This window comes from Sphingomonas sp. P3_C6 (assembly GCF_056402595.1).
In genome coordinates, this window is the sequence record NZ_JBFUHB010000008.1 from 56,564 (window position 1) to 114,234 (window position 57,671).

47 protein-coding genes (2 of these 47 running past the window's edge) are annotated in these 57,671 nt (G+C 66.7%); 24 read left to right on the forward strand and 23 right to left on the reverse strand.

Annotation, left to right across the window (positions count from 1 at the left end; all coding sequences use genetic code 11):
• From AC1DT7_RS10730 to AC1DT7_RS10760, 7 genes are all read left to right on the forward strand, one after another.
• Positions 1 to 1,657, forward strand: the final stretch of a protein-coding gene (locus AC1DT7_RS10730; RefSeq protein ID WP_478035933.1) for a HAMP domain-containing protein. It extends 3,728 nt beyond the left edge of the window; only the last 1,657 of its 5,385 coding nucleotides appear in the window; the start codon falls outside the window, past its left edge; the stop codon is at positions 1,655 to 1,657.
• Positions 1,658 to 1,661: 4 nt separating this feature from the next.
• On the forward strand, positions 1,662 to 3,737 hold the full coding sequence (locus AC1DT7_RS10735; RefSeq protein ID WP_478035934.1) for a response regulator: 2,076 nt from the start codon (positions 1,662 to 1,664) through the stop codon (positions 3,735 to 3,737).
• A 147-nt stretch (positions 3,738 to 3,884) separates the two neighbouring features.
• Positions 3,885 to 5,969, forward strand: a complete 2,085-nt coding sequence (locus tag AC1DT7_RS10740) for a putative bifunctional diguanylate cyclase/phosphodiesterase (protein WP_478035935.1) — start codon at positions 3,885 to 3,887, stop codon at positions 5,967 to 5,969.
• 104 nt (positions 5,970 to 6,073) lie between these two features.
• A complete protein-coding gene (locus AC1DT7_RS10745) occupies positions 6,074 to 6,511 on the forward strand; it encodes a VOC family protein (RefSeq protein WP_478035936.1) in 438 nt (145 codons plus the stop codon).
• Between the two features lie 107 nt (positions 6,512 to 6,618).
• Positions 6,619 to 6,777: a hypothetical protein gene (locus tag AC1DT7_RS10750; RefSeq protein ID WP_478035937.1), complete on the forward strand. Its 159-nt coding sequence runs from the start codon at positions 6,619 to 6,621 to the stop codon at positions 6,775 to 6,777.
• 136 nt (positions 6,778 to 6,913) lie between these two features.
• On the forward strand, positions 6,914 to 7,921 hold the full coding sequence (locus AC1DT7_RS10755; RefSeq protein WP_478035938.1) for a cupin domain-containing protein: 1,008 nt from the start codon (positions 6,914 to 6,916) through the stop codon (positions 7,919 to 7,921).
• Positions 7,922 to 8,210: 289 nt separating this feature from the next.
• The gene (locus AC1DT7_RS10760) at positions 8,211 to 8,918 is read left to right on the forward strand and encodes a carbonic anhydrase (protein WP_478035939.1); all 708 of its coding nucleotides are present in this window, start codon (positions 8,211 to 8,213) and stop codon (positions 8,916 to 8,918) included.
• Positions 8,919 to 8,957: 39 nt separating this feature from the next.
• Here AC1DT7_RS10760 and AC1DT7_RS10765 read toward each other — a convergent pair whose 3' ends face one another.
• The 9 genes from AC1DT7_RS10765 to AC1DT7_RS10805 all read right to left on the reverse strand — a co-directional run bounded on the left by AC1DT7_RS10765 (position 8,958) and on the right by AC1DT7_RS10805 (position 23,134).
• Entirely contained in the window at positions 8,958 to 9,887 is a 930-nt protein-coding gene (locus AC1DT7_RS10765) for an RraA family protein (RefSeq protein ID WP_478035940.1), read from the reverse strand.
• 97 nt (positions 9,888 to 9,984) lie between these two features.
• Entirely contained in the window at positions 9,985 to 12,972 is a 2,988-nt protein-coding gene (locus AC1DT7_RS10770) for a TonB-dependent receptor domain-containing protein (RefSeq protein ID WP_478035941.1), read from the reverse strand.
• 490 nt (positions 12,973 to 13,462) lie between these two features.
• Positions 13,463 to 14,635 carry a VWA domain-containing protein gene (locus tag AC1DT7_RS10775; RefSeq protein ID WP_478035942.1) on the reverse strand — a complete coding sequence of 391 codons (1,173 nt, stop codon included), beginning with the start codon at positions 14,633 to 14,635 and terminating at the stop codon, positions 13,463 to 13,465.
• Positions 14,632 to 16,860: a DUF5682 family protein gene (locus AC1DT7_RS10780; protein ID WP_478035943.1), complete on the reverse strand. Its 2,229-nt coding sequence runs from the start codon at positions 16,858 to 16,860 to the stop codon at positions 14,632 to 14,634. The genes AC1DT7_RS10775 and AC1DT7_RS10780 overlap by 4 nt, the downstream gene beginning before the upstream one ends.
• A gap of 232 nt (positions 16,861 to 17,092) precedes the next feature.
• Entirely contained in the window at positions 17,093 to 18,172 is a 1,080-nt protein-coding gene (locus AC1DT7_RS10785; RefSeq protein ID WP_478035944.1) for an ATP-binding protein, read from the reverse strand.
• Positions 18,172 to 19,581 carry a DUF5691 domain-containing protein gene (locus AC1DT7_RS10790; protein ID WP_478035945.1) on the reverse strand — a complete coding sequence of 470 codons (1,410 nt, stop codon included), beginning with the start codon at positions 19,579 to 19,581 and terminating at the stop codon, positions 18,172 to 18,174. Before AC1DT7_RS10790 ends, AC1DT7_RS10785 begins: the two co-directional genes overlap by 1 nt.
• Positions 19,574 to 20,959: an SWIM zinc finger family protein gene (locus tag AC1DT7_RS10795; RefSeq protein ID WP_478035946.1), complete on the reverse strand. Its 1,386-nt coding sequence runs from the start codon at positions 20,957 to 20,959 to the stop codon at positions 19,574 to 19,576. The genes AC1DT7_RS10790 and AC1DT7_RS10795 overlap by 8 nt, the downstream gene beginning before the upstream one ends.
• Before the next feature lie 109 nt (positions 20,960 to 21,068).
• Positions 21,069 to 22,421: an ATP-binding protein gene (locus AC1DT7_RS10800; RefSeq protein ID WP_478035947.1), complete on the reverse strand. Its 1,353-nt coding sequence runs from the start codon at positions 22,419 to 22,421 to the stop codon at positions 21,069 to 21,071.
• Positions 22,418 to 23,134, reverse strand: a complete 717-nt coding sequence (locus tag AC1DT7_RS10805; protein WP_478035948.1) for a response regulator — start codon at positions 23,132 to 23,134, stop codon at positions 22,418 to 22,420. The genes AC1DT7_RS10800 and AC1DT7_RS10805 overlap by 4 nt, the downstream gene beginning before the upstream one ends.
• Positions 23,135 to 23,295: 161 nt before the next feature.
• Between AC1DT7_RS10805 and AC1DT7_RS10810 the strand changes: the two genes are divergently transcribed.
• The 4 genes from AC1DT7_RS10810 to AC1DT7_RS10825 all read left to right on the forward strand — a co-directional run bounded on the left by AC1DT7_RS10810 (position 23,296) and on the right by AC1DT7_RS10825 (position 26,016).
• The gene (locus AC1DT7_RS10810) at positions 23,296 to 23,775 is read left to right on the forward strand and encodes a hypothetical protein (RefSeq protein WP_478035949.1); all 480 of its coding nucleotides are present in this window, start codon (positions 23,296 to 23,298) and stop codon (positions 23,773 to 23,775) included.
• 65 nt (positions 23,776 to 23,840) lie between these two features.
• Entirely contained in the window at positions 23,841 to 24,284 is a 444-nt protein-coding gene (locus AC1DT7_RS10815; protein ID WP_478035950.1) for an EF-hand domain-containing protein, read from the forward strand.
• Entirely contained in the window at positions 24,284 to 25,111 is an 828-nt protein-coding gene (locus AC1DT7_RS10820; RefSeq protein WP_478035951.1) for a sterol desaturase family protein, read from the forward strand. Before AC1DT7_RS10815 ends, AC1DT7_RS10820 begins: the two co-directional genes overlap by 1 nt.
• Positions 25,111 to 26,016: an alpha/beta hydrolase family protein gene (locus tag AC1DT7_RS10825; RefSeq protein WP_478035952.1), complete on the forward strand. Its 906-nt coding sequence runs from the start codon at positions 25,111 to 25,113 to the stop codon at positions 26,014 to 26,016. The genes AC1DT7_RS10820 and AC1DT7_RS10825 overlap by 1 nt, the downstream gene beginning before the upstream one ends.
• A 31-nt stretch (positions 26,017 to 26,047) precedes the next feature.
• Here the strand turns inward: AC1DT7_RS10825 and AC1DT7_RS10830 are convergent, their stop codons facing one another.
• The 6 genes from AC1DT7_RS10830 to AC1DT7_RS10855 all read right to left on the reverse strand — a co-directional run bounded on the left by AC1DT7_RS10830 (position 26,048) and on the right by AC1DT7_RS10855 (position 32,137).
• Complete coding sequence (locus AC1DT7_RS10830; protein WP_478035953.1) at positions 26,048 to 26,257, reverse strand: hypothetical protein; 210 nt, start codon at positions 26,255 to 26,257, stop codon at positions 26,048 to 26,050.
• A 29-nt stretch (positions 26,258 to 26,286) separates the two neighbouring features.
• The gene (gene groL / locus AC1DT7_RS10835; protein ID WP_478035954.1) at positions 26,287 to 27,879 is read right to left on the reverse strand and encodes a chaperonin GroEL; all 1,593 of its coding nucleotides are present in this window, start codon (positions 27,877 to 27,879) and stop codon (positions 26,287 to 26,289) included.
• Positions 27,880 to 27,968: 89 nt separating this feature from the next.
• A complete protein-coding gene (gene groES, locus AC1DT7_RS10840; RefSeq protein ID WP_478035955.1) occupies positions 27,969 to 28,256 on the reverse strand; it encodes a co-chaperone GroES in 288 nt (95 codons plus the stop codon).
• A gap of 169 nt (positions 28,257 to 28,425) precedes the next feature.
• The gene (gene mprF / locus AC1DT7_RS10845) at positions 28,426 to 31,014 is read right to left on the reverse strand and encodes a bifunctional lysylphosphatidylglycerol flippase/synthetase MprF (RefSeq protein ID WP_478035956.1); all 2,589 of its coding nucleotides are present in this window, start codon (positions 31,012 to 31,014) and stop codon (positions 28,426 to 28,428) included.
• Positions 30,984 to 31,382: a DUF2147 domain-containing protein gene (locus tag AC1DT7_RS10850; RefSeq protein ID WP_478035957.1), complete on the reverse strand. Its 399-nt coding sequence runs from the start codon at positions 31,380 to 31,382 to the stop codon at positions 30,984 to 30,986. Before AC1DT7_RS10850 ends, mprF begins: the two co-directional genes overlap by 31 nt.
• Complete coding sequence (locus tag AC1DT7_RS10855; RefSeq protein WP_478035958.1) at positions 31,379 to 32,137, reverse strand: AcvB/VirJ family lysyl-phosphatidylglycerol hydrolase; 759 nt, start codon at positions 32,135 to 32,137, stop codon at positions 31,379 to 31,381. The genes AC1DT7_RS10850 and AC1DT7_RS10855 overlap by 4 nt, the downstream gene beginning before the upstream one ends.
• Before the next feature lie 299 nt (positions 32,138 to 32,436).
• On the opposite strand from AC1DT7_RS10855, the gene epsC reads away from it, so the two are divergent.
• The 3 genes from epsC to AC1DT7_RS10870 all read left to right on the forward strand — a co-directional run bounded on the left by epsC (position 32,437) and on the right by AC1DT7_RS10870 (position 34,659).
• Positions 32,437 to 33,357: a serine O-acetyltransferase EpsC gene (epsC, locus tag AC1DT7_RS10860; RefSeq protein ID WP_478035959.1), complete on the forward strand. Its 921-nt coding sequence runs from the start codon at positions 32,437 to 32,439 to the stop codon at positions 33,355 to 33,357.
• A 63-nt stretch (positions 33,358 to 33,420) separates the two neighbouring features.
• Positions 33,421 to 34,317, forward strand: a complete 897-nt coding sequence (locus AC1DT7_RS10865) for a TauD/TfdA dioxygenase family protein (RefSeq protein ID WP_478035960.1) — start codon at positions 33,421 to 33,423, stop codon at positions 34,315 to 34,317.
• 30 nt (positions 34,318 to 34,347) lie between these two features.
• Positions 34,348 to 34,659, forward strand: coding sequence for a ribosomal protein L7/L12 (locus AC1DT7_RS10870; RefSeq protein WP_478035961.1), 312 nt, complete (start codon positions 34,348 to 34,350; stop codon positions 34,657 to 34,659).
• Between the two features lie 124 nt (positions 34,660 to 34,783).
• On the opposite strand, the gene AC1DT7_RS10875 is transcribed toward AC1DT7_RS10870, so the two are convergent.
• Together AC1DT7_RS10875 and AC1DT7_RS10880 are read right to left on the reverse strand one after the other, a co-directional pair.
• Complete coding sequence (locus AC1DT7_RS10875) at positions 34,784 to 35,779, reverse strand: DUF6607 family protein (RefSeq protein WP_478035962.1); 996 nt, start codon at positions 35,777 to 35,779, stop codon at positions 34,784 to 34,786.
• Between the two features lie 124 nt (positions 35,780 to 35,903).
• Positions 35,904 to 38,183 carry a TonB-dependent hemoglobin/transferrin/lactoferrin family receptor gene (locus tag AC1DT7_RS10880; protein WP_478035963.1) on the reverse strand — a complete coding sequence of 760 codons (2,280 nt, stop codon included), beginning with the start codon at positions 38,181 to 38,183 and terminating at the stop codon, positions 35,904 to 35,906.
• A gap of 361 nt (positions 38,184 to 38,544) precedes the next feature.
• Here AC1DT7_RS10880 and AC1DT7_RS10885 point away from each other — a divergent pair, with 361 nt between their 5' ends.
• The 5 genes from AC1DT7_RS10885 (at position 38,545) to AC1DT7_RS10905 (ending at position 45,987) form a co-directional block, all read left to right on the forward strand.
• A complete protein-coding gene (locus AC1DT7_RS10885) occupies positions 38,545 to 39,159 on the forward strand; it encodes a TetR/AcrR family transcriptional regulator (protein ID WP_478035964.1) in 615 nt (204 codons plus the stop codon).
• Between the two features lie 315 nt (positions 39,160 to 39,474).
• Positions 39,475 to 39,891: a hypothetical protein gene (locus AC1DT7_RS10890; RefSeq protein ID WP_478035965.1), complete on the forward strand. Its 417-nt coding sequence runs from the start codon at positions 39,475 to 39,477 to the stop codon at positions 39,889 to 39,891.
• Entirely contained in the window at positions 39,888 to 41,153 is a 1,266-nt protein-coding gene (locus tag AC1DT7_RS10895) for an efflux RND transporter periplasmic adaptor subunit (RefSeq protein ID WP_478035966.1), read from the forward strand. Before AC1DT7_RS10890 ends, AC1DT7_RS10895 begins: the two co-directional genes overlap by 4 nt.
• A 226-nt stretch (positions 41,154 to 41,379) precedes the next feature.
• On the forward strand, positions 41,380 to 44,556 hold the full coding sequence (locus AC1DT7_RS10900) for an efflux RND transporter permease subunit (RefSeq protein ID WP_478035967.1): 3,177 nt from the start codon (positions 41,380 to 41,382) through the stop codon (positions 44,554 to 44,556).
• Between the two features lie 12 nt (positions 44,557 to 44,568).
• On the forward strand, positions 44,569 to 45,987 hold the full coding sequence (locus tag AC1DT7_RS10905; protein WP_478035968.1) for an efflux transporter outer membrane subunit: 1,419 nt from the start codon (positions 44,569 to 44,571) through the stop codon (positions 45,985 to 45,987).
• Between the two features lie 96 nt (positions 45,988 to 46,083).
• Here AC1DT7_RS10905 and AC1DT7_RS10910 read toward each other — a convergent pair whose 3' ends face one another.
• The 4 genes from AC1DT7_RS10910 to AC1DT7_RS10925 form a co-directional block, all read right to left on the reverse strand.
• On the reverse strand, positions 46,084 to 47,160 hold the full coding sequence (locus tag AC1DT7_RS10910) for a glycosyltransferase (protein ID WP_478035969.1): 1,077 nt from the start codon (positions 47,158 to 47,160) through the stop codon (positions 46,084 to 46,086).
• A gap of 3 nt (positions 47,161 to 47,163) precedes the next feature.
• On the reverse strand, positions 47,164 to 48,294 hold the full coding sequence (locus AC1DT7_RS10915) for a radical SAM protein (RefSeq protein WP_478035970.1): 1,131 nt from the start codon (positions 48,292 to 48,294) through the stop codon (positions 47,164 to 47,166).
• Between the two features lie 71 nt (positions 48,295 to 48,365).
• Positions 48,366 to 49,370, reverse strand: a complete 1,005-nt coding sequence (locus AC1DT7_RS10920; protein WP_478035971.1) for a glycosyltransferase family 2 protein — start codon at positions 49,368 to 49,370, stop codon at positions 48,366 to 48,368.
• A 59-nt stretch (positions 49,371 to 49,429) separates the two neighbouring features.
• Positions 49,430 to 49,777 (reverse strand): GIY-YIG nuclease family protein, encoded by a 348-nt coding sequence (locus AC1DT7_RS10925; RefSeq protein ID WP_478035972.1) that lies wholly within the window; start codon positions 49,775 to 49,777, stop codon positions 49,430 to 49,432.
• Between the two features lie 122 nt (positions 49,778 to 49,899).
• Between AC1DT7_RS10925 and AC1DT7_RS10930 the strand changes: the two genes are divergently transcribed.
• Both AC1DT7_RS10930 and AC1DT7_RS10935 read left to right on the forward strand, forming a co-directional pair.
• Positions 49,900 to 50,556 (forward strand): peptidylprolyl isomerase, encoded by a 657-nt coding sequence (locus tag AC1DT7_RS10930; RefSeq protein ID WP_478035973.1) that lies wholly within the window; start codon positions 49,900 to 49,902, stop codon positions 50,554 to 50,556.
• 285 nt (positions 50,557 to 50,841) lie between these two features.
• Positions 50,842 to 51,354 carry a hypothetical protein gene (locus AC1DT7_RS10935; RefSeq protein ID WP_478035974.1) on the forward strand — a complete coding sequence of 171 codons (513 nt, stop codon included), beginning with the start codon at positions 50,842 to 50,844 and terminating at the stop codon, positions 51,352 to 51,354.
• On the opposite strand, the gene AC1DT7_RS10940 is transcribed toward AC1DT7_RS10935, so the two are convergent.
• Positions 51,328 to 52,587, reverse strand: coding sequence for a DUF763 domain-containing protein (locus tag AC1DT7_RS10940; RefSeq protein ID WP_478035975.1), 1,260 nt, complete (start codon positions 52,585 to 52,587; stop codon positions 51,328 to 51,330). The genes AC1DT7_RS10935 and AC1DT7_RS10940 overlap by 27 nt on opposite strands.
• Positions 52,588 to 52,807: 220 nt before the next feature.
• Between AC1DT7_RS10940 and AC1DT7_RS10945 the strand changes: the two genes are divergently transcribed.
• A complete protein-coding gene (locus AC1DT7_RS10945) occupies positions 52,808 to 53,677 on the forward strand; it encodes an SDR family oxidoreductase (RefSeq protein WP_478036024.1) in 870 nt (289 codons plus the stop codon).
• Positions 53,678 to 54,032: 355 nt separating this feature from the next.
• On the opposite strand, the gene AC1DT7_RS10950 is transcribed toward AC1DT7_RS10945, so the two are convergent.
• Positions 54,033 to 54,488: a hypothetical protein gene (locus tag AC1DT7_RS10950; RefSeq protein ID WP_478035976.1), complete on the reverse strand. Its 456-nt coding sequence runs from the start codon at positions 54,486 to 54,488 to the stop codon at positions 54,033 to 54,035.
• On the opposite strand from AC1DT7_RS10950, the gene AC1DT7_RS10955 reads away from it, so the two are divergent.
• Together AC1DT7_RS10955 and AC1DT7_RS10960 are read left to right on the forward strand one after the other, a co-directional pair.
• Complete coding sequence (locus AC1DT7_RS10955; RefSeq protein ID WP_478035977.1) at positions 54,488 to 55,399, forward strand: hypothetical protein; 912 nt, start codon at positions 54,488 to 54,490, stop codon at positions 55,397 to 55,399. The two genes, AC1DT7_RS10950 and AC1DT7_RS10955, sit on opposite strands and share 1 nt — an antisense overlap.
• A 344-nt stretch (positions 55,400 to 55,743) precedes the next feature.
• A protein-coding gene (locus AC1DT7_RS10960) for a catalase (protein ID WP_478035978.1) crosses the window boundary here: on the forward strand, positions 55,744 to 57,671 show its 5' portion. Its footprint extends 157 nt past the window's final position; only the first 1,928 of its 2,085 coding nucleotides appear in the window; it begins with the start codon at positions 55,744 to 55,746; its stop codon lies off the right edge, out of view.

Consider the following 57,671-nt stretch of genomic DNA (forward strand, 5'->3'; position numbering starts at 1 on the left):
GCTCAATTCGCTGCTGATCCTGTCGAAGCTGCTGGCGGACAATCCGCAGGGCAATCTCAACGAGAAGCAGACCGAGTTCGCGCGCACGATCAACTCGGCCGGGTCGGACCTGCTCAACCTGATCAATGACATTCTCGATCTGTCCAAGATCGAATCCGGTACCGTCTCGATCGAGCTTGGCGACATGCCGATGCACGGGCTGAAACAGCATATGGAGCGGACCTTCCGCCAGCTCGCCGCGGACAAGAATCTGGAGTTCAGGGTCGAATTCGACAGCGACCTGCCCACCACCATCCGCACCGACGAGAAGCGGCTGCAACAGGTGGTGCTCAACCTGCTGTCCAACGCCTTCAAGTTCACCGCGCACGGATCGGTCACGCTATCCGTCGGCAGCGTCCGGGGCGGGTGGAGCAGCAACCATCCGGTGCTGCGCAATGCCGATCGCGCCATCGAGATCGCGGTGACCGACACCGGCATCGGCATTCCGCAGGACAAGCAAAAGCTGATCTTCGAGGCGTTCCAGCAGGCCGACGGCACCACCAGCCGCAAATATGGCGGCACCGGCCTTGGCCTGTCGATCAGCCGCGAGATCGCCCGGCTGCTCGGTGGCGAGCTGAAGGTGCGATCGACGCCGGGCGAGGGATCGACCTTCACCCTGTTCGTGCCGCTCCAGGCAATGGATGCCGGCACCGGAGCCGCCGCGACGACCACGGCGCGCTACGACAATAGTGGTGCGATCGTGCCCAATGCGCTGCCGGCGCCGATCGACGTGACCGACGACCGGGATTCGCTGGACGATTCGCCGTTCGTGCTGATTGTCGAGGACGATCCGACCTTCGCCTCGATCCTGCTCGACATCGCGCGCGAGGCGGGACTGAAGGGCGTGGTCTCGACCGCGGGCGCCGGCACGCTGGCGCTGGCGCGCAAGATGCAGCCGAATGCGATCACGCTCGACCTGGGCCTGTCCGACATAGACGGCTTCGTGCTGCTCGACCTGCTGCGCCATGAACCGCAGACCATGCACCTGCCGATCCATGTCATTTCCGGCGCGGACAAGCTGGCCATGGCGATGGACATGGGGGCATTCGGCGTGACCGAGAAGCCGGCTGCGCCCGAGGCATTGTCGGCGGTGTTCCGCGATCTCGCCCGCGTCGCGCGGAGCGGGCCGCCGGCGGCGGCCTCGACGATCATCGACGGCGCCGAGCCGGTTTCCGGCCTGCCCGAGGTGCCCGAACTTGCGGGATCGAAGATGCTGATCGTCGATGACGATATCCGGAACATCTATTCCCTCACGAGCGTATTGGAGAGCTACGACGTCGAGGTCGTGCACGCCGAGGGTGGCAAGGACGGTATCCTGATCCTGGAACAGACACCCGGCATCGACCTGGCGCTGATCGATATCATGATGCCGGAGATGGACGGATACGAAACGATGCAGCGTATCCGCGCTCTTCCGGCGCTTGCCGATATCCCGCTGATCGCGGTGACGGCCAAGGCGATGAAGGGCGACCGCCAGAAATGCCTCGACGCCGGTGCCTCCGATTATATCGCAAAGCCGGTCGATATCGAACTGCTGCTAGCCCTGCTTCGCGTCTGGGTCGCCCGATCGCGCGGCCGGCCGGCGCCGACGGTACGTGTCGCGACGGCAGCGGAGTGAGCCAATGGCGCGAAAGCCTTTCGCGGTGCAGCCCGTGACGGTCGCCGAGACAGCGCCACTGCTGAAGATCGTGCCCGAACCATCGGCGCGGGCGCGTATCCTGGTGGTCGACGACGACGAGCATAACCTGCTCGCTATCCGCACCGTGCTCGAGGATGTCGGCGATGTCGTCGTCGCCAAATCGGGGCCCGAGGCACTGCGCGAATTGCTGCGCGGGGATTTCGCGGTGATCCTGCTCGACGTCTATATGCCGGGCATGGACGGATATGAGGTCGCGCAGATGGTGCGCGGCCGCGAGCAGACCAAGCGAATCCCGATCATCTTCCTCTCCGCCGTCAACAAGGAGACCGAGCACCTGATCCGCGGCTATTCGATGGGCGCAGTGGATTATGTGTTCAAGCCGGTCGAGCCGATCGTGCTGCGGTCGAAGGTCGCGGTGTTCGTCGACCTGTTCCAGATGACGCTGGAGATACGGCGCAAGGCGCAGGCCGAGCAGGACCTGCTCGACGCGACCCTGAAGGCCAATGACGAGCGCCTGCGCGCCGAGCGGGCGCTTCGCCTGGCCGAGCAGCGCCAGGGCGCGATCATCCAGTCGCTGCCGATCCTGCTCTATCTGGAGACCGAGGGCGCCCACCCCCGGAGGCCGAAGCTGATCAGCGGCGATTTCACCGCGATGACCGGGTTCGACCTGGAAGAGATCAGCCGTGCCCCGACGCTGTGGCACGACCGCCTCCACCCGGAGGACCGGGAGCGCGTCGAGGCAACGCTGAAGGGTCGCGGACACGGCGCGCCGCTGGCGATGGAATATCGCTGGCAGCATGCCGATGGGCGTTATCGCCATGTGCTCGACCAGGCGGTGCTGTTGCGCGACCTGGACGGCAAGCCGATGGAATATGCCGGCACGTTGCTCGACGTGACCGAGCGCAAGGACCTGGAGACCCAACTGCTCCATGTGCGCAAGATGGACGCGATCGGCAAGCTGACTGGCGGCATCGCGCATGATTTCAACAATCTGCTCGCCGCGGTGATCGGTGGGCTCGGCATGATCGAGCGGCGCGTGCCGCTGGCCGAGGAGCATCGCAAGATCCTGGCGATGACCCAGCATGCGGCCGGTCAGGGCAGCGAGCTCGTCTCGCGCCTGCTCGCCTTTGCCCGCAAGCAGAAGCTCGAGCCGGCCGCGATCGACCTGATCGCCCTGTCGGAGTCGGTCAGCAATCTGCTGTCGCACACACTTGGCGGGCTGGTGGAGATCGCCTGGGAGATCGAGCCCGATGTGGCGCATCCCTATGCCGACGAGGCGCAGCTCGAACTCGCCATCATGAACCTGGCGATCAACGCGCGCGACGCGATGCCCGAGGGCGGCACGATCCGGATCTCGGCGCGCAACGCGGCGGTCGCGGCGCGCGACGATCTCGACCTGCCGCCGGGCGATTATGTGGTGCTGACGGTGGCCGATACCGGTTGCGGCATCGCGCCCGACCTGCTCGAACGCGTGATGGAGCCGTTCTTCACCACCAAGGACATCGGCAAGGGCACAGGGCTTGGCCTCTCCATGGTCCATGGCTTCGCCAACCAATCCGGCGGCACGGTGCGCATCGCCAGCCGCGAGGGTGACGGCACCAGCGTGGCGCTATGGCTGCCTCGCGCCGCCGCGTGCGCCGTCCGGGCCGCTCCGGGCCAGACCACCGAGACGCCGGGCGGGGAGAGCCGGCTCAACATCCTGCTGGTCGACGACCATGAAGGCGTGCGGGCGACGACCGCTGCATTGCTTGAGGATCTGGGGCACCTCCCCGTGGCGGCGGCGGATGGGCCGACGGTGCTCGACCTGCTCGACCGGGCGCCGGACACGGTCGATCTGATCGTCAGCGACTATGCCATGCCGCATGTCTCCGGCGCCGAAGTGGTGCGCCGCGCGCGCCAGATCCGCCCCGACCTGCCCGCGATCATCATCACCGGCTATGCCGACGCCAGCGCGCTCGACCTGACCGGCCAGCAGGTGATCGCCGTCAATAAGCCCTTCACGCCAGAGCAGATGAAGGACGCGATCCGCCGGGCGATGGAGACTGCCATAACGGCGTGATGGTGGTTTGTTATCGTACCTTAACGACATGAAATCGAAGATTTATAACCTGCCGTAAAGGCTTCACCTCATTTTAACGGGCTCGACCTCAGGGAAGAGGCCTCTTTCGGTGCCCGCGCGCGTCGGACCTATTGCGAAAGCACATGCATGATCGACGTCGCCCTGTGCATCGCGAGAGACCATAATCCGTGGCTCGTGCTGCTCGCCATCTTCGTCTGCTGCACGGGTGCCTTCGCCATTGTCCAGATGTTCGACCGTGCCCGGGCGACGGTCGGCGGACAGCATTTCGGCTGGCTGTTCCTGACCGCGGTCGGCGCCGGCGCGACGATCTGGTGCACGCATTTCGTCGCGATGCTGGCGTATGAACCGCGCGTGCCGGTCACCCTCGATCCGGTGTTGACGATCGTGTCGCTGATCGTCGCCATCGCCGGTACCGGCCTTGGTTTTGCGCTGGCAGCGTCGCGGCGGAACATGGTGCGTTCGATCCTTGGCGGCGGGCTGGTCGGCCTTGCCATCTCGACCATGCATTTCATCGGCATGGCCGCCTATCGCATCGACGGCGTGGTCGAATGGCGCTGGCCCTTCGTGGCGGCGTCGGTGCTGTGTTCGACGATCCTGAGCGCTGCGGCCCTGGCTGCACTCTGCTCGGCGACGCTCGGCCGCTATCGTATCGCGCGTATCGCGACCGGCACCGGCCTGTTCGTCAGCGCCATCGCGACGCTGCACTTCGTCGCGATGACGGCGATGCGCATCACACCGCTGCGGCTGAGCACGACACCGCTCGAGCCCGGACAGATGCAGGCACTCGGCCTTGCCACCGCCCTGGTCGGACTGGTGGTGATCGCGACCGGCGTGTTCGCCGCGCTGATCGACCGCTGGAGCCGCTCTGACGCGCTGGAGCGGCTCCATCACATGGCGATGAACGACACCCTGACCGGGCTGCCCAACCGGGCAAGCTTCCAGGAACGACTCACCCGCCAGCTGGAGATCGCGCAGGAGAGCGGCGCGCAGCTCGCCGTGGTCGCGATCGACCTCAATCGCTTCAAGGAAATCAACGACGTCCATGGCCATAAAGCCGGCGACGAGGTGCTGACCACGCTCGCGCAGCGGCTGCGCACCGCAATGAGCCGGGGCGAGATGATCGCGCGGCTGGGCGGCGATGAATTCGTCGCGATCCTCCGCTTCACCGACCGCACGCACCTGACCGGCTTCATCGCGCGGATGGCGGCGGCGATCGATGCGCCGGTCTCGCTCGGTGCGTTCGAAGCGCGGGTCGGGGCGAGCATCGGTGTCGCCATCTATCCCCAGGATGCCCCCAACGCGCACGTCCTGACGAACAATGCCGATCTGGCCATGTACCGCGCCAAGAGCGAGGGAGCGGTCGCGCCCTGTTATTACGACGCCGAGCTGGACGAGGCGATCCGCGACCGGCGCGAGCTGGCCAGCGACCTGCGCGCCGCGATCGAAAACAACCTGCTCCAGGTGCATTATCAGGTCCAGGCATCGGTCACGACACATGAAGTCACCGGCTATGAGGCGCTGGCGCGCTGGACCCATCCGGTACGCGGCCCGATCCCGCCGGACGTCTTCATCCCGATCGCCGAGGAAAATGGCCTGATCCTCGCGCTGGGCGAATGGGTTATGCGCCGCGCCTGCACCGATGCCGTGGCGTGGGAGCACCAATCCAAGGTCGCGGTGAACGTATCGGCGGTGCAGCTGGCCCATGCCGAGCTGCCGCGGCTGTTCCACCAGATCATGCTGGAGACCGGTTTGCCGCCGCGCCGGCTGGAGATCGAGCTGACCGAGACGGCGATCATGACCGACCGCGTCCATGCACTGCATGTGCTGCGCCAGATCAAGGCGCTCGGCGTCGGCGTCGCGCTCGACGATTTCGGCACCGGCTATTCCTCGCTGGAGACGCTGCGCGCCTTCCCGTTCGACAAGATCAAGCTCGACCGGATGTTCGTTTCCGAACTCGAAGACAGCCCCCAGGCGACCGCGATCGTCCGTGCCGTCCTCGCGCTGGGCAAGAGTCTCGCGATCCCGGTTCTGGCCGAAGGGATCGAGACCGAGCAGCAAATGATCGCGCTGCGACGCGAGGGGTGCGACGAGGCACAGGGTTTCCTGCTCGGCTATCCGCATCCGCTGCCGGTGACCGGCCGCTCGCCTTTCGCCGACTGTCCCCCGGTCGCGGCACCCCTGCCCGAGCATCCGGAAAGCGACGCCGCCTGACGTCGCGCGGCACCGCCCTGCTCACGCCCTGCCTCACCTACCTTGCTCGCCCGGCCGCCGAGCTTAAGAGTTCCCGTCCCGGACAACAGCGATGGATGGGACATATGGCGATCAAGCGGATGGACAATGTCGGAATCGTCGTCGAGGATCTCGACGCGACGATCGACTTCTTTCGCGAGCTCGGCCTGGAGCTCGAGGGCCGCGCCACGATCGAAGGAGAATGGGCCGGGCGCGTCACCGGCCTGGGCGATCAGCATGTCGAGATCGCCATGATGCGCACGCCGGACGGCCATAGCCGGCTCGAGCTGTCCCGCTTTCTCGCGCCCGCCATCGTCTCGGATCACCGCAACGCGCCGGTCAACGCCCTGGGCTATCTCCGCGTCATGTTCGCCGTCGACGATATCGACGACACGCTCGAAAGACTCGGCCACCACGGCGCGCAGCTCGTGGGCGAGCTGGTGCAATATGGAGACACCTATCGGCTCTGCTACATCCGCGGCCCCGAAGGTCTCCTCATCGGGCTCGCCCAGGAACTCGGCTGAGGGCGATATCACGGCGTTGAGCTGCCCGGCGATCGTCCGCCAAAGCGCCCGCTGGACGCACGCCGGCTTTTCGCTCAATCTCCTCACATCGTTGTCCGGAGAGCAAGATGAGCAACCCTGAATCGAGTGACTGGCAATTGCTGGGCGAAGCCCGTGCCGCGCTTCGCGAGAAGGATCTGGAACGGGCCAGGCCGCTCTTCGCCGAATTTTCCGAACGTCGTCTCGCGAGGCTGATGGCAAAGGAGGTTGCGAACGACATGGTGTGATCGGACGGTAGCTGAGTTGCGCCGCCCGGCGACCGCTGCCCCGCACGATCCACCAGGTCGCGGGCGCCTGCATCGATGGGCTCTTCGCCTCGGCCGGTCCGTACCGGGCTGCAAAAATAATGGGAGGAGAGTTTACGTGAAGGCCGGAATTCTTTTGTCCTGTCTGCTGGCGGCGCTGGTGCCGTCGATCGCGTCGGCACAGCCGGTCGGCATGGATCTGCCCGAAGATCCGTACACCGCCTCAAGCCCGCTTTCGAAGACCCATGTCCCGCTGGCCGAGCGGATTGCACATGGCGGCGACGGGAATCTGGCGAGCTACCCCGCCCATCCCGCGGTGCATAATGGCTCCGGGCCGATGAACTATATGGCGCTGTGGAACGACAACCCCGATGGCAAGACGCGCGGGGCTAAGTTCAACCTGGGCGTGAATCTCTATTTCCTGCACCGTGGCGTGCTGCCGCCGGGCGGCGGGATCGGCGAGCATTTCCACAATTATTGCGAGGAGATGTTCGTCATCCTGGACGGGGAAGCCGAATTCTCCGTCGACAGCCGGACCTCGACACTGCAGGGGCCGGCCGGTGCGGTGACCCGGCTGGGGCATAGCCATGCGATCACCAACCAGTCGAACCGCCCGGTTCAATGGATGAACATCAATGTCGGCCTGCTGCCGCATTTCTATGATGCGAACAATCGCGACGACGGGCGCGTCGGCGCGGCGAAGGACGTTGTTCCGCAATTCATCACGATGAACCTGTCCAGGTCGCTCGATAAACCCGTCACGAACTTCATGGGCGGCAAGGGCATTGTGATGTTCCATCGCGGGCTCGATCCGTCCTCCTTCTATTCCACCTGGTCCTATGTCGACCATCTCCTGCTGCCCGGCGGAACCAGTGTCGGTCCCGCCGTCCGCAAGGATATGGCCGAGGTCTATTATGTGATCGGCGGCGAAGGCACGGCGACGATCCAGGGCGAAACCGTCACGATCAGGACGGGGGACGCAATACCGGCCGCGCTCGGCGAAAGCCGCGCCTTTGCTCAGACCGGTACGGCGCCGCTCGAATTCATGATTATCGGCATCGCGCGCAGCCAGAATGCCAAGCGCGACTATATGGTGACGGCGGAGGGCAAGACTGGCGCGCCCTGACAGGACTGTCTGACGGCAACCGGGCGCGACGATGAGTACGGCATCGCAAAGTTATCCAAGAGATAAATCCACTTTCGGATGCATCTCGCATTAACATTTCCAATATTCTTAACAGCCTATTGGAAAATCTTCACAGATTAATTATTTATACACCGATTAGCCACCGGAATTCGCACATGTTGTCCATTGTCGCCGACTGACCAATACTTCTAAATCCTCTGAGCGCATGATCGGGGTGGCGCAGACTGATTTTCCGCCCCGGCGGGCTCCCTTTGGTCGGAGGCGTCATATGATCTCACGTCGTACACTGATTGCTGCGGCAGCGTCCGCCCCGCTGATACCGGCCTTCAGCGCGCGAGCGGCACGCGCACAGGAAATGATACCCCCGGAGAAGCGCAAGACGCCCGATGAAGCGCTCGAGCTCCTGCGCGAGGGCAATCGTGTCTATGTGACGGGCACCCCGGCCGAGCGCGACAAGAGCGAAGAGCGTCGCCGTGCGCTGCTGCCCTCGCAGAGTCCGGTCGCGGCGCTGGTCAGCTGTTCCGATTCCCGCGTGCCGCCGGAGCTTTTGTTCGGCCGCGGGCTCGGGGAAGTGTTCGTCATCCGCAACGCCGGCAACACGGTCGACACGGCGGCGATGGGATCGATCGAATATGCCGTCGCGGTGCTTAAGGTCCCGCTGGTCGTCGTCCTTGGGCACCAACGCTGCGGCGCGGTCGATGCCGCGCTGTCGGTGGTCCGGAAAGGAACCAACTATCCCGGATCGATCGGCCGGATGATCGAGCCGATCATTCCGGCCGTTCTGCAGGCCCAGCAGGCAGGCGGGCCGGACCTGCTAGAAGCATCCGTAAGACGCAATGTCTCCCGGATCGTGGACCGGCTTCGCCATGCATCGGAGCCGATGCTGATGACGCCGATCGCCGAAAAACGGCTGCGGATCGTCGGCAGCACCTACAGCCTGGAAAAGGGCGAGGTCGACTTTTTCGATCTCGCCTGAGGGAGAGGCCCGCCCGTCCCAGGCGGATCCCGATCTCGCCTATTGGCGCGGCTTCATCATCTCCTGGAGCTCGGCCCTGGTCATCTTCATCTGGTCGGGATGCTCGCCTGCCCATTTGAGGAAGGCGGCGTTGATGTCGGGCGTCCATTTCTGGTCGATCTGGCCCGGGGTGAAACGCTGCTCGCGCAGCATCTGATGGCCGAACGCATCGCGCATCGCGATATACTCGGCGCCTTTCACCACCTTCTCGGCCATGATCGCCGGGATGAACACCACGCCCTCACGCTTGGCCAGGATCAGGTCGCCCGGCAGCACCGTCGCCCGGCCAATGCGGATCGGGCCGTTGATGCGGAACATCTCCATTTCCTGGATGAAGGACGGGTCATAGCCGCGGGTGAAGGCATTGAAGCCGTCGATCGCCTCCAGCCCCGCCACGTCGCGCACACCGGCATCGAACACCACGCCGGTCTTCGACTTGGCGTAGATCGAGTTGCCGAGATTGTCGCCGATCAGCGTGCCGTCCACGATCTTGCCGTATCCGTCGCCGACATAGACATCGCCGACCTGGAGCATGTCGATCGGCCAGCTGTTATGCCCGCCGCTGCGCTTCTCCTTGGCGCCGAGTGCGCTGATCGCCTTGTTCATGTCGGGGCGCATCGGAAGATACTGGACGGTCAGCGCCCGGCCGACGAACGGCCGGTCGTTATGGACCATCTGGAAACCGCCCTCGAACTGGTTGTTGTACCCGGCCTGGCGCAGGATGCCCCAGGCCTCTTCCGTGTTCACGTCGAGCAGGCGCTTCAGGATCGCATCGGGCACCTTGGGCCGGCCATCGGGGAAGCGCTCCCCGGTCCAGTCGGCGGTGTAGAACAGGATATCTTCCCTGGTCGCCTGGATCTGCGCCTGGGCGGGCATGGCCATCGCAAGCGCCGAGGCGCTCAAGGCCGCGGCCAGTAATAGCTTCTTCACGGTCGTCACTCCTGTCGGGAATATCATCGGGGATGGGGTGAGACGACGATGCCGCCCCGGTCCGCAGACGGGGGCGACATCGCGTTTCAGCGGCGCCTTAGAATTTGGCGCGAAGGCCGATGCTGATCACACGGCCCAGCGGGCTGGCACCGTAGGAGTCATAGCCGGGCGATCCGTTGTAGAAGGGCGGGTCGCGATCGAAGAGATTCTCGACATCGACATAGACCTCGCTGTCGCCGAGCATGCCGCCCTTCGAGAATTTCCACGAGATATGCGTATCGATCGTCGTGTTCGGGCGAACCCGGTCACCACCGGCGCCGGTGGGTGCTCCATTGGCGATCTGCACCGGGTTGACCGTCGACCCCGACCAGTTGCGATAGCCGCCGACATAATTGGCGAAGATGCTGGCCGAGATGCTCTCATAATCCCACATCAGATAGGCGCGGCCCTGCGTGCGGATCGACGGGAAGGTCGTGTTGAAGCCCGTCGTGCCGAGCACGCTGAAGGTACGGCCACCCGAGAAATTCTGGTCGTACTTCAGGAACTGCGTGACGGAACCGCCCGGCGTGAAGGTGCCTAGGCCGGTCGGGATCCGCCAGCTCGCGGCCACATCCAGACCCTGGATCGTCAGGTTCAGCGTGTTCCGCTGACGGAAGTCGTAGATGTAGAAGATGCGGGTCGGCAGGCCGGTGGTGATCGGCACATTGCCGATGGCCGCCGCGACGATCGGATCGGTCGGCGACAGGCCCTGCGGATAGAATTTCAGCAGGTTGTTGATCGACGCCGAGTTGATGATCGCCGAGAGCGGCGGCGAGGTGATGCCGCCGCGCAGCTTGTTGTTGAACAGGGTCGTCGAGACGCGCAGCCCCTGCAGGAAGGTCTGCGGGGCGAAATCGAACCCGATCGACCAGGTCGTGCCTTTTTGCGGGTTGAGCCCCGGGTTGCCCGTCTGGATACGGATACCGGGGGTGGTGCCGCTGATCTGGCAGAACCCGTTCGAGCAAGGGATGCCGGGGATCAGCGCGACGTCCGGGAAGGACGATACCGGCACCTGCTGGGTATCGCTCAGCTGGACGACGGCCGATTCATTGTAGAGGCCATTGGCATTGGGATCGCCGAGCGACCGCAGCGACGGCGCCACGAACGACTTGGACCAGTTGCCGCGGATCTTGAACCCATCGAACACTTCCCAGTTGGCGGCGACCTTCGGATTGGTGGTGCTGCCGAAGTCATTATAGTGATCGTAGCGGATCGAGGCGCTGATATCGAACTTACGCACGAGCGGAATGCCCATGTCGGACCCGATCACCGGGACCAGCACTTCGCCATAAGCCGATTCCACCGATCGCTTGGTCGGGAAGAAGAAGCTCTGGTTGGCGAGGCTCGACGGGCCGGTGCCGTTGGGGCGATCGACCGCGGTGTCGAGCGTATAGCTGAGCAATTCGCCACCGACGGCGATGCGCAGCTTGCCGGCCGGCAGATCGAACAGGCCGCCATCGATGCCGAGGCGGCCCTGCTTGATGACATTCTTGCCGCGCTGGGCCGACCGGCTGTCGACCAGGCGGGCGAGCACGGCCGCCGAAGTGCGGTTGCCGGTCGGGCCGTTCCACACATCGAGCGCGTTCGTGCCGGTCAGGTTCTGCTGGACGACATCGGTACGGCCGGGATTGGACTGGTTGGCGACACCATTCGCGTTGGTGGTGCCGTTGAGCGCCAGCAGGGCGCACGCCGTGCAGAGCGTGCCCTGGGTGAGCGCGAGCGTCTCATCCTGGCCGATCATGCCGAGCGCGGTGATGCGGAAATTGTCGCCCAGGCGATATTCGGCATTCAGCGTGGCGAACCAGGTCTGCGCCGAATTCTCGCTGGTCGCGCCCGGGCCGAGCAGCTGGTCCGCATTCCAGCGGATCGTCTGGGTCGTGCCCGCCTGCCCCGGCGGGTTGATGTAGAAGGGGTTCGCCTGGGCAATAGCATTGGTCGGATCGCCGGCGCTGTTGGCGGCGTCCGCCTGGAAGACGCGGGCGGTGATGCCGCCGCGGCCGACGCGCGACAGGTTCACACGCTTCGAATAATTGAAATCGCCGGTGAAAGTCAGGCTGTCGCCGACATCCTGGGTGATCTTCACATAGCCGGTATGGCGGGTCTCCTTGCCGAAGCGATCCCCATAGATCGAGGCATCGCAGGGAGCATTCGCGCCCGAATTGGCCACGGTCGAAGTCGCGGTTGGCGAGAGATAGACCGGCGCAGAACCGGCGGTGCCCATCTGGATCGTCGCGGGCGAGCAGTTGAAGCTCTGGAAGTTGGTGCCGCCCTCATCCAGGTGATTGGGTTGCAGGAAGGGCCGTGCCGCATAGTCGTTCACCAGCGGCCCGGACTGCGAGAAGCCGTAAGCGACCATCACCGACCCGGTATCCCACCGGTTCCCGTACAGCAGGCCGGCACTGTAGGTGCGGTAGCCGCCATCGGCGAAACCGACCTGGCCATTGGCCTGAAAGCCCTTGTAGTTCTTGCGCGTGATGAAGTTGACCACGCCGGCGACCGCGTCCGACCCATAGGTGGAGGACGCACCCTCGGCGAGGACCTCGACCCGCTCGATCGCGATGGTCGGCAGCATCGAGGGATCGGCCAGCGCATGGTTGGTGCCGCCGAGCGGCAGGCGGTGGCCGTCGATCAGGGTCAGCGTCGAGTTGGACGCGGACGAGCCAAGGCTGTGGATGGTGGGCGCATAATAGCTATTGCCGGGCGTCTGGCCGACGCCGGCGCCGCCCAGGCCGGTGATCGACGGCACCGTCCGCAGGATCTGCTGGACGTTGACCGACCCGGTCTGCTCGATCGATTCACGGCCGACCGAGACGAGGTTCGCGCCCACGGGCGCGACGCCGCGGATGCTGGTGCCGGTGACGACGATGTCGGCGGTGGGCTCCGCATCGTCCTGCGGCAGGTCCTGAGGGTTGGAAATTTGTGCCGGAGCGGCGGACTGCGGTGCTTGCGGCGCCGACTGGCCCCATGCAGGCACTGCGAGCATCGTCCCCAATGGAAGGACGACGCCCAACGGGCTGCGAAGCAGCCTTTGGGTAACTTGGATCATTTCAGACTCCCCTGATGCTCATCATAGCGCCGTGCGCAGCCCTGAACGGGCCGACCTCGACGCACTCCCTGACCCTCGCCTTCTGCGGGCAATGGGCCTCAATTCTGGTTCTGAATTCGGGCGTTTCCGGTCCGCCCCGATGGCACCTCCCTTCCCTGTTCCCCGTTTCAGTTCCCGAAGGACCGAATCGGACACCGGCAGTCCATAGAATAACAAATAGAATATAGGATAGGAAAAACTTGCATACACGAGAAGAAATTCACAACAAAATTCTGTTGCTGCGGTCACGTGCGCAGCAATGTTACCGGAAACATCAGACGTCGCCGGATGATAACGGGGACACGGAAGACGATTTTCCGCCGATTTACGGGATACGGCTATCCTGGCCGCACTACGCATGCCTCATGGCAATGATTGCGATAACGCGGTGTCCGCCCGAACTGCCGGTAAACCGGCGCACGCCAGACGGCCTGCGCTTCCTTCAGGCGGATCAGCCGTCCGGTCGGATCAGCTTTATGTCGCGATCCGCCGCCCAGGCATGAACATCCTCGCGCCGCAGCGCCGTCGCCATCATGTCGGGGAACTGGTCCGGCGTGCAGGCGAACACCGGCACGCCGAGCGCCGCGACGCGCGCCGAAAGCTGCGGATCATAGGAGGGCCGCCCACTGTCGGTCAGCGCGAGCAGGACGATGACGTTCACGCCCATCACCGTCAGTCGCGCCAGCCGGTCGACCAGCGAATTGGCGTTGCCGCCTTCATACATGTCGGAGATCAGGATGAGATGCGCCTTTGACGGCCGCTCGATCCGCCCCTCGCAATAAGCGATCGCCCGGTCGATATCGGTGCCGCCGCCGAGCTGGATGCCGAACAGCACCTCGACCGGATCGGCGAGGTCATCGGTCAGGTCGACCACCGCAGTGTCGAAGCACACCAATTTAGTCGCGACCACCGGCAGCGACGCCATCACCGCCGCGAAGATCGAGGCATAGACCACCGAGCTTGCCATCGAACCCGACTGATCGACGCACAGCACGACCTCGTCGAGATCGACGATGCGGCGCTGGTGGCGGCGGAAGCCGATCAGCCGTTCGGGCACCACGGTGCGATGTTCGGCCTGGTAGTGGCGCAGATTGGCCTGGATGGTGCGTGGCCAGTCAATGTCGGAGAAGCGCGGTCGGCTGGTCCGTTTCGACCGGTCGAGCGCACCGCGGATCGCGTCGGCGGTGCGGCGTTCGAGCCGCTCCATCAGTTCGGCCACCACCTTGCCGATCACCGCCCGCGCCGTCTCGCGCGTCTTTTCCGGCATCACGCCGCGCAGCGAGACGAGGTCCGCGACGAGGTTCACATCCGCCTCGACCGTTGCGAGGAACTCCGGTTCGAGCAGCATCTGGCGCAAGCCCTTGCGCTCGAACGCGTCCTTCTGGACGACCTGCACGATCGGGGCGGGGAAGAATTCCCGGATATCGCCAAGCCATTTCGCCACGCGCGGCGCTGACCCGCCCAGCCCGCCGCGCCCCTTCTTCTCGTCCTCGCCGTCACCATAAAGCGCAGTGAGCGCCGCCGACATGCGGCGGTCGCTGTCGGACAGTTGCTCGCCGCCCTCCTCTTCCTCTACGCCGAGCGCGAGGGTCCAGCGGCGGTTGCGGTCGTCGGCCTCGGTCACCGCGTTCCTCCGTTCAGCAGGTCGAGGATATGCGCCTCATGCGCCGGCCAGATTTCCGCTGCGCCCGGCATCAGGCGATAGCCGTCGGCGCCGCCACCGCCGCGCCGCGCGAACAGGACATCCATCAGCCGCCGCCGTTCATTCTTGTCGAGGATCGAGAAGACGCGGCGGAACAACGGCAGATTGGCGGTGAAATCCTCGTCGGCCAGGGTCATCAGCCAGGCATCGACCGCCTCGCGCAGCGGCGCATCATGGATCAGCCGTTGTCCCGCACCGGCGAAGAAGCCTTCGAAGAAGCCCGCCGCCTGGACCACCGGTGTGCCGGGCGACAGCATTCGGGAGAGCAGGCCGGCGGCATCTTCCGCCGTCAGCCGCTCCGCCTCGTACAGCAGCCGCGCCGCCACACCCGCGATCAGCCGGGTCGCCTGATCGTCGTCCAGCAGCTTTTCGAGTGCGTGGTGCCATTGATCGTCCACATCGGCGTCGAGCTCGGCGAGCTGGATCGCCGTGTCTGCAGCGAGCAGCCTGTTCCGCAGCGCCGTGGCGGCATCATTGTCGAGATTGCGCGCCGCATAAGGCAGGGCAAGCGCCGCCTCGACCACGATGCGCGGCATCAGCGCAGTAAGATGCTCGGCCGCCCCGGCCCGCGCCTCGCCATAGCGCAGCATGTCGGCCATCGGCGGCAGCGCGGCGAGCAGCGCCTGGCAATCGCTGGTCAGCGCCGCCTTCTTTTCCAGCGCCGCGATACCGAACGCGATCGCTTTCGCCAGATCGGCGACCATGGCGTCACGCGCGAGCTTGGCCAGCGCGCCGAGATCGGGCTCGGCCTGCATCGCCTCGATCACACGCCCGGCGGCGGCCTCGGCGATGGTCGAACCATATACGAGATGCTCGACCAGCCGGACGGCGAATTCGGGCTCCCAGCACAGCCGCCAGTTCTCCCGAAAGGTGCCCCGGCTGCGGCCTGCATCGGCAAGCTTGCCCCAAGGCACGTCGAGCGCGTTCAGCCGGTGAAGCAGGGTCGAGCGCATCAGCCCCGACTCGCTGCGCAGGTCGAGGGTCAGGTCGCGTTCCAGTGCCTCAGGCTTCAGTCGCGTCGCCTTTTGCTGGCGCTGCAGGTCCTCGAGCAGCGGCGCGAGCGGGGTCGCGGCCGGGATCGACCCGACGCCGGACCCGATCAGCAATTCGGCCGCGACGTCGTCCCACACCGCGCGTTCGCCGAAGCAAAGACAGGCGATCACCGCCTCGCGCAGTTCCTCGAAGCCCGGCGCCGGCCGGCCGCGCAGTGCCGCGAGCGCGGTGCCGAGGCGCTGCGCCTCGATGACCGAGGCGGTCGAGACGAAATGCCCGCGGTCGCGCATGACGCGCGCGACCTTGGCCAGCCAGATGCTGTCACGATCCTGCTCGCCGCGCGTATCCCATAAATGCCCGAACCAGCCCGGCGCGACGACCCCCGCGCCATAGCCGCTTGCCCGGGCGAGGCGTGGTGCGGTCCAGGGTGCCCAGGTGGCCTTGATCTTTGCTTTGGGCCGCCCTTTCAATAGGTCGCGATCGGCGGAGAGGCTGTGCTTCGCCGCCAGCGCGGGGACGTGCCAGGCACCGCACACCACCGCGACCGGGCCCTCCACCTCCTTCGCCGCGCGCGCGATCTCGATCCGCATATGCGCTTCCCGCGCTGCCTCGCGAGCGGAGAGGTGTCCGGTCTCGGCACGGAGCGCGGTCATCGCATCGGCTACGGCGGCAAAGACCGGGCCCGAGGCGGGATTCTGCTCGATCACGTCGGACCACCAGGATTCGCCATCGTCATACCCTGCCGCGCTGGCCAGGACGCCGATCGGGTCCCGGCTGATCGGGTCTTCCGCTTCGGGCGTTGCGGCCTCGTCCTCGACGATGCCGCCCGGGCCGGCGAGCCGGTCCGAGGCAGGGAGGTCGATGAAACGGAGCGTGGCGCCGTGGCGTACCGCCCAGACCGCTGCCTGATATTCGGGAGAGTATTCGGCGAAGGGGAAGAAGCTCGCGTCGGAAGGATCGTCCTCGGCATAGGTCAGGAGCGCGACCGGGAGGGTCATGTCCGGATCGGCGAGCATCGGCAGCAGGTCCGACGCATCGGCCGGTCCCTCGATCAGCACCGCCACGGGCGCGAGCGCGTCGAGCGCCTCGACCAGGCGGCGTGCCGAACCTGGGCCGTGGTGGCGGATGCCGAAAAGGGAGACCTCGCCTGCCACGATCAGCGCGCCATGCTCCCTCTCCCCTTGTGGGAGAGGGAATGGGCGCGAGCCGAAGGCCTGGGAAGGGAGAGTGGGACGCGAGTCATCACAGAGGCTCGCGTGCAAATACCCCCAGTGTCATCAGCCTCCCGCCCGCACGACTCCCCCTCATCCGGCGCTACGCGCCACCTTCCCCCACAAGGGGAGAAGGAAAGGAGGCGCGCGCCATCAATCCTCTCCGAAGGCCCCATCAGATCAGATCCGTCAGCGACGCGTAATACCCCTCGAACCCGCGCCGCTTCTTCAGCACCGTCTCCAGATATTCCCCCAGCACCGCGCGGTCCTGCACCGGATCCTTCACCACCGCGCCGATCATGTTGCTCGCCAGCGTCTCGGGGGTCAGGACACCGTTGTTGAAGAAGGTCGCCTGGCTGATTCCCCCGACCATCACCGCGATCGCCTCGGCGGTGGAAAGCCCGCCCGAGGGCGTCTTCAGCGCGACCTTGCCGTCCTCGGTCGATCCCGAACGCAGCTCGCGGAAGATCGCGACGACCCGCGCCACTTCCTCGGCGACATTTTTCGGCGCCGGCAGGTCGAGGCTGTGCGCCATCTCGCCGACGCGCTTGACGATGATCGCGATCTCCTCCGCCGCGGTGTCGGGCAGCGGCAGGACCACGACGTTGAAGCGCCGCTTGAGCGCCGAGGACAGCTCGTTCACGCCCTTGTCGCGATTGTTGGCGGTGGCGATGATATTGAAGCCGCGGGCGGCGTAGACGGCGCTGTTGAGCTCCGGGATCGGCATCATCTTTTCGGACAGGACGGTGATCAGCGTGTCCTGCACGTCGCTGCCCATGCGCGTCAGTTCCTCGAAGCGGCAGAGCTTGCCGCCCTCCATCGCGCGCATCAGCGGCGTCGGCACCAGCGCTTCGCGGCTCGGGCCGTGCGCGAGCAGCTGCGCATAGTTCCAGCCATAGCGAATCTGGTTCTCATCGGTGCCCGCGGTGCACTGGATCACCATGGTCGAATCCCCGGTGATGGCGGCGGCGAGATGCTCCGACACCCAGGATTTCGCCGTGCCCGGCACGCCGAGCAGCAGCAGCGCCCGGTCGGTCGCCAGCGTCGAGACGCAGGTCTCGATCAGCCTTTTGTCGCCGACATATTTGGGCGAGACGATCGTGCCGTCGGCTGCCTTGCCGCCCATCAGATACGTGACGACCAGCCGGGGCGACATCGCCCAGCCGGCGGGGCGATGCCCGCTGTCGCCCGCGATCAGCGCCTTCAACTCGCCGGCATGGCTTTCCTCGGCGGGCATGCGCAGTTTTTCGGTCATCAAACTCCCCTGTTTTCGAGCGCGGCATTCAGCCGCAGCATGTCGAGTCTCGGATCGGCGGCGAGCAGACCGGCGCGGGCCAGCCAGTCGAGCGCGCTCTGCGCTGCGGCGCGTGAAGAGAGCAGGCCGAGCGCGTGAAGCTCGGCGGTCAGGTCGGCGCGTTTCGCGGCGTCCTCGACCTTGAGCGCACCGAGCAGCGCGGTGCCAGCATTGGTGTCGATCGCACCATCGATCGGGCTCTCCCCGCCGGTCATCGCCAGCGCCATCTGGAACGTGCCGCCGTTCGCCCGCATCACCTTTTGCGCGAAGCCGCGCCGTTGCACCGCATCGAGCCGTGGCGTCAGGGTGAGCATCGCCGGTACATCGACCGTGCCGAGCCCGACCAGCAGGTCGTACAGCGCCGCGACCAGCGCGTCCGAACCGGATCGTTCGGCCATGCCGAGCAGCCCGTGATCGATCTGGCGATCCTCGTTCCATGGCCACATCGCGATCAGCTCTTCCGGCGTGTGGCCGAGTGCCTTGGCGAAACCGGCGAGATCGACCGCGTCGAACAATATCTGCCGCCGGTTGCGCTGTGCGACGGTCTTGGTCGGCCGCGCCACCACGATGCGGGTACGGCGAAGCAGTCCCCTGGTCTGCACCTCGAAAAAGCCCGCCAGCTCGGCCGCTTCCTCTCCGACCGCCGATCCGTATCCGAGCCGCGCGAGCAGCGCCGCGGCCAATGCCTTAACCTTGGGCGCGCGGTCGGTGGCGAGGCTTTCGAGGAACGGCCGGTCGGCCTCCGACAGCCGCGCCCCGAGCAGCCCGACCAGCCGCAACCTTATTTCGGCGCTTTCACCGCCAAGCTTTGCCGATAGCAACGCCGTCGCGGCGGCGGGGTCGCGCTGGCGCAGCGCGATCAGCGCCGTGCCGCGTGCGGCGGGCCAATAGTCGTCCCAATTTTCGGTGGTCAGCCCGGCACCGGCAGCGGGGCGCGCGACCGTCGATCCCTCGGCCCAATCGCGCCACGGCGCGTAGACATCGGGGATATCGTCCTCGTCCGGTGACGGCATCCAGTCGCCCGGATGCAGCGTCCAGCCGCGCGCGGCGAGGAACCGCAACAGGTCGCGCCGTGCCCCCGCATCGCGGCCGTTGCGCAGGATGCGGCGCGCAAGCGGGCGCTGCGCCTCCGGCAGGACGGGCATCGCCAGCGCCGGCAGGTCTGGTCGCGCGTGCAGGCCGTCCGGCGGCGCGGGTGTCACGAGCACGCCAAGGAACTGCCCGGACAGCGCGAGCAGCCGCAGCTCGGCCTCACCCGCATCGTTGCCGAGATACGCCGCCCAGCCCGGCGGTGCGACCGGGGCGGCGTTGCCGCCCATCGTCCAGCGCGTCAGCACAGCGCCGAGTGCGTCATAGATCGCCTCAGCCATGAGCGCCGATCCGCCCCCAGGCCGACTGTGCCGCGAGGATCTCGAGCCGGCCGCCCGACCAGATCGCCGCCGCACGGGTCAGGTCGGTACCGTGGACCAGGCCTTCGGCCGAACCCGATACCGGCAGCACCATGTCGCCCTCTGCCGCGCGCCACCACGCCCGGCCCGTATCGTCGATTGCGACGCGGCCGCCGGGCAGCAGCACCGGCAGGTCGATCGTCCAGGGCTCTGCCAGCAACGGCGCGCTCAGGGTTTCGGCCAAGGCAGCTGCCGGTGCGGGCCAGTCAGGCGTCGGCGCCTCGACCGCCGAGCGGCTGAGCAGCAAGGCGCGTAGCGGTGTCCGTCCGGGATAGAAGACCAGCTCGCCCCCGAACTGTTCGCCCGGCGTGAACACCGACCCGCGCTTGCCGGCGCTGGCCGGGAAGAAATCGAGCAGCATCGCGAAACGCGGGCCCTCGCCCAGGTTGAGCAACCAGGTCGTCTGCGAAACGAGCCCGTCGCGCCGGGCCTGGACCTGCTCGGCCAGCACTTCCCAGATGGCGGTCACGCGCAACGCTTGCGCATCGCCGAGCACCGCCTCGCGGCTCTCGGCCGATGCGACCGCGCGGCGGATATCGGCATCGCGCGGCGCGGCGCGGAACGCCCGCGCCAGCAGAACCAGTTTGCCCAGCTCGACCACCGCACCCCGAGCCCTATCGCCCGAGGGCAGGGCCAGCAGCCGCGCCGGCAGCTCGTCGACCCGGCCCGCCAGCATCGCCGCTTTGCCGTCGATCAGCCGCGCCCCGATTCGCCGGCATCGCGCCGTCGCATCGTCGACGAACGCGCCGAGACCGAGCCGCAACTGATCCCCGATCCATTGTTCGAGCGCGTCGAGCGCGTCCAGGATGGCACGCTCGGTATCCTCGGCGCGCTTTACACTGGCTGCCTCCCGCCGGGCGACCGCCCTGGGATCCTCGGGCGCCTCGGGTTCGGCGACCAGCGCCGCGCGCACATCCTTGGCGGCACCCGGCGCGCCGGCAGCCGCAGGCTTGGGCGCCGCCCCGCCCGTCCGCCGCCGGCCGAGCCAGTCGCTCACCCATTCGGGCGTGCCGGCTACGCCGAACGGCACTACCGATTCAGCCTTCAACCACAACAAGGCGAGCACATGCTTGCAGGGGAATTTTCGCGACGGGCAGGTGCATTTGTTGCCGAGGTCGCGCAGGTCAGCCATCACGCGGTAGGGGTTCGCGCCCGAGCCGGCGCATTCGCCCCAGATCAGCGCCCCGTCGTCGCTGGCGCCGACACCAGACCATTTGCCCGGTTTGGCGAGGCCGGCCGCCGCCTTCAGCGAGGGTTGATCGGTGGCGAGCCGCTCGATTGCCTGCAGATCGATCGCCACTGTCCGTCGTTACCCCGAAGCAAGCCGAAACCCGACGATAGCCGCCGGATGTGAAAACTCAACGTCATGCTTTGGCGGGACCGAAAGCAAGATGCGCGAGATAGACTGATCAGCTACCGGCCGTCCAGGCAGACGGATAGCGGACGGTCACGCGCAGCCCACCCGAGGCGCGGTTGGTGAAGGTCACCTCAGCCCCGTCGCGGCCCGCCAAGGCGCGGACGATCGCCAGCCCGAGCCCGGCGCCCCCGGTCTCGCGATTGCGCGAGGCGTCGAGGCGGTTGAATGGCTCACCCAGGCGCGCCAGCAGATCGGGCGGAACGCCGGGGCCGTCATCCTCGACGATCAGGTCGGTATGGTCGCCGGCGGGACCGAGACGTACCGTCACGGCGGTGCCATGGCGCAGGCCATTGTCGATCAGGTTGCCGAGGATGCGCCTGACCGATTGCGGCGTCGCGCGAACCGGGAGCGGCCCGGCCGCATCGAGCGTGACCGCATCGCCAAGCTCTCGCCGCACCGCCACCAGCGCCTGCGCCGCCGCCGCCAGGTCGAGCTCGACCGCGGGCGTGCGATCGGCCTCTCCCTGGGCGAGGAACAGGGTGTCGTCGAGCAGCGCCGCCATCTCGTCCAGATCGCCTATCGCGCCGTCGCGGTGGCGCGGATCGTCGATGAACTCCGCGCGCAGCCGCAGGCGCGTCAGATAGGTGCGCATGTCATGCGCGATGGCGGCGAGCATGCGGGTGCGCTCCGCCATCAGGTCGCGGATGCGCCCTTTCATCTCGTTGAACGACGCCGACAGCTCGCGCACCTCGCGCGGGCCCGCGACGGCCAGGTCGGGCGCGTCGAGGCCGGTGCCGAACCGCCGCACCTCGCCCGACAGCCGGACAAGCGGCCGGGTCGTCTGGCGCACCGCGAGCGCCAGCACGGCCAGCACGACCAGCCCACCGATCGCGCCCAGCCACGACCGCGAGCGGAAATAGCGGCGCATAGAGGGCGAGGGCTGGCTGGTCAGCACCATCGCGCCGCCGTCACGCAACCCGATCGCCACGGCGACGGGCGCGAAGAAGCGTGCGGGGCGCGGATGCGTTCCGATCAGCCGGCCGAGCCTGGGCCGTCGGCCGTTCACCGCGATGTCCCGCCCAGGCAGCGCGCTGGCATAATAAAGCGACAGCAGTTCTAGATCGGGTGTCGGCGTGGCGGCCGCGGCGGGCAGGCCGGGGGCGAGCGCTACCGAATAGAGGCCGCCGTTAAAGGCATCGAGCAGTGCCGTGCGCTGGTCGGCCGGCGCCCGATCGAGCGCATCGGCCATCGCGCGCGCCTGGGCGGGGAGCGGCAGATTATACGGCCGCCGGTCGTCGCCGCGCGCCGGCAGGCTGCTCGCCGCGACGATCAGCAATTGCAGCGCGACGAAGCCCGCGAGCAGGATCGCGGTGATACGCAGCGACAGGTTGGAGGCGATCGTCATGCCCGTTCGACACCGACCGTGAGCTGATAGCCGCCGCCGCGCACCGTCTTGATCAGCGCGGCCCCACCCGGCCGGTCCGCGAGCTTGCGCCGCAACCGGCTGAGCTGGACATCGACCGCGCGGTCGAACGCCGCAGCATTGCGACCCCGGGTCCAGTCGAGCAGCTGGTCGCGGTTGAGCACACGCTGGGGATGCGTGACGAAGCACAGCAGCAGGTCGAACTCGCCCGCGGTCAGATCGACCTCCTCGTCGCGCGGACAGGTCACGCGGCGCGCGCCGACATCGATCGCCCAGCCGGCGAAACGATAGCGCTCGACCGGCAGGGCCGCCGTCACGCGGTGGTGCCCGCGCGTTCGGCGCAACACGGCGCGGACGCGCGCGACCAGCTCGCGCGGGTTGAACGGCTTGGGCAGATAATCGTCGGCGCCGATCTCCAGCCCGACGATCCGGTCGATATCGTCGCCGCGCGCGGTAACCATCAGGATCGAGACATCGCCCGCCGCACGCAGGCGTCGGCATAGCGACAAGCCGTCCTCGCCCGGCAGCATCACGTCGAGCACGGCGAGGTCGACCCGTTGCCGCTCGTGCAGCTGGTCGAACTCCGCGGCGGTACGGCAACCGATCGCCCGGAAACCCTCGCGCGAGAGCAGGTCGACGACCATCGAGCGAATCTCGCGATCATCCTCGACCACGGCGATGCAGCTATTCTCCATGACCGCCAATTTGCCCTGCGCCGCCGCCGGGCGAAAGGGGCAGCACGCCCGCTGTTACACTCTGTAACCAAGTGACACCCGATCGACGCCAACGGCTTACGCCATGGCTGCATAAGCCGATGCGCGGCGGCCGGATCGCCGCCAGTGCAAAGGAGTCGATCATGTACAAGCATCTGCTGGCAGTCGCCGCCCTGGCCGCCCTGGGCGCGGCCTCGGCGACGCCCGCCGAGGCCCGCCAGCGCGGGCATGTCCTCAGCATCCAGGGCGCGCACGGACGCGGCCTCGTCCAGACCCGCTCGGTCGACCGCCAGCGTGGCTCGGCCTCGGTCAATCGCAGCCTGCAGACCAACAACGGCCGCGGATACCAGGCATCGCGCAGCCGGGACTATGGCCCCGGCCATTATTCCGGCGACCGTAGTTTCCACGCCAATAATGGCCGGGGCTACGATATGTCGCGCGACGCAAGCTGGGGCAATGGCAGCTATAGCGGCGGCCGCACGACCACGACCGGTGATGGCCGGACGACGGGCCGCACGACGACCGCGACCAACAATGGCGACGGCACGGCGAGCTACAACAGCACCGTGACGCGCCTCAATGGCACTAGCCGAACCGTCAGCGGCACCGTCCCCCGCCGCTGACGCCCGGCGGCCGCGCCGCGCCCCCCCCCCCGGCGCGGCCGCCCTTTTTCGTGAAGGACCCGGATATGACCAAGACTTTCCTGATGTCTGCCCTGCTGGTCGCGGCAATCGCCACGCCCGCCAATGCGAGGATGTTCGCGCGCGGCGATGCGATGGACCCGTTCGCCAATGCCGATGCCAATAATGACGGCGTGATCACCCGTGCCGAATTCCTGGCCGCGCGCAGCGCGCGGTTCGCGAAGATGGACCGCAACGGCGACGGCGCCATTTCCCGCGACGATTTCGGCCGGCTGCTCAAATTCCGCCCCAAGTCCGGCGAGCGCCTCGACGCGCTGATCGACCAGATGGACAAGAATGGCGACAGCCGGGTCAGCCGAGAGGAATTCGCTGGCGCCCCGACGCTGATGTTCGACCGCGCCGATACGAACAATGACGGCAAGGTCGACCAGGCCGAACTGGCGGCGGCGAAGGAGCGGTTCGATGACCTCAAGGCGCAGAAGAAGGGATGATGGCGGTCGAGCGATCCCCGGCCTGGCTGGCAGCGATGCTGGCGCTGGTCCTCGCCGAGGCCGGATGGCGCCTTGCGCGGGGCCGGGGCTATGACGGTCGCGCCGCGCTCACCACCATCGGCCTCGCGGCGGGCAACATCCCGTTCGCCGCGCTCAACGTGCTGGTGATCAGCGCCGTTTTCGGCGTCGCCGCCCGCCTGGCACCGCTGCATTGGCCGATTGAAGACTGGCGCACCTGGGCAGCGGGCTTCGTCGCGGTCGAATTCTCCTATTACTGGTTCCACCGCGCCAGCCACCGGGTCCGCTGGTTATGGGCGTCGCATTCGGTGCATCATTCGGCCGAACAGATGACCTTGCTCGCCTCGTTCCGGCTGGGCTGGACCAATCTCTTCTCGGCCGGCTGGGTCTTTTACGTGCCCCTGATCCTGCTCGGCTTCCCGCCTCTCGTCGTGGTCGCCCTGCTCGCCTTCAACCTGCGCTACCAGTTCTTCCTGCATACAGAGGCGGTCGGCCGGCTCGGGCCGATCGAATGGGTGTTCAACACGCCCGCACACCACCGGCTGCACCATGCCTCGAACGATGCGTATATCGACCGGAATTATGGCGGCGTCCTGATCGTCTTCGACCGGATGTTCGGCACGCTGGCGACCGAGCGGCCGGGCGACCCGATCCGCTATGGCCTCGCCCATCGAGCGCCCACCGCCAATCCCATCCGGATCGCCTTTCGCGAATGGGGCGCGATGGCGGCCGATGCCCGGCGCGCGCGCAGCATGGGCGCGCTGGCCCGGGCCCTGTTCGCACCCCCGGGTGCGGTGGAGAAAGCGTGATGTCCATCATCCTGGCCGCGATTGCAGCCCTGGCGCAGCCACAGCCCGCCGGTTTGATATGCGAGGCACGGTGGCGGGACGCCGCGCGCGACCGCATCGTGCCTGTCCGCATCCGCCTGCCCGCCGGCACCGGCAAGGTGCCCGTCATCCTGTTCAGCCACGGCCTGGGCGGCTCGCTCGACGCCGGCACCTTATGGGCCGAGGCATGGGTGCGCGACGGCGATGCGGTGATCCATCTCCAGCATGCAGGCAGCGACAGCGGGATCATCGGCACCGGCGGCATCGCCGCCGCCATGTCGATCGAGCAGTTGCGCGCCCGGGCCGACGACGTCCATTTCGCGATCGACGAACTGGCCAAACGCAAGCGCGAGGGCCTGTGCGACCTGACCCGCATCGACCTCACCCGGATCGGCATGGCGGGTCACAGCTTCGGCGCGCAGACCACGCTCGCGATCGCGGGGCAGCGTTACCCGCTCGACAGCGTCAGGCTCGGCGACGCGCGTGTAAGGGCAGCCGTCGCGCTCAGCCCGCAGCCGCCATTCGGCCAGGGCGATACGCGGGCGTTCGGCAGCATCACCATGCCCTTCTTCTCGATCACCGGCACCAGGGACCAGCTTGCCTGGCTCAACCAGGTCACGCCGAAGGATCGCGAGCGGCCGTTCCGCGCGATGGCGCCGGGCGGCAAATATCTGCTGGTGATGGACGGCGCCAACCACCGCATGTTCAGTGGGCAGGACAATATCCCGCTGCCGGGCAGTAGCCCGGTACCGCATGTGCGCGATGTGGTGGCGCGCGCGACCACCCTGTTCTGGCGCTGGAGCCTGAATGGCGACATGGCGGCCAAAACCGAGCTGGACGGGCTGGGCACGACCCTCCCGTCGACGGATCGCTTCGAGAAGCGTTGAGCCGGCCACCCTCGGGCGACCGGCTCATCGCTCACTTGGTCGCGATGTCGCCGGTTTCCGCCTTGTAGGTTTCGCGCACGAAGGTGCGGGCGGCCGTCTGGGTACGGAACGTATCCTCGAGCAGCTCGGCCGACACGAGCGGATAGCCCTGCGAATTATAGCGCGTGGTCCGCACGGTAACGCGGAATACGCCTTCCTCGTCCTTGGCGACGAGGAAGGGGCGAACGGGTGTTCTCGACATGGATTGCTCCTCAAAAAAAGCGGGGTCGATCAGGCCGGATCGATGACGGCATCCGCAATGGCCGCTTCGGTGGTGAGCAGCAGGCCGGCGACCGACGCCGCGTCCTGGAGCGCCGACCGGACGACCTTGGTGGGATCGATCACGCCCGACTGGACGAGATTTTCATATTGCTCGGTCTGGGCGTTGAAGCCGAGATTCTGGTCGTTGCCGTCGATCAGCTTGCCGGCGACGACACCACCGTCATGGCCGGCATTCTCGGCGATCTGGCGAAGCGGCGCCTGGAGCGCGACACGGACGATGTCGATGCCACGCGTCTGGTCGTCATTCGCGCCCTTCAGATTGTCGAGCGTCCGCGACGCATAGAGCAGCGCCGTGCCGCCACCGGGGACGATGCCTTCCTCGACCGCGGCGCGGGTCGCGCTGAGCGCGTCGTCGACCCGGTCCTTGCGCTCGCGCAGCTCGACCTCGGTCGAGGCGCCGACCTTGATGATCGCGACGCCGCCGGCGAGCTTGGCGAGGCGCTCCTGGAGCTTCTCCTGGTCATACTCGCTGTCGGTGTTCTCGATCTGCTGCTTGATCGCCTCGACCCGGGCGGCAATGTCCTCGGGCGACCCCGCACCATCGACGATGGTGGTGGTGTCCTTGTCGATCGTCACGCGCTTGGCGGTGCCGAGCATCTCGAGCGTGACGCTTTCCAGCTTGATGCCGAGATCTTCCGACACGGTCTGCGCCTTGGTCAGGATCGCCACGTCCTCGAGCATCGCCTTGCGGCGATCGCCGAAGCCGGGCGCCTTGACGGCTGCGACCTTGAGGCCGCCGCGCAGCTTGTTCACGACGAGCGTGGCGAGCGCCTCGCCCTCGATATCCTCGGCGATGATCAGCAACGGGCGGCTGGTCTGGATCACGGCTTCGAGGATCGGCAGCAGGGCCTGAAGGCTCGACAGCTTCTTCTCGTGGATCAGGATGTAGGGATCGATCAGTTCGATCGACATCTTTTCCGGGTTGGTGATGAAATAGGGGCTGAGATAGCCGCGGTCGAACTGCATGCCGTCGACGACCTCCAGCTCGAAATCGACACCCTGGGCGTCCTCGACCGAGATGACGCCTTCCTTGCCGACCTTGTCCATTGCTTCTGCAATGCGGCGGCCGATTTCCTCGTCGCCATTGGCGGAGATGATGCCGACCTGGGCGATCTCCTCATTATTGGCGACCGGCTTGGAGCGCGCCGCGAGATCCTCGACCACGCGCAGCACGGCGATGTCGATGCCGCGCTTCAGGTCCATCGGGCTGACGCCGGCGGAGACCGACTTCATGCCCTCGCGCACGATCGCCTGGGCGAGAACGGTCGCGGTGGTGGTGCCGTCGCCGGCATGGTCATGCGTCTTCGATGCGACCGCGCGCAGCATCTGCGCGCCCATATTCTCGAACTTGTCCTTGAGCTCGATCTCCTTGGCGACGCTGACGCCGTCCTTGGTAATGCGCGGGGCGCCATAACCCTTGTCGAGCACGACGTTGCGACCCTTCGGCCCAAGCGTGACCTTCACCGTATCGGCGAGGATATCCACGCCGCGCATGATCGATTCACGAGCATCGCGCGAGAATTTGACGTCTTTGGCTGCCATGGTCTTGTTCCTTCTTGTTCCCCCGCGAAGGCGGGGGTCCAGATTCTTTGTTCAGGTCTGGGTCCCCGCCTGCGCGGGGACACAAGGGATCAGCCGACGACGCCTAAAACGTCCGACTCTTTCATGATGAGCAGGTCCTCGCCATCGACCTTGACCTCTGTGCCAGACCATTTGCCGAACAGGATCTTGTCGCCGGCCTTCACGTCGAGCGGGGTGATCGTGCCGTCCTCGGCGCGAACGCCGGTGCCGACGGAGACGATCTCGCCTTCTTGCGGTTTTTCCTTGGCGGTCTCGGGGATGATGATGCCGCCGGCAGTCTTCTCGGCAGCCTCGATACGGCGGACAAGGACTCGGTCGTGGAGCGGTCTGAAAGTCATGCAGGGAGCCGATTCGTCGCTGGGTCGCGACGAGATCGTCGCTTTCACAAGCGGGAAGCCAGCGCTGCCGATTTGCGATTTGGCGCTCCCCGAGGGAGAGTGCCAGCACCCTCCATGTGGGCGCTATTGCCGCTTCTGGCAAGGGCGCCTGCCCCGAAACGCCCCCCGTTCAGCCGCCGATCAGCGCGATCAGGTCGATCATCGCGCGCGCCGCGGGCAGGCCCGGCGGGGTCGCGACATACCGCGGTTGCCAGTCGGGCTGGAACTTCGCCTTGAACGAGCGGAGGCCGGCAAAGCCGTACAGCGCCTCGGCATGGCCGTAGATCGCATGGCCGATGCGCGACCAGCCCGGCGCGAGCCGCCCGCCGCCAAGCCCCGAGAGCGGCGCCATGCCCAGGTTGAAGCGGCGATACCCCTGCCCGGCGCCCCATTGCATCAGCCGGACGAGCAGCGAATCCATCGTACCATAAGGCGTGTCGGGCAAATGCCGCATCAGGTCGACCGAGAGCTCGCACTTGTTCAGCGTCGCCCAGATATTGGCGAAGGCGACGATGCGGTCCTCCTGCCACAGCACGGCGCAGTCGAACCGGGTCACGTAGTCGGGGTCGAAACGGCCGATACTGAAACGTTTCTCGCCGCCCGCCTTGCCGCGAAGCCAGGCGTCGGACACCGTCTTCAGCGCCGGACCATAAGCGGCGACATTGGCGGCGGGCAGGATCTCGAACCTCAGGCCGGCGGCATCGGCGCGGCGGAGCGAATGGCGCAGCGACTTGGCGGCGGGCCCGTCGAGCGAGAAGCGGTCGAGCGGAACATGCGCCTCCTCGCCATATTTCATCGTCTGCAGGCCAAGCTCGACCAGCAAAGGCAGCATCTCCGTGCTTGCCTGGTAGAAGCAGAGCCGCCCATGCGCCGCATCGCATTCGGTGCGGATCCGCCACACCAGTTCGGACCACGCGGCGACCGGCCCGACCGGATCGCCCATCACCACCCAGGTGCGGCCCTGCACCCGGTACATCAGGAACGCGTCGGCCGAGGCCGAGACGATGAAATGCTTGTCGCCGGTGAACGCCAGCGCCGAATCGGCCCGGGAGGCGACAGCAAAGGCGCGCTCGGCGACCTCGCGCGGCAGCACGCTTTCGCCATGCGCCCGCACCGGCGCCGCGAGCAGGCGCCACGCCGCCACCGCGACCAGGATGACGACGGCGCCGACACTCGCGCGCAGGAAGCGCGGGGCATTGCCCCGCCAGGCGAACTCCCACCACAGGTCGGTCGAATAGGGCACATGCTTATAGGCGAAGAAGCCGGCCCAGAGGCTCAGCGCGACGGCGACCATCGCCGCAGCGAGCCAGAGCCGCTGGAACGGCGCATCGAACACACCGGCGCGCCGGTAAAAGGCCGGGCGGCAATATTGCAGGATGCCGGCGATCACGCCCAGGATCGCCGCTTCCTCGTAATCGACGCCCTTCAGGATCGAGAAGACGGCGCCGCCGACCAGCAGCAGCCGCGCCGCGATGAAGCCGCTGCGCAGCCGCGCATTGATCGCCGGCGAAACCATGATCAGCGCGGTGCCGGCAAGGCTCGCCGAAAAATGCGACGCCTCGATGAAGGGCAAGGGTACGAGATGGGCCAGCCAGAAGATGCGATCATGCACCGCCGGCAGCGCCCCCGACACGAGCAGCACCAGCCCGCCGGTGAACACGAGAGCGGCGAGCAGCGGCGGCGCCAGCGCGCGGCTCGCCTGCTCGACCATCGACACGCCGACGGCGATCGGCCGGCGCAGGCGCCGCCCTTCGAGCAGGCCGAGCAGCCCGGCCGCGCCCGCCAGCGGCAGCAGATAATAGATGACCCGGTACAGCAGCAGTGCGGCGAACAGGCCGGGCCGGTCGCCGGGAACGGTCGCCAGCATCACTGCCTCGAACACGCCGATGCCGCCCGGCACATGGGTCACCAGCACCGCGACCAGCCCAACGGCATAGGCCACGAGGAACAGGTCGAGCGGCGGCACGGAGGCGCCCGGCAGCAGCACATAGAGCGTGAGGGCGGCCAGCAGCAGGTCGAGCGCCGCCACGCCGATCTGCGCCGCCATGATCGGGGCCGGCGGAACCGGCAGCGCAAGATTGCCCCGCCCGATCTGCCGCCGGCCCGAGGCGCGCACGGCGAACGGCAAAACGACACCCAGCAGCAGCGCCCCACCCGCGACATGCCCGGCCAGCGGCGTGATGGTGACGATGCCGAGATCGATCGGCACCTGCGTGAAGAACAGGGCCGAGGCGCCCACTACCGCCACGCCACCCCAGAAGGTCGCCGATGCAAGCAGCGTCACCCGCGCGACATCGCCAAGCTCGAACCCGGCATTGGAATAGACCCGGTAGCGGGCCGATCCGCCCGTCAGCAGCGAGAGGCCGAGATTGTGGCTGACGGTATAGCTGGTGAACGAGGCAAGCGCCGCCGTCCGCCACGGCAATGGCCGCCCGATCGCCCGGAGCGCGAGCACGTCATACAGGGTCAGGCAGAGATAGCTGCCGATGGTCAGCCCCAGCGCCAGCGCGATCCTGTCATCCGGAATCGCATGCAGCGCGGCACGCACCTCTTTCAGCCGCACCTCGGCAAGCAGGGAATGGAGCGCCGCGAAACCGAGCAGCGCGACGCCAAGCACCGCCAGCGCGACGAGCCAGCGGCGGTGGCGCAGCATCCACTGCGCCGTCCCCGATCGCGCGGTGGCGCGGGTCAGACCCGTTTCCAGATCTGCGACTTGCACAGAAATCCTCCGATCAGGCAGCCCGAGATCTTCAGCGTATCGGGCGCAAGGCGATCGATCCGCGACGAGAAGCTATGGCCCATGTCGGGCACATAGACGGTGCCGGCCCAGCGATCGGGCCCGATCTTGCGATAATCCCTGAGCAATTCGATGCCGATCAGCCTGTCGATGCCGGCATCATGCGCATCGGCCTCGGCCGTCGGGGTGGCGGCGGCGATCGCGCCGCACAGGGCATCGCCGCAGGGCGCGGTGCGCACCCGGAGCGTCCCTTTCGGATTCTGCCATACGCCGATCGGCAGATCCCGCGTGGCGACCGCGCCGCCACCGGCCGGCGCGCCGGCGAGCATCAGGAGCAGGGCAGCGATCATGCGGAGAGCCTCGGCAGCACGGGGTGGAGCACAGCCACGATCGTCGCGATCAGCCGTTGGGCATCATTGTCCAGGAAATGGCCGCCGGGCAGCTCGATCCGTTTCACCGGCGCACCGAGCAGCGGGCATAGGCTGTCGGTCTCCCGCGCGCCATAGATACAGGTCAGCGGCGCCCAGGACAGGGTCCGTGCCGAATCGATCGCCTGCGCATCGGGCGTCCCGCGATAGGCGAGGCTGGTCGGGTCGGCACGGAAGAATACGGTCCGGCCCGGCACCACCAGCACGATCGATGCGACTTTCGCGCGCAGATCGTCCGGCAGGCGGGCGACGCCGGTCCCGAGCACGTCGGATCCGAAGGACTGGCCGATCAGCACCACCCTGTCGGCATGGGCCCGCGCCAGCGCGGTGCGCACCGCCTGCGCCACCACGGCATCGACCTCTTCCCGGCTGCGGTGCCGGCCGAAGATCGTCGGGGAATTCACCCCCATCACGGGGATGCCGCGCGCCGCCAGCGCCTGGGTGACATGCGGCCCCATGCCGAACCGAAGGCCCATGTCGCCGGAGAAATAAAGGGCTACGACCGGCACCCGGCCGCGCCCGAAATCGCCGAACAGGCGGATCGGATCGCGGTCGAAGAACCCGGCCGCGGCCGCCAGCGCCAGCAGTGCAGCGGCGATCGCCAGGACAACCACGCTGACCCAGCGAAGCGCCCCTGACGAGGAACGGCGGCGCACCGCACGGTCGGAAAGGATCATCTTCATCGCCCGGCCCTGAGCCATTCCATCTGACGCGGCGATGGATGGAACATGAAAATCCCGTCATTCGCCGCGCGACCCTTCATGCGACTGACATAGAGGTTGGCGGCAGAGCGGGTTACCAGACTTTGGTTTATTGCCGATCTACGTCCGCGCACCGGACCGCGAACGTGAAGGATCGGTCATCCGGTAGGGGTGCCGTTAGTCGCGCTTTCGCCCCGGCAAGGCGATCTTGGCTTTTTAAATCCCATTCAAATGATAGGAATAAAGTCCTTCAGGAAAAGGCGCGTTCAATGCTGATGGCCAATGATTCTCTCGACACTGTCGTCCTCGGCCTCGCGTCGGCCCGGCGGGACTGGCGCGCCGCGCATCAGCGCCATGCCAATGCCGGTACGGCGCGGTTCCCGTCGCGCGTCGCGCTCGAATTCATGCTCGAGCATCTGGAGGCCGCGCTGTTCCCGCAGCGGCTCGGCCATTTCGAGGGCACGACCGAGGATGTCTTCGTCAGGCTCCGCCTCGACCAGGCATTCGGGCTGCTCGAGGCGGAGATCAGCCGCGAGCTGCGCTATTGGGAAGCCGAGACCGGCGACCGGTTCGAGCACGACCATGGCGACACCATCGTCCGCCTGTTCGCCGCCGCCCTGCCCGAGATCCGCCGGCTGATCGACAGCGATGTCGCCGCCGCCTTCCAGGGCGATCCGGCCGCGCGCAGCGTCGACGAGATCCTGATCTGCTACCCTTGCGCGGTGGCGGTGATGTACCACCGGCTGGCGCATCAGCTGTTCGAGCTGGGCGCGCCTTTGGTAGCGCGTGTCATTTCCGAGATCGCCAATACCCGCACCGGGATCGACATCCATCCGGGCGCGACGATCGGGCCGAGCTTCTTCATCGACCATGGCACCGGGGTTGTGATCGGCGAGACGGCGGTCATCGGCGCGCGGGTGCGGCTGTACCAGCATGTCACCCTGGGCGCGCGGCGGCTGCCTCCTGAGGAGGGGCACAGCGTGCGCGAACGGTTCGCCCGCCACCCGATCGTCGAGGACGATGTGGTGATCTATGCCGGGGCGACCATCCTCGGCCGGGTCAGGATCGGGCGCGGCGCGACGATCGGCGGCAATGTATGGGTGACCGGGGATGTCGCCCCAGGCGCGTTGGTGATGCAGCCACCGGCGCTGGCCTTTGCGGAGGACGAGGCGCCCGCCTTGTTTCCGGAGGGGTAAAAGCAGCTACCCATTGCGCAACCATGCGCGTGGGCAGACATTGGCCAGGGAGAGGAGATCGTCATGGCGACCGCTTACCGAATCGAGAACGACCTGGGCGAACGCGCCGCGCTGCGCGGGATCGTGATTGCGCCGTCCACCCCGACGATCGGTGCCGAGATCAGCGGCATCGACCTGAACCTGCCGCTGGGCGACGAGGAAGCGGAGATCATCCGCGCGGCCTGGCTGCGCCACAAGGTGATCTTCTTCCGCAACCAGGATGTGGACTATTCGAGCCATCTCAGGCTCGGTCGGCTGTTCGGCGAGCTCGAGGGTCATCCGGTCATCCCGCATGTCGAGGGCTATCCCGAGGTGCTGCTGATCAAGGGCGTCGAAGGCGTTCAGCTGACCTCCGAAACGTTCACGCCGTTCAAGGCGTACAATAAATGGCATACCGACGTGACCTTTCGCGAAAGGCCGTCGATCGCCTCGGTGCTGCGCGCCCGGCTGCTCCCTGCGCTTGGCGGCGACACGATCTGGTCGGATGCAGCCGCCGCCTATGAAGGTCTGCCCCAGGCGGTGAAGGAGCGCATCGCCGGTCTCGATGCGGAGCATGACATCGTCGCCAGTTTCGGGGGACGGGTGAGCGAGGAGAAGAGGGCGCAACTGGCACGGGACTTCCCGGCGGTGTCTCATCCAATGGTGCGCACGCATCCGGAGACGGGCGAGAAGATTCTCTACGTCAACCACACTTTCACGACGAAGATTCTCGGCGTTCGCGAAGAGGAGAGCAAGGAACTGCTGCGCCTGCTCTACGATCGGATCAAGGTACCCGAATATCAGGTGCGATTCCGCTGGACGCCGAACGCGATCGGCATCTGGGACAATCGGTCGACCCAGCATTATGCGGTCGGCGATTACTGGCCGGCCGAGCGGGTGCTAGAACGCGTGACGGTTTCCGGCGACGTGGTGACGCGGTAAGCTCCCCGAACAGAAGTCACAGGAGCCGCGATGTTTGTCCCCATTCCAGTGCTGATCGCGATCGGCGTCGTCTTCCTGGTGCTGCTCGCCCTTGCCCTGCGCTCCTCGCGCGGGCGTGATCCGTTGATGGGCGGCGGGCAGGTGCCGCGTTATCGCCCCTTGCCCACCGCGGACAAGGCGATGGCGACGGCCGCGCCCGTCCTTCCCCTACCACCCGAAGTCGAGCAACAGGTCCGCGCGCTGCTCGCCGCCGGGCGCAAGATCGATGCGATCAAGCTTGCTCGCGACGTCACGCATCTGGGGTTGAAGGACACCAAGGATCTGGTGGAGTCGATGGAATAGGCACCAAAGCCACATCGTCACCCCGGACCTGTTCCGGGGTCCATCGTGCAGCACGCGCCGCAGCTTTTGTGGTACGATGGATGCCGGAACAAGTTCGGCATGACGTGGAGAGGTGGTGCCTGCCTTAACGCTTCGTCACCTCGGCGATCACCGCCCTGCCCTTCTCGATCGCGGCCGCGGTCGCCAGCTTGCCCGCCTGGACATCGTCGGCATAACCCATCAACCGCTCGCCCGAGGCCGAGCCGGTATCAGCCACCTCGACCACCGACACACCCTTGTCGCGCGCGATCGCGGCGTCCCAGGCGGTGCGGATCGCCGCCCAATAATCCTTCGTCGCCGTCCAGTAATCGTCGGCCGCCTTCACGTCGTACTTGTCGTCCTTCGCATAGGTGTTGAGCACCGATTCCTGGACGAAGGGCACGACCTTGCCGTCGACCAGGCCCATCTTGATATTGTCCTGCCAGTGAATCCAGCCGGCCGGCGACGGCGAGTGGCGGTTGATGCCGAGATAGCGGTCGTAGCGCGGATGGCGCACCGCATCGCGTCGGGCGAGCGGGCGCCAGGTCCAGTTGCTGCGCCAGCGCCGCACGCCGCCCTCTTCGGTCCATTCGCCCCAGCCGCCGTATCGCGGGGAATCGTCGGTCTGCCACACGGTCTGCGACCAGCGCCCCTTGCGCATCCTCTCCGGCACCGCCTCGTCGTTCCAGCGGCCCTGCCCGGCATAGACGAGTACCGAGACCGGCTCGAAGCTCCAGTCCTGGCGCCAATGCTTGATCACCATCGTCTTGCCGGCATCGGTGACGACCAGCATGTGCTGCAGCACGATATGCTGGCCGCTATCCTCGATGACGCGGACGCTTTCGTGCCCGCCCGAAATCTTGGCCGGGATCGGTGTATAATCGGCGCGCCACGGCGTGGTCTCGCGCATGTCGAAGGTGACCTTGTAGTTGCCGGCCATGGCGAGGATCGCCGCTCGGTCAGCCTCGAAGGCGGCCTTTTCATCGGCGGCACTACGCGGCGCGAGCGGGCCGTCGGCCAGAGCCGGCGCAGCGAGCGGCAGGGTCATCAGGGCGGCGGCCAGCGCCAGACGGAACGGTCGCAGGCGAAAAGCGGTCTTCATGAGCATCAGCTCCCAAACGTGTCGATGAAAAAATAGGGAGAGGGAACAGTCCCGGATGGGGCAAATCCGGTGGGTGCGACTGTCCCCTCTCCCCAACCCCTCCCGAAGAGGAGGGAGGGGAAACTCAGAATCGTGCCGTCAGCGAGACGCTCGCGTTGCGGCCAGGCTGGGTATAGGCATCGGTCGAGGCGGCATTGGCGGGCGCCGGCGTGGCAAGGCCGCGCACATCGCTCCACCAGGCATATTTCCTGTCGAAGATGTTGAAGATGCCGGCCCTGAGGGTGACGACCTCGCCAAGCCGGGCATAGGCCGTCGCGTCGAGGATGGTGAAGCTGTCAGGCCTGTAGGCGGTGTTCGTGGTCGCCGACTTCGGCTTGCGCGCCGAATAGGTCGCGATGAGCTGACCGCCGAAACGCCGGTCGGGCGCGTCATAGCCGACACCGCCGACCAGCTTGACCGGATCGACCGACTGCAACGGCGATTTCACGCCGTTGGCGCCGGTGCTGGTGCCCTTCGCATAGCTGGCCGCGAACCGCGCGGTCACGCCCGTCATCGGGGTGACGTCGATCTTGCCCTCGACGCCGCTGATGCGGGCACGGGCAAGGTTGATGAACTGGAAGATGATCGGATCGGCGGGGCTGCCGGCGTGGTTGCCGATCATCTCCTGGCTGATGAAGTTGCGATAGCTGCCGGTGAAGCCGGTCACCCCCGCGCTCACCACCGGCGTGACGATCCGCGCGCCGCCTTCGAAGCTCTCGCTCGTCTCCGGCCGCAGATCGGGATTGGGGATCGAGCGATACGCGAATTGCGGTGAGGTAGGGTTGTCGAAGAACTGGTTCACCTGGGTCGGCGACGGCGCCTTGAAGCCCCGCGCGTAGTTGCCGAACAGGCGGAAGACGCCGACCTTCACCAGTGCGCCCAGCTTGGGCGACACGCGCGATCCGTTCTGCTGGCCCGGATTGGCAGCGGCGCTGGGGATGAGCCCGTCGCGCTTCGGCGTCAGCGCATAATGGTCGAAGCGCAGTGCCGGGAACAGGGTGAACAGGCCATCGGCGATGCCGATCTCGTCCGACACATAGGCCCCGGCCAGGGTGTAGTCGGTGATCGGGAAGGCGCGCGTCGGGAAGACGTCCGGCGCGGTCGGCGCCGTTCCGTCACGCAGCCCCTGCTGCCGCGTGACGCTGACATCGCCGCCATAGACGAGCTTGTGGGTGATATCGCCGGTGGCGAAATCGCTGCGCAGCTCGGCACTCGCGCCGAACACGCGGTTGGCGAAGGTATTGAGGCGCGTGCGGTCGACTGCGGTGTTGCGGTCCTCGGCGGTGAACTGGCGGTTCTCGCCATCCTGGTACCACAGGGTGAGCTGGGCGGAATCGATCGCGCCGGTGCCGGCATAGCGCCAGTCGAGTGCGACCCGGTCGCGGCGGGTGCGGTCGCGCGCGGTGAGGCCGATCACGCCGGTCGCCGGGATCACCGCCGCCGAGGAGATGCCGCTCAGCACATTGGTGCGGACATGGGCGTCGAGATGATCATAGGTCAGTCGGACACGGTTGGAATCGTCGGGCGACCAGACGATTTTGGCGAGGACCGCGTTGGAGAAACTGTCCTGCGGATTGGGCGCGGTGCGGCTCGCATTGGGCGTTTCGTTGGTGCCCTTGTTGTCCAGCTCGTGCCCATCGCGGCGGGTATAGGCGACCATGCCCGACCAGGTGCCGCTCGCGCCCGCGACGATGCCGGTTTCGGAGAACTGGTCGTCGGCCGAATCATAGGCGGCGCGGGCGATGCCACCGATCGACTTGCCGCCGGTGAGGAAATCCTGCGGATCGCTGGTGACGAAGCTGACCGCGCCGGCGAGGCCGTCGCTGCCGTAGAGCGCCGAGGCCGGGCCACGCAGGATCTCCACCGACTTGATCACGCCGAGATCGACATAGTCGCCGCGGCCGGCGGACTGGGCGCCGAATTCGAAGCCATCGGGTACACGCACGCCGTCCAGCTGGATCAGCACCCGATTGCCCTCAAGCCCGCGAATGTTGAAGCCGGCATTGCCGTCTCTCCCCGTGACGCCCTGCGCCGCGCCGAAGCGGGTGGGCGCACGGCGGACGCTGACGCCCGGCTCGAAGCGGACCAGGTCCTTCACGTCCGACGCCAGCTGGTCGGCGATGGTCTCGGCATCGATCACGGTGACGGTTGCCGGCACATTCTCGACGCGTTGCGGAATGCGGGTCGCGGTCACGGTGACGAGATCCTTGTCCGCATCCGTATTCGCGTCCGCCGGATGCGCCGCGTCGGCGGCGAAGGCCGCGCCTGCGCTCAAGGCCCAGGCAATCGCCAGCGCGGCGCTCCCGATCCTGATGGCAGCCGCGCCCTGGCCGCCGGCGCGCGGCGTTGCTTCCTGTTCGATCATGGATGTGTCCCGGTTACTGCTAATGCGAGTGATTCTCGTTTGCATTCGCTAGGCGGGAAGATGGCAGCTGTCAAATCCGTTAAGATCGGCGACTCATTCCTCCCCGAGCTCGCTCGGGGAGGGGGACCGCGCTTGCGCGGTGGAGGGGCTTGGAGCGTGGGCGTGCGCCTGTATCGGCACGACTCGAATTGAGATGGAGCGCGGGCGGCATGACCCTCGCGCTCCAAACCCCTCCACCGCTTCGCGGTCCCCCTCCCCGTTCCGGGGAGGAACAGGAGAGGCTACGGTCCGGAAGGAGCCAATTGGCGCGAGAATCTCCAACACTGGACGTTTACGGAAAGCACGCTATATACCGATCGGTATGGAACAGAATCTTGCCCCGGCCCCCGTCAAGGGACGCCCCCGGGAATTCTGCGTGGAAGAGGCGCTCGCCTCCGCTCTCCGGGTCTTCTGGAGCCGCGGCTATGAAGGCGCGTCGATGGCCGAACTCACTGCCGAGATGGGCATCACCAAGCCGAGTCTCTATGCGGCGTTCGGTAACAAGGAAGCCCTTTTCCACAAGGCGTTGGACCTCTACGAACGCGAAAAGCTGGCCTATATGCGCAGCGCGCTCGACGCGCCGACCGCGCGCGGGGTCGCCGAAAAGCTGTTGCGCGGCGCACTCGAAATCCAGATGAGCAGCTGCGACCCCAAGGGCTGCCTCGGCGTCATCAGCATGAGTGCCTGCGGCATCGAAGCCGAATCGATCAAGGCCGAAGTGATGAAGCGGCGTGCGTCGTCCGAGGCGGCGCTGATCGCCCGGTTCGAGCGGGCAAGAGCCGAAGGCGACCTGCCCGGGACGATCGAGCCAGTTGCGCTTGTCCGTTATCTTTTTGCTTTGCTTCAGGGAATGTCGGTCCAGGCCGGCTCCGGCGCGACCTGCCAGGAACTCGGCCAGCTGGTCGAAACCAGTCTTTCCGTATGGCCGACTCGCTGATTGCAATTAAATATACCTGCCGGTACAAAAGGCGCTTGACGCGCCGCAGCATGACGATATATACCGATCGGTATTGAATGCGGTTCCTTCACGGGCTCCGCCATGGCGAAGGGAAACGCCCATGACCAAGACGGACTGCTGAACACCCTGCGGGAGGCCTGAGGCCGATCGCATCTCATCATTTTCATGATCGACGAGCGGATGGCTTCTGGCTGTCCGGCGCCGGTCAGCCACGCCCAGTGCGCCTCTGCGCGCGAAGACCCGTGTCTTCGTGATCGGCGCCCTGCGGCCACACCAGATCCAAGGGGAATAGCCATGGCTTATTTCGACATCGACAACATGTTCACCGCCCCCGCCCGCCGCCGGGCCATGGAAGTATCGGTCGCACCGGACGGTGAGACCACCGGCTTCTCGGCGCTCGAATGGAGCGTCATCGCGGTCTCGCGCCGCGACAACCTGTCCAGCCTCGAAGAGCCCGGCCGGATTTCCCGCGCGCTCGGCAGCCTGTTCGGCATCGGCACCAAGTCGCGGCTGGCCGATGGCAAGCTCGAGGCGCTGCGCCGGCTCGCGGTCCATGCCTGGCGTCGCGGCTACGCCGTCGCCCAGGCCGAGATCGACCGGTTCCTCGACGCGGGCTTCACCCTTTCCCAGGCCGAAACCCTGGTGGCGAGCGTCACCGGGGACCGTGTCGGCCTTGTTCAGATCTACGCCAATCCAAGGATCGCCGCATGAACATGATCACCCCTATCGAGAGCACGTCGACGCGTCCGCTCGTCGACGGTTTCAACCGCATGTCGCGAACGCGGCGTGCGGCAATCGTCCTTATCCCCCTGGCGCTCGTCGCCGCGGCCGGCACCAAGCTGGCCGGTGAGTCCCCGGCCGTTGCCGCCGCCCCTCCCCCTCCGGCGGTAACGGTCGCGGCACCCGTGGTGCGCGAAGTGAGCGAATGGGACGATTATGTCGGCCGCTTCGCCCCCAGCCGCACGGTCGAGATCCGCCCGCGCGTCGCAGGCGAAGTGACCGGCATCCATTTCCGCGACGGCGAGATCGTGCAGAAGGGCCAGCTGCTCTTCACCATCGATCCGCGGCCCTTCACCGCGGCGCTGGCCGAGGCCCGCGCCAATGCGGCCAGCGCCCGCAGCGCACTGGCGCTGGCCCAGGCCGATCTCGGCCGCGCGAACCGGCTGATCGCCGATGAGGCGGTTTCGGCCGGGGAAGTGGATTCGCTCCGCGCCAAGGTACAGGCGGCGCAGGCGGCTCTGGCCGCAGCCGATGCCCGGGTCCGCGTCCGTGCGCTCGACGTCGAGTTCACCCAGGTTCGCGCGCCGATCGCCGGCCGCATCTCCGACCGCAAGGTCGATGCCGGCAACCAGGTCGCCGGCGGCGAAGGCACCAGCGGCACGGTGCTGACCAGCATCAACGCGCTCGACCCGATCTACTTCACCTTCGACGGATCGGAGGCGCTGTACCTGAAGACCCAGCGCGCACGTCAGCCCGGTGCCGAGCCGGCCGCGGTAGAGATTCAGCTTCAGGACGAGACCGAGCATCGCTGGAAGGGCAGGCTCGACTTCACCGACAATGGCCTCGACCAGCGCAGCGGCACAATCCGCGGCCGCGCGGTGTTGCCCAACCCGGGCTATTTCCTGACCCCGGGCATGTTCGGCAACATGCGCCTCGCCAGCGGCGGCAAGGCGCCGGCGCTGATGGTACCGGACACCGCGATCCAGACCGACCAGGCGCGCAAGATCGTGCTGGTTGTCGACGGGCAGAACCAGGTTTCGGCCAAGCCGGTCGAACTCGGTCCGGTGGTCGAGGGCCTGCGCGTCGTGCGCTCCGGCCTGAAGGCGAGCGACCGCGTGATCATCGCCGGCAACCAGATGGCGATGCCCGGCGCAAAGGTTGCGCCCAAGGCCGGCCACATCACCGCCGTGGCCGCTCCGGCCGCACCGACGGTGTCGCTGCCGATCGCGGGCGAGGCGACCATCGCGAACTGATCCGACCGTCTCACGCCGGGAGGTTTTGCAGAACGGAGCGCCCCCATCCACACCGTCACCCCGGACTTGTTCCGGGGTCCACCAGTCCCGAAGCACCAGAGCCGGTTGCTCTTGCGGGACGGTGGATGCCGGAACAAGTCCGGCATGACGGAGAAGGAAAGCGCCGTTCTTCAAAGTCTCCTCCGTGGGACGGGTGACACACCCCTCTTTTTCGAGGACGAAATCCATGCGCCTCTCGCGCTTCTTCATCACGCGGCCGATCTTCGCCGCGGTGATCGCGGTCGTCATCACCCTTGTCGGTGCGATCGCCTATATGTCGCTTCCGGTGTCGCAATATCCCGACATCGTACCGCCGACCGTGACGGTCAGCGCCGCCTATCCGGGCGCCTCTGCCGAAACGGTCGCCGAGACCGTCGCCGCGCCGATCGAACAGGAAATCAACGGCGTCGACAACATGCTGTACCAGTCGTCGCAATCGACCGGTGACGGCAAGGTCGTCATCACCGTCACCTTCAAGCAGGGCACCGACCTCGATGCCGCGCAGGTGCTGGTGCAGAACCGCGTCGCCATCGCGGTGCCGCGCCTGCCCGAGGACGTGCAGCGTCTCGGCGTCGTAACGCGCAAGACCTCGCCCGACTTCCTGATGGTCGTGAACCTGGTCTCGCCCGACAATAGCCTCGATCGCGGCTATATCTCCAACTATGCGCTCACCCAGGTGCGTGATCGCCTGAGCCGTATCGACGGCGTGGGCGACGTGCAGCTGTTCGGCTCGCGCGACTATTCGATGCGTGTCTGGATCGATCCCGGCCGCGCCGCAGCGCTCGACCTGACCGCCGGCGAGATCGTCGCGGCGCTTCGGGCGCAGAACGTGCAGGTCGCCGCCGGCACGCTCGGCCAGCCGCCTTATGCAAGCGGCAATGCGTTCCAGCTCAACGTCGAAACCCAGGGCCGCCTGACCGATCCGAAGCAGTTCGCCGATGTGGTGATCCGCAGCGACCCCGACGGCCGCCAGGTCAAGGTTTCGGATGTCGCCCGGGTCGAGCTCGGCGCGCAGGATTACGGCAGCAACACCTATCTGTCGGGCAAGCCGACCGTCATCGTCGCAGTGTTCCAGCGCCCCGGTTCCAACGCGCTCGCCGCGGCGGAGGGCGTCTCCGCCGAGATGAAATCGATGTCGGCGCGCTTCCCCAAGGGCCTCGAATACAAGGTCATCTACAACCCGACCGAGTTCATCGCCCAGTCGATCGACGCGGTGAAGCACACCCTGTTGGAGGCGATCGTGCTGGTCGTGATCGTCATCCTGGTATTCCTCCAGAAATGGCGTGCCGCGATCATCCCGGTGGTCGCGATCCCGGTCTCGCTGATCGGCACCTTCGCCGTCCTCGCCGCCTTCGGCTACTCGCTCAACAACCTGTCGCTGTTCGGCCTGGTGCTGGCGATCGGCGTGGTCGTCGACGACGCGATCGTCGTCGTCGAGAATGTCGAGCGCAACCTGGAGCGCGGGCTCTCCCCGCTCGAAGCGGCGCGCACCTCGATGGACGAGGTGTCCGGCGCGCTGGTCGCCATCGTGCTGGTGCTGTGCGCGGTGTTCGTGCCGACGGTGTTCCTCACCGGCCTGTCGGGCGCCTTCTACCGCCAGTTCGCGGTGACCATCTCGACCGCCACGATCATCTCGCTCGTCCTCTCGCTGACGCTGTCGCCCGCGCTCGCCGCACTGCTGCTGCGCCATCATGAGGACACCGGCCAAGGCAATCGGGTGCAGCGGGCGATCCGACGCGCCGGCGACGCCTTCAACCGCGGGTTCGAGCGGATGAGCCTTGGCTATGCGGCACTGACCCGCAAGCTGGTCAATGCGCCGAAAAAGATGATGGTCGCCTATGCGGCCCTCATCGCGCTGACCGGTGGCGTGTTCTGGATCACGCCGACCGGCTTCGTGCCGGCACAGGACCAGGGTTACTTCCTGACCGTGATCCAGCTGCCCCCCGGCTCGTCGATCGAACGGACCGACGCGGTGATGCGCAAGGTCGCCGCGAAGATCCTGCCACTGAAGGGCATCAAGGGCTCGGTCATGCTGGCCGGTTTCGACGGCCCGTCGCAGACGCTCGCCCCGAACTCGGCAGCCGCCTATTTCCCGCTGCAGAGCTTCGAGGAGCGCCAGAAGCTCGGCGTCACCTTCCAGGGCATCATGGACGAAGCACGCAAGGCGACCGCCGACGTCGATGAGGCCAGGCTGCTGATCGTGCCGCCACCGCTGATCCAGGGCATCGGCTCGGCCGGCGGTTACCGGATGATGGTGCAGGATACCGAGGGACGCGGTTACGCCGATCTCGGCAAGGTCTCCTACGACCTGATCGGCAAGGCCAACCAGACGAGCGGCCTCGCCCAGATCTACACCTTCTTCGACACCGCCACGCCGCGCATCTTCACCGATGTCGACCGGACCAAGGCGAACATGCTGGGCGTCCCGCCGGAGCGGGTGTTCGAGGCGCTGCAGGTCTATCTCGGCTCGGCGTTCGTGAACGACTTCAACCTGCTCGGGCGCACCTATCGCGTCACCGCCCAGGCCGATGCGCCGTTCCGCAACACGACTGCGGACATCGCCAACCTGAAGACGCGGTCGAACTCGGGCCAGATGGTGCCGATCGGCTCGGTCGCGACCTTCCAGGACAAGACCGGACCGTACCGCGTCGTCCGCTACAACCTCTTCCCCGCGGTCGAGGTGGATGGCGACACGGCACCCGGTTTCTCCTCGGGCCAGTCGCTGGTGACGATGGAGAAGCTCGCCGACAAGACCCTGCCGGCTGGCTACTCGCACGAATGGACGGGGATCGCATACCAGCAGAAGGCGGCAGGCAGCACGGCCGGGCTCGTCTTCCTGATGGCGGTGGTGTTCGTCTTCCTGGTGCTGGCGGCGCAATATGAGAGCGTCACCCTGCCCCTCGCCATCGTGCTGATCGTGCCGATGTGTCTGCTGGCAGCCATGACCGGCGTGAACCTGCGGGGTATGGACAACAACGTCCTGACCCAGATCGGCCTGGTCGTGCTGATCGCGCTGGCCGCGAAGAACGCGATCCTCGTGGTCGAGTTCGCCAAGCAGGCCGAGGAACAGGACGGTCTCTCCCCGATCGAGGCGGCAGTGCGCGCAGCACAGACCCGCCTCCGTCCGATCCTGATGACCAGCTTCGCCTTCATCCTCGGCACCGTGCCGCTGGTGCTGGCGACCGGCGCAGGCGCCGAGCTTCGCCAGGCGCTGGGCACCGCGGTGTTCTTCGGGATGATCGGCGTCACTGCGTTCGGCCTGCTCTTCACGCCGACCTTCTATGTCGTCTGCCGGGCGCTCGCGATGCGGTTCTCCCGCCGTCGCGAGCACGCCCTGCCGGCGACCCTTCAGCCCGCCGAATAAGGAGCGGCTATCATGAAAAAGCTCTTGCTCGCATCACTCTCCGCCCTGGCGCTGTCAGCCTGTGCCGCCGGTCCCGACTTCGTCGCGCCGGTGGCCCCGGCCAAGGCGGCCGGCCAGTTCATCGGGAGCGCGAGCCCCACTGTGTCGACCGCTCAGGCGGACGACCATTGGTGGCAGCTCTACCGCGACCCGACCCTCGACCAGCTCGTCGCCGACGCGCTGACCGCCAATACCGATATCCGCGTGGCGGTGGCGCGGCTCGACCGGGCACGTGCATCACTGCGCGGTGTTCGGTCGGACCGGCTGCCCCAGGCGTCGATCGGCGCGACCGGCGGTTATGGCCGCGTCCCCGACAGCCAGCGCCTGCCCGGGACTGCCTCCGAGGGGGAGTCCTACGATATCGGCCTGAACGTCTCCTATGAGGTCGATCTGGCGGGACGGGTCCGCCGCAACATCGAGGCGGCGCGCGGCGATGTCCGCGCGGCCGATGCCGATGCCGATGCGGTGCGGGTCGCAGTGGTCGCGGCGACCACCCGCGCTTATGTCGATGCGGCCTCCTCGGCCCAGCGGCTCGGCGTGGCGAAGCGGATCGTCGAGCTGCTCGACAAATCGGCGACCCTGACCGGCAAGCGGGTCGAGGCCGGCCGCGCCGCCAAGCTCGACCAGGTACGCATCACCACCCTGCGCGACCAGCGCGCCGCCCTCGTCCCCGCGATCGAGGCCGAGCGCCAGGCGGCGCTGTTCCGGCTTGCGACCCTGACCGGCCGCACCCCGCAGGAACTGCCCGAGATCGCCGCGGCGCGCACCGACACGCCGACGCTCGACCAGCCGATCCCGGTCGGCGACGGCCAGGCCCTGCTTGCCCGCCGGCCTGACGTGCGGGCGGCCGAACAGCGTCTCGCGGCGGCGACGGCGCGGATCGGCGTGGCAACGGCCGAACTTTATCCGCGCATCTCGCTCGGCGGGTCGGTCGGGTCCAGCAGCGCAAGCATCGGCGACCTGTTCACCGGGGGAGCCTTGCGCTTCCTGGTCGGGCCGCTGATCAGCTGGTCCTTCCCCAACCAGGAGGCGGCGCGCGCCCGCATCGCGGCGAGCGAGGCCGACAGCCGCGGCGCGCTCGCGACTTTCGACGGCACGGTGCTCCAGGCGCTCGAGGAAACCGAGACGGCGCTCGCCACCTATCAGGGCGAACTGAAGCGCCGCGCCGCCCTTCAGGCAGCCCGCGACGGGGCCGAGGCGGCCGCCCGCATCACCCGCGCCCGCCAGCGCGAGGGGCAGATCGACTTTCTCGACGTGCTCGATGCGGAGCGGACCTTCGCCGATGCGGATGCTGACCTGGCGGCCGCCGACGCGCGGATCGCGGCCGCACAGATCGACCTGTTCCGGTCGCTCGGAGGCGGGTGGCAGCGTCCGGTAATCGCCGCGCGGTAACGGCCACAACACTCTCTCCCCGTTCGCCCTGAGCTCGTCGAAGGGCTGCTCTTCTTTTCTTTCGGCGGTATAAGGAAGAACAGTCCGTCGACGAGCTCAGGACGAACGGGATGCGAGGTGAGCGCTCTCTCGCAACGGTCGCTCACTAGCGAGGGCCCGATAGAGTCGCGCATAGCGCTCGGCCTGCGCGTCGGAGCCTTGTCGGAGGGCCAGTTCCGCCGCCCGGTGCCCAAATGTTCGTCGCGCACCCGGATCACTAGCGAGCCATTCGACAGCATCGGCAATGGCATCCGGATCGCGTCGTGCGACCAATATCCCCGCCTCGCCCAATAGCGCCGGCATGCCGCCGACCTTCGTCGCGATGCAAGGCAACCCGCATGCCATCGCCTCAAGCAAGGCCGCCGGCGTGCCTTCATGATCGGAGGGCAGCAGGAAGGCGTCGAGCCGGTGCAGGAAGCCTGGCATGTCGGTGACCGCGCCGAGCAGTTCGACATCCAGCCCCCGCGCCGCGGCCGCGATCGCGTCATGACACGGACCTTCCCCCGCGATGAGCATTCGGCACCGCGCGCCTCGCTGGCGCAGGATCCGCATCGCCGCGACCGCGTCGCCATGCCTTTTTATCGGATGCAGCCGCGCCGCGATGCCGATCGTGAAGGGCTGTCCCACAGGGCGCGGCCGTTCCGACGGGCGGAATCGGGCCAGATCGACGCCCGTCGGGATGGTCTCGATGCGCCGGCCGACGAGCCGCCCGAAACGCCGCGCCAGATCGTCCGACACCGCCGTCAGCGCGTCGGCAGCGCGCAGGCCGCGCACGATCGGCAATAGCCAGCGCCAGCCGGAGCCGAGCGCGACATGCATCGTCGCGGCCATTGCCACGCCGCCGGTCGCGCCGGCCGCCAGCGCTGCGGAGATATGGCCTTGGGCATGCAGCACATCGATCCGCTCGCGCGTCAGGCAGGCACCGATCTGTGCCCGAAACGCGGAATCGCGGCGATCCAGCGCGACAACCGGTACGCCCGACGCCTCGATCACCGCGGCGCCGGGCGGCGCCACGTCATAGGTAATCAGCACCGGCTCGATCCCGAGCGCCGGCGCGGTGCGGCACAGGTCGGCCACGATCCGCTCCCGCCCGCCGATCTCCATCGTCGGCAGCAGATGGGCGACGCGGATCAAGCGTCAGCCGGCGGCAAGCCGGTCGCGCGCCTCGGCCGAATATTTGCGGAAGCTGGGGCCGTGCTTCTCGACCCGCGACGCCGCCTCGCAATGGCAATTGGGGCAGTTGAGCTTGAAGGCGTCCTGCGCCGCCTTGTGATGCTCCTCCTTGTAGAGGATCTCGCTCAGCCGCTTCTCGTGCAGATTGCCGAGCGGGAAGGTCACGTAACACAGCATCACGCTGCCATCGGCACCGACCCAGAGCAGCTTGCGCGCATCGCAGGGTACCCGCATTTCCTCCTGCTTCAGCGCCCAGTCGGCAAAGGACGCAAGCGCCAGCGGGGATTCGGTCAGCAGCTGCGGCCGTTTCGCCTTCAGCTCGAGCAGATGGCGGATGACGGTGTCGACCGCGGGCTTGTCCTCGGGGCGGAACTGAAGCTCGCGCTCGGGCCCTTCCTGGAAATAGGGCAGCGAATAATGGACCACGTCGACATGGATGCGGCCCTGGAAACGATCGGCGAAGCGCACCACTTCCTCGACCGCCTCGATATTCGCGGAGCGGCGGCTGAGCAGGAAGTTGAACTGGATGTCGAGCTCGTCCGGCCCGAACATTTTCCGCGTATTCTCCAGGCTCTCGACCAGCCGTTCATAGCGGCCGGGACGCTGGACATACTCGTCGAACGCGCTGCCCTCACCATAATAGCCGATGGTGATCTTGCGCAGGCCGGCGGCGTGGAGCGCCGCGATCTTCTTGTCGAGGATCAACGCGTTGGTGGTCATGTAGCAGCCGACGCCGAGCCGGGTGGAGATCTCGACCATCTTCACGACATCGGGATGGAGCAAAGGCTCGCCGCCATAGAGGCGCACGGCAGGCACCTTGGCCGCGGCGGCATCCTCGAGCAGCTGCTCGACGATCTCCAGCGGGAGCTGCGCGCCCGGCATGAAGTCGCGGCCATATTTGCAGCCCTGGCAGCGCAGGTTGCAATGCGCGGTGATCGCGATGGTGATCTTCTCGGTCCGGGCGCGGACGATCGACGGCCAGGTGCCGGCGAGCGAGCTGATCATGCGCTCACTGGCGCGATAGCCCGCCTTCAGCGCAGGGGCGGTTGCGGGAAGGGTTTTGGCAAGCGAACGGGCGAGACTGTCGATCGTCACGTGGAAGCACTCCGACTGCGATGAGCCTTCCCCTTAGCGGCACGACGTTAACAAGCCTTGTGCACCCGGCCCTAACCTGGATCAGGCCGCAGCCAGGCGTGGAGGAGGTTGAGCGGCTTGCCATGGCGCCACCGGAAGCCGGCCGGGGCCAGCCCCGCCACCCGCGACAGCCCGATCGCGCCGGCGGCGAGCGCGTCGCGCGCGAACTGCGACCAGAGACGGGACAGGGCGGCGTCGATCATGAGGCGATCAGCCGGTGCAGGCATTCGGGTCGCGAGGAAATGGCCGTGCAGCGTCCCGAGGATTTGCGACAATTCGGCCAGCAGTGCCGCGTCGCGCACCGGCTCGCAAAGCCCGGCGTGGCGGATCATCAGCGCAGCGTTGCGCCGTGCCCCGGCCCCGAAGATCGGGGCATAGACCTCGGCGAGCGTACCGGCCGCATTACCGCTCATCACGTCGGTATGGCGTTTCGACATGCCGCCGGGATGCTCGCGATAGGTGACGAGATCCTCGTCGATCCGCGCGATGGCGCCGAACGGGCGCAGCCGGTGGTAGAGGTCGAAATCCTCGGCATAGCGGCGTTCCGGCCGGGTGAAGGGCGAGAGCCTGCGCGCGGCCTCCGCACGGAACATCGCCGACGACCAGACCAGCGGATTGCGGGTGAGCAGCAGCCAGTCGATCAGCGCCGGGCTGGTGCGGCGAACCATCGGGTCGAAGCGGACCCGGTCGCCCTCGATCACCGAGGCGGCGGTCGAGACCAGCACGACATCGGGATGGTCGTCGAGATAGGCGACCTGCCGGGCGAGGCGGTCCGGGTGGCAGAGATCGTCGGCGTCGAGCGCGGCGACATAGCGCCCCCGCGCCACCGCAAAGGCGCGATTGCGGGCATGGACCGGGCCGAGATTCGCGGGCGATGCGATGATGGTGAGGCGGGCGTCTTCGATACCGGCCAGCACGTCCAGCGTCGCGTCGGTCGAGCCGTCGTCGACGATGATGAGCTCGAAGTCGCCAAAAGTCTGGGCGAGCAGGCTATCGACCGACGCGGCCACGAACGCCGCGGCGTCGTGGGTGGGCATGAGTATGCTCACCAGGGGGGTGTGGTCGGTCATCGCCGTTCGGTCATGCCGGAGAAACGCTAAGAATCGGCTTCCTGATTGGAGGGCCCCACCCGTCCTACCGTTCGCCCTGAGCTTGTCGAAGGGCCGCTCTTCCCCTTGGCCAGAAGTGAGATTCGCTCCCAATCACCCCGGATGAGTGCCAGCTTCTTTGCGCGGCTCCATCCCTTGATGCGACGCTCCGCTTCGAGTGCTTCGATCCGGCTCGGGAAATCCTGTGACCAAACGAGTTTCACGGGCGCGTATTTGCGCGTGAAGCCCGGGATCAAACCGCTTTGATGCTGACCAATCCTGGCGTCTAAATCGTCCGTATGGCCAACGTAAAACAGGCCATCCTTGCAGTGGAGCATGTAGGCCCAGAAGCTCATGGGGCGAGCCTAAGGGAAAGAGCGGCCCTTCGACAAGCTCAGGGCCAACGGAGGAGAGGACACCTATAGTCAACAAGCCTCCTGCTTGCGCCTGTCCAAACCAACCCCTAGCTCGCGAGCCGATGCGCCCGATTCTCTCCCTTATCGCCATGGCGGCCCTGGCGATCGCCACCCCGGCCGTGCCGCAGCAGCATGCCAGCAAAGCCGTGCCCGGCCTCGTTCGGGTGCGGATCGTCACCGCGCTCGGCCCGATCGTGATCGCGCTCGATGCGAAACGGGCGCCGAAGACCACCGCGAACTTCCTCGCCTATGTCGACGACAAGCGGCTCGACAATACCAGCTTCTACCGGTCGGCGCGGAGCAAGGCGGATCCGACCTATGGCTTCATCCAGGGCGGGATCRGCACCGATGCACGGCGCATGCTGCCCTCCGTCCCGCTGGAAACGACGACGAAGACGGGCATCCGCCATCTCGATACGGTGATCTCCATGGCCCATGGCCGCGACGAGAATGGCGCGACGGGCAATTTCGCGATCATGCTCGGCGCGCATCCGAGCATGGACGCGAAGGCGGGCTATTCGGGCTATGCCGCGTTCGGCCATGTCGTCGAGGGCATGGACATTGTGCGCAAGATCCTCGCCCAGCCGATCGGCGCCGGATCGGGCCCGATGAAGGGCCAGATGATCCTGAAGCCCGTGCCGCTGATCCGGGCGGAGCGGATCGACGGGACACCGAAGCCGACCGGTGCGGTGCAGCCCTGGCTGATCGGGGTGAAATAAGGATCGGTGATACCCGGCCCCCTGTTCATGCGCATGACGGGACATATTTTTTCCCGGCGAATTAACAGCGGAAATTTCCCGCATAACAGGGGGCAATCGGCCATCATGAGAAACGGCGAGGCCGGAATTGTCGCGTCCCGACCAGTGTGTAGGATGCATCGAATGTCTCACGGTTGAATCAGTCACAAGCGCGTGGGACCTGTGGCAGGATCGGCGCGATGGGATTGCCGGTTGGCGCGTGCTGAAAACTGTCGGGTTACCCGACCAAGGGTGTGGAAAGAAACGATGAGCCCGTGGATCAATGGTCTGATCGGAGGCATCGCAGCAACCGTCCTCACGCTCGCTGCCCAGCGATGGCAGAAACCGGCTCGCCTCGACGCGGCTGGATGGAAGATGCTTCGGCCAGGGTGGCTGCTCAACGGCACGATCGCCGGGTGCGCTGCCATGGCGGGGCTTGGCTGTACCTTCCTCGTCGTCGGATCGACGCGCCCGGACGCCGAGATGCAGATGATCTATGCCGCCATCCTCGCCGTCGCGTTCGGGCTGGCCAGTCTCTACGTCCTTTGGCGCAGCTACGGGCAAACGGTCCTGTGGAAGGGCGACACCCTGAAACACCGCTCGCTCCGCGGGCGCGAGACCCTTCGCCGAATCTCCGAGGTTCGCGCGGTGAGCAAGGGTGACATGAGTGGCGAATATCGGCTGACCTTTCGGGACGGTTCGACGCTCCGCTTATCGGCCTATCTCGATGGCGCCAGGGAGCTTGTGGCGACGCTACCCGACCGAGCGCGTCGCGGCTGAGTCAGCGGGCGGTTCCCAGCCGAAGACGCTGCGGCCGCCATAATCATGCGAGTTGCGGAATTCCTCCGCGACGAACTCCGGCAGGGCCGGGCCGGTCGCATGGCGTTCCATCGCGCGCGCCTGGGCGTCGAGGCGCCGGATCGCGGCGAGCTTCTCGTCATTGCCGAGCTTGGCCTTGCCGACCGCGTCCTTCATCACCGCGATCGTCTTGTCGAACACCTTGATCGGCACCGGATAGGGGTGGCGATCCTTGCCGCCATGGGCGAGCGAGAAGCGCGCGGGATCGGCGAAGCGGCAGGGGGCGCCGTGGATCACCTCGGCCACCATGGCCAGCGAGCGGACGGTGCGGGCGCCGACGCCCGGCACCAGCAGCAGTTCCGGGAAATCGGCCGGGCCATTCTCGGCCGCGGCGGCGAGCGTGCCGTGCAGGCGGCGGATCATCACGTCAGAGGGACGTACGTCGTGATGGCTCGGCAGGACCATGTGCGGGAGCATCGGCTGATCCGATGGCGCGGCCGGTTTCACCGGTTCGAGCGCTGCGGCCTCGCGGGCGATCCGGTCGGGGCCGAGATCCCGCAACAGGTCGAGCTGCGCCTCGCGCGACGCGGCCGCGCGGCGATCGGTGAGGTTGACGATCTCGCCACCGCCCCTGCCCTCAATCGCGGCGTGCGGCGCATCGACGAAGCTGCCCAGCCCTTCCGACGACCAGTGATAGCGCCGCGCCTGGCGCCGGTCGCCGTTCATGCCCTGCTGCACCACCACCCATTGCCCGTCATCGGCGACGATGAAGCCGTGGAGGTAAAGATCGAACCCGTCCTGCACCGCCGCGCTGTCGACCTTGGCGACGAGCCGGCTGGTGCGGGCAAGGCCGGCGCCGTCGAGCCCGACCCGGTCGCCGATCGCGACCAGCTCGTCCGGCGTGCGGCGCGACTGCTTGCCGCGCCCGCCGCAGACATGGATGCCAAGCTCACCCGCCAGCGGCCTGAGGCCGCGCTTGAGCGCGCCGATCACGCTCGTCGTGATGCCCGACGAGTGCCAGTCCATGCCCATCACCGCGCCGAAGCTCTGGAACCAGAAGGGATGCGCGAGCCGGCGCAGCAGCTCGTCCCGCCCATAATGATGGACGATCGCCTGCGACATGACCGCGCCGAGGCTCGCCATGCGCGCGCTGAGCCAGGGCGGCACATGGCCGCCATGCAGGGGAAGATCGGCGCTGCCGGCGCGGTTGGCCAATTCCACCTCCGAAACGAAACAAGAACATCATAGCGGGTGCCGACAGCCCTGGCCACCCCGCCCGAGGGAACACGCGCCCTGCCCGCGCATTCTGTCCGCTCCACCGAGAGGCGAGCAGACCATGGCGAAATCCAACCCGAAAAAGACCGTCGCCGAGCAGCGCGCGATTCAGGCACAGGTCGCGAAGGCCGACAAGAAACCGAAGAAGAAAAGCGGCGCGATGCAGGCGGGGGCGCGGAAATATCCCGAGCCGCCCTTGCCGCAACAGCATCAGCTGAAGCCGGGCAAGGAAGCCGCGCTCGATCCGGCGCCGATGTATGACGCCCCCTTCTACAAGGGATCGGGCAAGCTGAAGGGCATGGCCGCGATCATCACCGGCGGGGATTCGGGGATCGGCCGCTCGGTGGCCATCCTGTTCGCGCGCGAGGGCGCCGATGTCGCGATCCTGCACCTCGACGAGGACGAGGATGCGAAGGTCACGAAGAAGGCGGTCGAGAAGGAGGGGCGCCGCGCCATCGTCATCGCCGGCGACGTGCGCGACCAGGCCTTCTGCACGGCAGCGGTCGACGAAGCGTTCAAGGCGTTCGGGCGGCTCGACATATTGGTCAACAATGCCGCCTTCCAGGTCCATTCCACCTTCGCCGACCTGACGGCCGAGCATTTCGACCAGACGCTGAAGACCAATCTCTACGGCTATTTCTTCATGGCGCAGGCCGCCGTCGCGAAGATGAAGCCGGGCAGCGCGATCGTGAACACCGGGTCGGTCACCGGCATCCTAGGCAACAAGGACCTGCTCGATTATTCGATGACCAAGGGCGGCATCCATGCCTTCACCCGCAGCCTCGCCACCCACCTGATCCCCCAGGGCATCCGGGTGAACGCCGTGGCGCCGGGGCCGGTATGGACCCCGCTGAATCCGAGCGACAAGGAAGTCCCCGATGTCGCCCAGTTCGGGGCGGACACGCCGATGAAGCGCCCGGCCCAGCCCGAGGAGATCGCGCCGGCCTATGTCTTCCTGGCCTCGCCGCAATGCTCCAGCTTCATCACGGGCGAGATCCTGCCGATCCTTGGAGGTTATGCCGGGGGGTGAGCGTGCCAGCACTATTTTGGCGGAATGAAGGACGGGCCACACATCCGCCTCGGGCCGAAGCTATGGCCGGGAGCCAGTGCCGGCAGGACATCAAGGACTTTCGCGCAAAGGTCGATAGGGCGTTCGCCAGTCATACCATCGACCAACCAGTCTACGACTAGGGCCAGACGCAGATCGCAAAGGCTGAGGCGGCTTGTGCGTCTGGTGTTGACCGATCAATGCCGCGATATCGTTACCCATAGGCTCGGACGATATCTACGCTCGTTCGACAAAAGCACAGGCGCCGCCTTCCAAGTAATTGAATCTGCCGACGATGCAGGCTGGACGATGGTACATCCCCCACCGAGATCAGCGCTCAATTCAACGATATCTTCGCTGCGGTGCAATAATTATCCCCGCGATCAGCGTATGGATTGGCTGGCGGAGTGCCGGCATAATCACGATTATAAACGCTGAAGCGACGTTTTCCTGCTCCCCAAGCGGTTAGAAACAGGCTGGTCATGGCATAGTCGTCTTTTGAAATAAGAATGTAATAAGAAGCAGATTTCGAGCAATTGTCGGACTGTAGTTTGCCCTTGAACGCGATCAGAATCCCCGCCGGGGTCGCAGCCAACATATCTACTTTTCCCCGCACCCAGCCAGGGCCGCTCTGCACCCAATCGGAACCGGCAGGAGTATCGGCAAGCGTCGGAGTAGCCACCAGCGCTGCGCCGCAAAACATGGTCGCAGTGCATATGCGCCGCGCGAGGCCGGCGATTCGTTTTGTAAAGACCATGGTCGATGAACTCATATTGTTAGAGGCGTTTACCATTGCCGGGCTTCGTTGCAGATTTGGATTGGCGATGGAAGGGGGAGTGCTTGACGACCGGCTGTGGCGCATCGGTGCCCCGCTGGACCGCACCGCCACCAGCGACGATCTGCACGGAAACCGGGCTTTACGGTCGACACCTCGCATCGCCGGCCATTATGATGGGGGAAATCCCAACCATCGGAGGAATGCCCGACATGATCCCCAGGCCGCAGTCTACCGCGTTCGCCCTGGCCATCGGCCTGTCGCTCGGCCTGTCGGCCTGTGGCGGCGGAAACACCGCGTCCAACGCGACATCGGACAACGGCGTCCTCGCTTCCTCGTCCGACACGCCGACCGGGGACGCGCCCAAGACCGCGGCGCCCACCCTGGCCCAGGGCCCCGACGTCTGCTTCCGCGCCATCGCCAAGCATCTTGGCGCCGATGTGAAGGTGTCGGAAATCAACTCCTTCTTCAGCCCGGGCAGCAAGATCGACGCCAGCGAGGACGAGCCGGAGGGTGAGCTGACGACCTGCTCGGTCAAATATCAGAACCCGGAGGATCCTCGGAAACTGCTGAGCATCTCGATGGACACCCACACCGGCACCTTCGATAAGCCCGTCCCGGTGGAAATCAGCGTGTCCGGCGGCGACGCGTCAAAGTTCAAGCTTGAAGACTTTTTGATCCCGCTGTCGAAGGTCAACGCCGCCGGCCTGACCTCGGTCATGGAAAGCCAGAAGGCCAAGCTGAGCAGCGCCTACAGCCACTATGCCTGGTCGGGCGTCCGGCTGCTTTCCGCTGGCGCCTTCAGCGACGTCCACACGCTTCGCCTCGACGTCGACGGCCGCCTTGCCTCGAACGACATCAAGGAAAATGGCTACCTGTCGATCCTGACCGACGGCAAGACCATCAAGGTCAACCAGCTGACCCCGTAACCGACAGCGGCTCCCCCTGCCGCCCGCGGCAGGGGGACCTCAGCGGCACCGTGTGGGTTCGTTTGTCGCCGCTCTCTGCTATACGCATTGAGGCAAGCCACATTGGACAGTGGCATTTCGCGCCCCTCGCACTCGAGCATTAATCCGGCAGAATTTGACGGGATGGTTCAAGCAGAGCGCCGCCGCAGTGGGGCTACATCGGATGCTGTCATCGCGCTATCGTATCGAAACCGCATCGGCGCCCAATCGAAAGAATCGCGCTGATCCAAAGCAAGTCTTGCCGAAAAGCCGGACCTTTCCCGTCCCCCTGCGGTTGAGCCCGCGAACGGTGACGGGAGAGATTCATGGCGACGAAGAGCGGCGTACAATCCGGCAATGGCGGTGAGACGCATCAGGTTGCTGACGACGAGGCCGCGGGCGGCCTGACCACCAATCAGGGCATCCGGGTTTCGGACAACCAGAACCAGCTGAAATCCGGCCCGCGCGGCCCCGTGCTGCTGGAGGACTTCGTCCTTCGCGAGAAGATCTTCCATTTCGACCATGAGCGGATTCCGGAGCGGATCGTGCATGCGCGGGGCTCAGCCGCGCACGGCTTCTTCGAATGCTATGAGAGCCTGGCCGACATCACCAAGGCCGACCTGTTCCAGCGCGCGGGCGAGCGCACGCCGTTGTTCACGCGCTTTTCCACCGTCGCGGGCGGCGCGGGCTCCGTCGACACGCCGCGCGACGTGCGCGGGTTCGCGGTCAAATTCTACACCAGGGAGGGCAACTGGGATCTGGTCGGCAACAACATCCCGGTGTTCTTCATCCAGGACGCGATCAAATTCCCCGACCTGATCCACTCCGTGAAGATGGAAGCGCAGACGGGATACCCGCAGGCAGCCAGCGCCCATGACACCTTCTGGGACTTCATCAGCCTGATGCCGGAATCGACCCATATGATCATGTGGGCGATGTCCGACCGGACCATCCCGCGATCGCTGCGCACGATGGAGGGCTTCGGCATCCACACCTTCCGGCTGGTCAACGCCAAGGGCAAGTCGACCTTCGTCAAGTTCCACTGGAAGCCGAAACAGGGCGTGCAATCGACCTGCTGGGACGAGGCGGTGAAGATCGCCGGCGCCGACCCGGATTTCCACCGGCGCGACCTGTTCGAGGCGATCGACCGCGGCGACTTCCCCGAATGGGAGCTGGGCATCCAGGCGTTCGACCAGGCATTCGCCGACAGTCTGCCGTTCGACGTGCTCGACCCGACCAAGATCATCCCGGAGGAAGTGCTGCCGGTGCGGATCATCGGTCGCATGGTGCTCGATCGCTATCCGGACAATTTCTTCGCCGAGACCGAGCAGGTCGCCTATTGCCCGGCCAACATCGTGCCGGGCGTGGATTTCACCAATGATCCGCTGCTGCAGGGACGGCTCTTCTCCTATCTCGACACGCAGAAATCGCGGCTCGGCACGGCCAATTTCCACCAATTGCCGATCAATGCACCGAAATGCCCGGTGATGAACTTCCAGCGCGACGGCCAGATGCAGATGAATGTGCCCAAGGGCCGGGCGAACTACGAGCCGAACAGCCTGTCCGACGCGGGCGAGGAGGGCGGTCCGCGCGAATGCCCGATGACCGGGTTCACCAGCTTCCCCGCGGCCGACGGACCCGATGAGCAGGGCGACAAGCTGCGCATCCGGCCGGAAAGCTTTGCCGACCATTATAGTCAGGCGCGGCTATTCTTCCGGTCGCTCGCGGCGCCGGAGCAGGCGCATCTCGCGTCGGCCCTGGTGTTCGAACTGTCCAAGGTCGGGCTCGAGCATGTCCGGGTGCGGATGATGTCCAACCTGGTCAATGTCGATGCCGATCTGGCCAAGCGCGTCGCCGACGGGCTGGGTATGCCCCTGCCCAAGGCGTCCAAGGCGGCGGTGGCGCCGCAGGATCTCGATCCCTCACCCGCGCTGCGCATCGTCGAGGGGCCTCGCGCGCCGGCGGACATCAAGGGGCATTCGATCGCGATCCTGGTCGCCGACGGATCGGATGCGAAGGCCGTCTCCGCCCTGGCCGGGGCGATCACGCAGGCGGGTGCCCGCGCGGTAATCGTCGCGCCCAAGGTCGGCGGCGCGACATTGTCCGACGGCAAGCTGCTCAAGGCGGATGCCCAACTCGCCGGTTATCCGTCGGTGCTGGCCGATGCGGTCGCGGTGATCCTGTCCGACGATGGCTGCGCGGCGCTGCTCAAGGAGGCAGCGGCGGTGCAGTTCGTGATGGACGCGTTCGGGCA

Bases quoted from the DNA above. Each gene is read 5' to 3' on its own strand.
- AC1DT7_RS10735 (WP_478035934.1), top strand. From the start codon at position 1,662: ATGGCGCGAAAGCCTTTCGCGGTGCAGCCCGTGACGGTCGCCGAGACA.
- AC1DT7_RS10740 (WP_478035935.1), top strand. From the start codon at position 3,885: ATGATCGACGTCGCCCTGTGCATCGCGAGAGACCATAATCCGTGGCTC.
- AC1DT7_RS10745 (WP_478035936.1), top strand. From the start codon at position 6,074: ATGGCGATCAAGCGGATGGACAATGTCGGAATCGTCGTCGAGGATCTC.
- AC1DT7_RS10750 (WP_478035937.1), top strand. From the start codon at position 6,619: ATGAGCAACCCTGAATCGAGTGACTGGCAATTGCTGGGCGAAGCCCGT.
- AC1DT7_RS10760 (WP_478035939.1), top strand. From the start codon at position 8,211: ATGATCTCACGTCGTACACTGATTGCTGCGGCAGCGTCCGCCCCGCTG.
- AC1DT7_RS10770 (WP_478035941.1), bottom strand. From the start codon at position 12,972: ATGATCCAAGTTACCCAAAGGCTGCTTCGCAGCCCGTTGGGCGTCGTC.
- AC1DT7_RS10785 (WP_478035944.1), bottom strand. From the start codon at position 18,172: ATGACCGAAAAACTGCGCATGCCCGCCGAGGAAAGCCATGCCGGCGAG.
- AC1DT7_RS10790 (WP_478035945.1), bottom strand. From the start codon at position 19,581: ATGGCTGAGGCGATCTATGACGCACTCGGCGCTGTGCTGACGCGCTGG.
- AC1DT7_RS10800 (WP_478035947.1), bottom strand. From the start codon at position 22,421: ATGACGATCGCCTCCAACCTGTCGCTGCGTATCACCGCGATCCTGCTC.
- AC1DT7_RS10805 (WP_478035948.1), bottom strand. From the start codon at position 23,134: ATGGAGAATAGCTGCATCGCCGTGGTCGAGGATGATCGCGAGATTCGC.
- AC1DT7_RS10810 (WP_478035949.1), top strand. From the start codon at position 23,296: ATGTACAAGCATCTGCTGGCAGTCGCCGCCCTGGCCGCCCTGGGCGCG.
- AC1DT7_RS10815 (WP_478035950.1), top strand. From the start codon at position 23,841: ATGACCAAGACTTTCCTGATGTCTGCCCTGCTGGTCGCGGCAATCGCC.
- AC1DT7_RS10820 (WP_478035951.1), top strand. From the start codon at position 24,284: ATGGCGGTCGAGCGATCCCCGGCCTGGCTGGCAGCGATGCTGGCGCTG.
- AC1DT7_RS10825 (WP_478035952.1), top strand. From the start codon at position 25,111: ATGTCCATCATCCTGGCCGCGATTGCAGCCCTGGCGCAGCCACAGCCC.
- AC1DT7_RS10830 (WP_478035953.1), bottom strand. From the start codon at position 26,257: ATGTCGAGAACACCCGTTCGCCCCTTCCTCGTCGCCAAGGACGAGGAA.
- groL (WP_478035954.1), bottom strand. From the start codon at position 27,879: ATGGCAGCCAAAGACGTCAAATTCTCGCGCGATGCTCGTGAATCGATC.
- groES (WP_478035955.1), bottom strand. From the start codon at position 28,256: ATGACTTTCAGACCGCTCCACGACCGAGTCCTTGTCCGCCGTATCGAG.
- AC1DT7_RS10850 (WP_478035957.1), bottom strand. From the start codon at position 31,382: ATGATCGCTGCCCTGCTCCTGATGCTCGCCGGCGCGCCGGCCGGTGGC.
- AC1DT7_RS10855 (WP_478035958.1), bottom strand. From the start codon at position 32,137: ATGATCCTTTCCGACCGTGCGGTGCGCCGCCGTTCCTCGTCAGGGGCG.
- epsC (WP_478035959.1), top strand. From the start codon at position 32,437: ATGGCCAATGATTCTCTCGACACTGTCGTCCTCGGCCTCGCGTCGGCC.
- AC1DT7_RS10865 (WP_478035960.1), top strand. From the start codon at position 33,421: ATGGCGACCGCTTACCGAATCGAGAACGACCTGGGCGAACGCGCCGCG.
- AC1DT7_RS10870 (WP_478035961.1), top strand. From the start codon at position 34,348: ATGTTTGTCCCCATTCCAGTGCTGATCGCGATCGGCGTCGTCTTCCTG.
- AC1DT7_RS10875 (WP_478035962.1), bottom strand. From the start codon at position 35,779: ATGAAGACCGCTTTTCGCCTGCGACCGTTCCGTCTGGCGCTGGCCGCC.
- AC1DT7_RS10880 (WP_478035963.1), bottom strand. From the start codon at position 38,183: ATGATCGAACAGGAAGCAACGCCGCGCGCCGGCGGCCAGGGCGCGGCT.
- AC1DT7_RS10885 (WP_478035964.1), top strand. From the start codon at position 38,545: ATGGAACAGAATCTTGCCCCGGCCCCCGTCAAGGGACGCCCCCGGGAA.
- AC1DT7_RS10890 (WP_478035965.1), top strand. From the start codon at position 39,475: ATGGCTTATTTCGACATCGACAACATGTTCACCGCCCCCGCCCGCCGC.
- AC1DT7_RS10895 (WP_478035966.1), top strand. From the start codon at position 39,888: ATGAACATGATCACCCCTATCGAGAGCACGTCGACGCGTCCGCTCGTC.
- AC1DT7_RS10900 (WP_478035967.1), top strand. From the start codon at position 41,380: ATGCGCCTCTCGCGCTTCTTCATCACGCGGCCGATCTTCGCCGCGGTG.
- AC1DT7_RS10905 (WP_478035968.1), top strand. From the start codon at position 44,569: ATGAAAAAGCTCTTGCTCGCATCACTCTCCGCCCTGGCGCTGTCAGCC.
- AC1DT7_RS10920 (WP_478035971.1), bottom strand. From the start codon at position 49,370: ATGCCCACCCACGACGCCGCGGCGTTCGTGGCCGCGTCGGTCGATAGC.
- AC1DT7_RS10925 (WP_478035972.1), bottom strand. From the start codon at position 49,777: ATGAGCTTCTGGGCCTACATGCTCCACTGCAAGGATGGCCTGTTTTAC.
- AC1DT7_RS10935 (WP_478035974.1), top strand. From the start codon at position 50,842: ATGAGCCCGTGGATCAATGGTCTGATCGGAGGCATCGCAGCAACCGTC.
- AC1DT7_RS10945 (WP_478036024.1), top strand. From the start codon at position 52,808: ATGCAGGCGGGGGCGCGGAAATATCCCGAGCCGCCCTTGCCGCAACAG.
- AC1DT7_RS10950 (WP_478035976.1), bottom strand. From the start codon at position 54,488: ATGGTAAACGCCTCTAACAATATGAGTTCATCGACCATGGTCTTTACA.